Below are 53,503 nucleotides of genomic sequence, written 5' to 3'. Positions count from 1 at the left end.
TTCCTCCGGCCGCCTCGATCTTGGCCTTGGCAGAGGCGGAGACCTTGTCCACCTTGACGGTGAGCTTCTTGGTGAGCTCGCCGTCACCGAGGACCTTCACGGGAACATAGTTGTACTTGATGACGCCCTTGGCAACCAGGGCATCGGCGTCGACGGTCTCACCGTCGGCGAACAGCGCGTCGAGACGGGCGACGTTCACCGGGGCGTACTCGACGCGGTTGTGGTTCTTGAAGCCGGGGAGCTTGGGCAGGCGCATGGCGAGCGGCTGCTGGCCACCCTCGAAGCCCTTGCCCTTGCCGCCACCGGAGCGGGAGAGCTGGCCCTTGGTGCCGCGACCGGCGGTGGTGCCGTGACCGGACGAGTTACCGCGGCCGATGCGCTTGCGGTTCTTGCGCGAGCCCTCCGCGGGACGCAGATCGTTGAGCTGCATGAGTGACTCCTAGTTCTCTTCCACGACGACAAGGTGCTTGACCTTGAAGATCATTCCACGGATGCTCGGGTTGTCCGGCTGCTCCACGACGTCACCGATCTTGCGGAGGCCGAGGGCGCGGCAGGTGGCCGTCTGGTCCTTCTTGACGGAGGCGACGGCGCTGCGGACGAGCTTGATCTTGAGGGACTGAGCCATCGTTAGTTCTCCTTCCCGGCGAACATCTCGCTGACCGTGATGCCGCGGCGCTCGGCGGTCTGAGCGGGGCTGGAGAGCTCCTTCAGGCCCTCGGCGGCGGCCTTGATGATGTTCATGGCGTTGTTGGTGCCGAGGGACTTGGAGAGCACGTTGGTGATGCCAGCGAGCTCGAAGAGCGGGCGGACGGGGCCGCCGGCGATGACGCCGGTACCCTCGATGGCCGGCTTGATCAGCACGTGGCCGGCGCCGTAGTGGCCCTCGACGGCGTGCGGGATGGTGCCCGCCTCGGTGACGGGAACGTGGAACATGTTCTTCTTGGCGTCCTCGACGCCCTTGGAAATGGCCAGGGGCACCTCGGCGGACTTGCCCATGCCGAGGCCGACGTTGCCCTTGCCGTCACCGACGGCGACGAGGGCGACGAGGGACATGCGACGGCCGCCCTTGACGGTCTTGGAGACACGGTGGATGAAGACGACGCGCTCCTGAAGATCCGTGTCCTGCTGGCGCTTGCGATCTCGTGCCATTGAATCCTCCTAGAACTTCAGGCCCGCATTGCGGGCACCGTCTGCCAGAGCCTTGACACGGCCGTGATAGATGCGACCACCGCGGTCGAACGTGACCTCGGTGACGCCCTTCTCGACGGCGCGCTTGCCCACGAGCTCGCCCACGAACTCAGCGGCCTCCTTGTTGGAGCCGATCTTGCCCGTGGCGCGGAACTCGGGGTCGAGGGTCGAGGCAGAGCAGATGGTCTTGCCGTCGGCGTCATCGATGACCTGAGCGTAGATGTTTGCGTTGGTGCGGTGCACGCTGAGGCGCGGACGCTCAGCGGTGCCGAAGATCTTGGCGCGGACGCGGCGCTCGCGGCGCTTGAGACCGGCCTTCTTCGCCTGCTGCTTGTTCATTCCTTCTCCTTAGACGTGCCATCACCTGACGGGGTGATGGTCTTTTATAAGCCTCGAGGCTACTTGGCGGCCTTGCCGAGCTTCCTGCGGATGTGCTCGCCCTCGTAGTGAATGCCCTTGCCCTTGTACGGCTCGGGCGGGCGCTTCATGCGGATCTCGGCCGCGACCTGGCCGACCTGCTCCTTGGAGATGCCCTTGACGGTGATGTGGGTGTTGTCGGGCACCTCGAAGGTGATGTTGTCGGGGGCCGGGTAGAGCACCGGGTGGGAGTAGCCGAGGGAGAGGTCGAGGTCCTTGCCCTTCAGCGTGGCGCGGTAGCCGACGCCGGTGAGCTCGAGCTTCTTCTCGAAGCCCTCGGAGACGCCCACGACCATGTTGTGGAGGAGGGTGCGGGTGAGACCCTGCTGGGCGTTGGAGGCGGTGGACTCGTCCACGCGGACGACGTGAAGCTCCTCGCCCTCCTCCTTGATCTCAACGAGGTCGGAGAAGGTGCGGGTGAGCTCACCCTTGCCGCCCTTGACGGTGACGGTGGTGCCGTTGACTGTCACAGTGACTCCGGCCGGAACCTGGACAGGCTGCTTACCAATACGAGACACGGCTGTCTCCTTTCATTCCTGCCGAGAGTTACCAGACGTAGGCGATGACCTCGCCGCCGATGCCCTGCTTGCGGGCGTCGCGGTCGCACATCATGCCCTTGGAGGTGGAGATGACGGCGGTGCCGAGGCCGCCGAGCACGCGCGGGAGCTTGTCCGCGGTGGAGTAGATGCGCAGGCCAGGCTTGGAGATGCGACGGATGCCGCGAATCACCTTGGCGTGGCGGGCGCCGTACTTGAGGGTGATGTGGAGGGTCTTCTGCGGGGTCGTGTCCTCGACCTCGTAACCCGCGATGTAGCCCTCCTCGCAGATGACGCGGGCAACCTCGACGAGCACCTTGGTCGAGGGCATGGAGACCTCGGCCTTGTTGGCTGCGTTCGCGTTGCGGATGCGCGTCAGCATGTCGGAAATGGGATCAGTGATCTTCATGGATCATTCTCCTTCGGTAATGATGAACCTGAGTGCCCGGTTCGCCCGCACCCGTGGCGCGTGCGCCTGGGCGCCAGAGCCCTGCGTCCTACCAGCTCGCCTTGCGGACGCCAGGAAGCTCGCCCTTGCTCGCAAGCTCGCGGAAGCACACGCGGCAGAGGCCGAACTTGCGATAGACGGAGTGGGGGCGCCCACAACGCTGGCAGCGGTTCTGCGTACGCGTAGAGAACTTCGGCTCGCGCTGAGCCTTGACGATCATCGATGTCTTAGCCACAAATCCTCCTTCAGTGCAATCTCGGCGCCCCGCTCGCACGGGGCGTCTTGTTGATATACGACCTACTCAGCCTTGAACGGGAAGTGGAAGGCGGACAGAAGCGCCTTGCCCTCCTCGTCGGTCTGAGCGGTGGTCACGATGGTGATGTCCATGCCGCGGGTGTGGTCGATCTTGTCGAAGTCGATCTCCGGGAAGATGAGCTGCTCGGTGACGCCCATGGAGAAGTTGCCACGACCGTCGAAGCTCTTCGGGGAGATGCCGCGGAAGTCGCGGATGCGCGGGATGGCGATGGAGATGAGACGATCGAAGAACTCCCACATGCGGTCGCCGCGCAGGGTCACCTTGGCGCCGATCGGCATGCCGGCACGGAGCTTGAAGGTGGCGATGGACTTGCGGGCGTGGGTGATCAGCGGCTGCTGGCCGGTGATGGCGCGCAGGTCGGCGACGGCGCCGTCGATGGCCTTGGCGTCCGTGGCGGCCTCGCCGACGCCCATGTTCACCACGATCTTCTCGATCTTGGGGATCTGGTTGACGTTCTTGTAGCCAAACTGCTTCTGGAGCTCGTCACGCACGGTGGCGAAATACTGCTCCTTGAGACGCGGGACGTACTTGTCTGCCATGTTCACTCCTTAGATCCTGGGGTTCTCAGCACGGGGTTTCCAACCTCGTACCTCCCTGCCTTGGCGGGGCCGGGAGCCTTGTCATGCACCCGAGGCAGAATCCTCCCTGCCTACGGACGCAAGGAAACATATTACGCCCTTTCTCCACAAAAGGGAACGACGAACTCCTCGGCACCGTTTATGCACAAACCGCCGCCCCTCACGAGCACAGAGGTGCGGCGACAAGAACGAGCCTGAGCGCGCTAGTCAACGCAGGGAGCCCCCGGATTTCCGGAGAGAAGTTCCGCGAAGCGCACTTCTCGAAGGAAATCCGGGGGCTCCCGTCAGATGCGTGGGCTCAGGCTCTTAGAACTGGGCGCCGCACTTCTTGCAGACGCGAACCTTGTCGCCCTTGTCGTTCACGTCGTGGCCGACGCGGGTGGGCTTGCCGCACTTGGGGCACACCAGCATGACGTTGGACACGTCGATGGCGGCCTCCTTCTCGACGAAGCCACCCTGCTGGTTCTGGGCGCTCGGGCGGACGGCCTTCTTGACGACGGCGACGCCCTCGACGATGACCTTGCCCTCAGCGGGGAGGGCGCGGATGACCAGGCCCTCCTTGCCCTTGTCCTTGCCGGAGAGGACGACGACCTTGTCGCCCGTCTTCACGTTCATCTTCGCCATATTCACTCACTCCCTAGAGCGTCTCAGGCGCGAGCGAGACGATCTTCATGTACTTGTGGTCGCGGAGCTCACGAGCGACGGGCCCGAAGATACGGGTGCCCTTGGGCTCGCCCTCCTTGTCGACCAGCACGCAGGCGTTCTGGTCGAACTTGATGTAGCTGCCGTCCTTGCGGCGGGTCTCCTTGGTGGTGCGCACGATGACGCAGCGGACGATGTCGCCCTTCTTCACGGAGCCGCCCGGGGTGGCCTCCTGCACGGCGCCGATGATGACGTCGGCAAGTCCCGCGTAGCGACGCTTGGAGCCACCGAGGACCTTGACGCACTTCACGCGCCTGGCGCCGCTGTTGTCAGCGACGTTGAGCATGGTCTCCATCTGAATCATTGGTGTTCCTCCGAACTATCCCCCGAGAGGTGCGCCCACACGCGCGGCGCACGTCCGGGGATTCGTCACTGATACTTACTTGGCGCGCTCGACGATCTCCACGAGACGCCAACGCTTGGTCTTGGAGAGCGGACGCGTCTCCATGACGGTCACGAGGTCGCCGACGCCGCACTCGTTCTTCTCGTCGTGCGCGTGGAGCTTCTTCGAGATGGTCATCATCTTGCCGTACTTGGGGTGACGCTTGCGGTAGTCGATCTTCACCGTGATGGACTTGTCGCCAGAGATGGAGACGACCGTCCCGGTGACGACCTTGCGCGCGTTCCTCTTCTCGGTCTCAGCCATAGTCATATCTCCTGCTAGTTCTGGGCAGCGGACTTCTCCGCGGCGATCTGACGGGCGCGCTGCTCGGTCTGGACGCGCGCGATGTCCTTCTTCACGGTCTTGACGCGAGCCGTGTTGTCGAGCTGGCTCGTGGCCATCTGGAAGCGGAGGTTGAAGAGCTCCGCGCGGCCCTCCTCCAGCTTCTTGGCGAGCTCATCGTCGCTCATGGCCTGGATGTCCTTGTACTTCATTGACTATTCCTCCCCGTCCTTGTCGGTGCGGGCGACGATCTTGGTCTTGATGGGCAGCTTGTGCTGGGCAAGGCGCAGGGCCTCGCGAGCCACCTCGTCGGACACGCCGTCGATCTCGAACATGATGCGGCCCGGCTTGACGACGGCCACCCACTCCTCGGGATTGCCCTTACCGGAGCCCATGCGGGTCTCGGCCGGCTTCTTGGTGATGGGCTTGTCGGGGAAGATGGTGATCCAGACCTTGCCGCCACGCTTCATGTAGCGGGTCATGGCGACACGGCAGGCCTCGATCTGACGGTTGGTGATCCAGTGGGCCTCCAGGGCCTGGATGCCGTAGGAACCAAAGTGCAGCTCGGTGTTGCCCTTGGCGTGGCCCTTCATGGAGCCGCGCTGGACCTTGCGGTGCAGGACGCGCTTGGGTGCGAGCATTAGCGAGCCCTCCTCTCATTGCGACCACGGCGAGGACGAGAAGAACCCTCGAGCGCCGGACGGGGCGTGGCCTGACCGGGCAGCTTCTCGCCGAAGTAGATCCAAACCTTGACGCCGCAGGCACCCATGGTGGTGCGAGCGGTGGACTGGCCGTAGTCGATCACGGCGCGCAGGGTGTGCAGGGGCACGCGACCCTCGCGGTACCACTCGCGACGGCCCATCTCGGCGCCGTTGAGGCGGCCGGAGCACTGGATGCGGATGCCCTTGGCGCCGGCCTTGCGGGCGGACTGGACGGCCTTGCGCATGGCGCGACGGAAGGCGACGCGCTGCTCGAGCTGCTCGGCGATGGACTGGGCGACGAGGTTGGCGTCGAGCTCGGGGCGCTTGATCTCGACGACGTCGACGTTGACCATGCCCTTGCCCACGCCGGCGACCTTCTCGAGGTCGGCGCGCAGGACGTCGATGTCGGCGCCCTTCTTGCCGATCACGATGCCCGGGCGGGCGGTGTAGATGGTGACCTTGACCTTGTCGCCGGCGCGCTCGATGTCGACGCGGGAGAGGGCGGCCTTGGCGAGGCGCTTCTCCAGGTACTTGCGGACGGCGAGGTCGTTGCCGAGGGTCTCGGCGTAGTTCTTATCGGCGTACCAGCGGGAACGCCACTCCTCGGTGATGCCGAGACGGAAGCCGGTAGGCTGAACCTTGTGACCCATGCTCGCTTACGCCTCCTTTCGCGGAGCGACGACGACGGTGATGTGGCTCATGCGCTTGTTGATGCGAGAGGCAGAGCCCTTGGCGCGCGGACGGATGCGCTTGAGGGTGGGGCCCTCGTCAACGTAGGCGAGCTTGACGTAGAGGCTGTCGCCACGCATGCCGTTGTTGTTCTCGGCGTTGGCGATCGCGGAGCGCAGGACCTTGGCGACGTCGACGGCGGCGGCGCGCTTGGAGAACTGCAGGACCTCGAGGGCCTTCTCGACGGGGAGGTTGCGGATCAGCGAGACGACGGCACGGGCCTTGCGCGGCGCGACGCGCACGTACTTGGCCGTGGCACGGACCTCGTTGGTGTTGTTCTGAGGCATCTAGCTCCTACCTCCCTAGTTGGCCTTGTGGCCACGGAACGTGCGGGTGGGGGCGAACTCGCCCAGCTTGTGCCCGACCATGGACTCGGTGACGTACACGGGCACGTGCTTGCGGCCGTCGTGGACGGCGATCGTGTGACCGACCATCTCGGGGAAGATGGTCGAGGAGCGCGACCAGGTCTTGATGACCTCCTTGGTGCCGGCCTCGTTCTGAGCGGCGACACGCGCGAGGAGGCGAGTCTCCACGAACGGGCCCTTCTTGAGACTTCTGCTCATGCTTTCTATCTCCTACTACTCGTGTTCCGACTACTTGGACTTGCGGCGACGGATGATGAGGCGGTTGGAGGCCTTCTTCGGGTCGCGCGTCTTGTAACCCTTCGTCGGCTTGCCCCAGGGCGTCACGGACGGACGGCCGGAGGTGTGGTTCTTGCCCTCGCCGCCGCCGTGCGGGTGGTCGACCGGGTTCATGACGGTACCACGGACGGTCGGGCGGACGCCGGCCCAGCGGCTGCGGCCGGCCTTGCCGACGACGATGTTGGAGTGCTCGGCGTTGCCGACCTCGCCGATGGTGGCGCGGCAGGTGAGCAGGACGCGGCGAAGCTCGGAGGAGGGCATGCGCAGGACGGCGTAGCCGTTGTCCTTGCCCATGAGCTGGACGGAGGTGCCGGCGGCACGGGCCATGGCCGCGCCCTTGCCGGGCTGGAACTCGACGGCGTGGACGAGCGTGCCGACCGGGATCTCGGAGAGCGGCATGCAGTTGCCCGGCTTGATGTCGATGTCCTTGGTGCCGGAGACGACGGTGTCGCCCACGTGCAGGCCCTCGGGGCACAGGATGTAGGCCTTGGCGCCGTCAACGTAGTGGAGCAGCGCGATGCGGGCGGAGCGGTTGGGGTCGTACTCGATCGTGGCGACCTTGGCCGGGACGTCGTCCTTGCGGCGCTTGAAGTCGATCTTGCGGTACTGACGCTTGTGGCCGCCACCCTGGTGACGGGTGGTGATGCGGCCGTTGTTGTTGCGGCCGGCCTTCTTGGGCAGGGGCTCGAGAAGCGACTTCTCGGGCGTGGTGCAGGTGATCTCGGCGAAGTCCGAGACCGTCTGGAAACGCCTGCCGGCGCTCGTGGGCTTGAGGTGCTTGACTGCCATTGAAACCTTTCCCTTCTTTTCCGTTGGCCGTTCCGCTCAGGGAGTGGCGGACGACACCGGATTACCACGGTACCGCGCGTATCCATCATGCGCGGCATGCAAGCCCGGGTCTCCGGAAAGACCCGGGCGCTGCGAGCTACTCAGCGGCCTGCTGGCTGCCGAAGATCTCGATCGTCTCGCCGGGGGCGAGGGTCACGACGGCCTTCTTCCAGGAGCGCGTGGTGCCAGGGGTCTGGTAGCGAACGCGCTTCTTCTTGCCGGAGACGTTGAGCGTGTTGACCTTGACCACGTGGACGCCGAAGAGCTTCTCGACGGCGCTGGCGATCTCCTCCTTGGGGGCGGACTTGGCCACCTCGAAGGTGTACTTGCCCTGCTCGATGAGATCGAAGGAACGCTCGGAGACGATCGGGCGAATGATGACGTCGTAGGCGGAGTTCATTATGCGAGCACCTCCTCGAACTGCTTCGCGATGTCGGCGGTCATGACGAGCGCGCCGTTGTCGATGAGGGTGCGCGTGGTGGCCTCGGAGACGCCGATGACGTTGACGCCGGCGAGGTTGCGGAACGAGAGGTAGGTGTTCACGTCATCGTCGGGGACGACGATCGTCACGCGCTTGTCGCCGATGCCGAGGGCGCCGAGAAGGGCCTTGGCCTGCTTGGTGGACGGCTTCTCGAAGGAGAGGCTGTCGACGAGCACGAGCTCCTGGTCGGCGACCTTGCCGGACAGCACGGAGCGCAGGGCGAGCTTGACCATCTTGTTGTTGATGCGCTTGTCGTGGGTGCGCGGGGTGGGGCCAAAGACGACGCCGCCGCCGGTCCACTGCGCGGCGCGCGTGGAGCCCTGACGGGCGCGGCCGGTGCCCTTCTGGCGGTAGGGCTTGGCGCCGCCGCCGGAGACCTCGTGACGGTTCTTCACGGAGTGGGTACCCTGACGGGCGCAGCTGTCCTGGCACACCACGACCTGGTGGATGACGGGGATGTTCGGCTCGATGCCGAAGACGCCGTCGGCGAGCTCGGCCTCGGCGACCTGAGCCCCCTCAGCGTTCTTGATTGCGTACTTGGACATTCTGTCCTCCTTGTTAGCCTAAGAGTTTTCCTGGCACTTAGGCCATGCGGACCTGGACGAGAGCGTTCTTGCCGCCGGGGACAGCGCCCTTGACGAGCATGAGGTTCTGCTCGGCGTCGATGCGGACGAGCTTGAGGTTCTTGACCGTCACGCGCTCGTCGCCCATGTGGCCGTACATGTGCAGGCCCTTGCGGACGCGCGCGGGGTAGGCGCACTGGCCGATGGAGCCCGGGCGGCGCTGGTTGCGGGAGCCGTGGGTCATGGGGCCGCGGGAGAAGTTCCAGCGCTTGATGGTGCCCTGGAAGCCCTTGCCCTTGGAGGTGCCGATGACGTCGACGGACTTGACGTCGGCGAAGTCGGCCACGGTGACGACGTCACCGGTGTGGTGCTCCTCGCCGTTCTCAACGCGAACCTCGCGCAGGTAGCGCATCGGCTCGACGCCCTGCTTGGCGAAGTGGCCGGCCATGGGCTTGTTGACGTGCTTGGCGGAGATGTCTCCGAAGCCGATCTGGACGGCGTCGTAGCCGTCGGTCGCCTTCGTCTTGACCTGCGAGACAGTGCAGGGGCCAGCCTGGATGACGGTGACGGGCACGACGTTGTCGTCCTCGTCCCAGATCTGCGTCATCCCAAGCTTGCGGCCAAGGATCGTGCTGACCATGCTCTTTCCTAACCCTCGGTGGTCATGGGCTATTCCGGGCGCCCCTTGCGCCCGTCCCCAGCGGACCACGTCCTGTATCTGCGGCTCTTGGGGTCGAGACACAGCTCTCCCCTTTTGAGCAGCCTGTCTAGTCTACACGCGCATCTGGGACAACACAATGTCTCCACACATTTTTTAGGGTCGCTGAGCTGCGGCGGCGCTTTCCGCGCCCCCGGGCGTATCCATAGACCGCACAAACCGGGCGAGAGGAACCGCTGGGGTCCCTCTCGCCCGGAGGCGATTTCGGTCAGCGAGCCGTCCGAGCAGCTGGAGGGTCAGACCGATTGGTTCACGATCCTCTCGCAGGCAAAGGTGTGCGCCTCGGGGTCGTAGTCGTAGACGAGCACGCAGCAGTTGCCAAGGTGCACGTCCTGCGGGCAGCGCGCAAGCGGCTCCCACGCGAGCTTGAACTGCAGCGTCGCCGAGCCGTGGCAGACCGCGAGCACCGTCTCGGCGTCCGGGGCGCCCATGATGTCGGTCATCGTGGCGACGATGCGCTCACGAAGCGCGACGCTCCCCTCCCCGCCGTACGGGACGAGCGCCTCGCCGGGGTCCCACAGGTCGGCCGGCACGTCGGATTGGAGACCGCCCTCGAACTCGCCGTAGCAGCGCTCGATGAGACCGTCCACGGGCTCGACGGGCGGGAGGTCGGTCATGCCCGCGGCGGTCAGCTCCTCGCGCACCACGTCGAGCGTGGCGAGCGTGCGCCCGAGCGGAGAGGAGCACATACGGTCAAAGCGGATTCTCTCCGACGCGATCCAGCGGCCCGCGGCGCGCGCCTGCTCGACGCCAAGCTCCGTGAGCGGCGAGTCGCAGTGACCCTGGACGCGCTTCTGCAGGTTGTACACGGTCTGGCCGTGGCGCAGCACGTAGAGCTTAGGCATGCTAGAGCGCCTCCGTGATGGCCGCGAGGAGGTCGGCGTAGTCGACGAACGCCGGGAGGTCCGGGTTGTCGGCCTGGATCTGCGGCGTGCTGCGGAAGAGGAAGCCCGCCTTGCTCGCGCGGATCATCGCGAGGTCGTTGAAGGAGTCGCCGGTGGCGATGGTCTCGAAGCCGCAGCTCTGGAGCGCGCGGACGGTAGTGAGCTTGGAGTTCTCGCAGCGCATGCGATGCCGGAGTATCTCGCCGGACGGCGCGACCTCGAGCGAGTTGCACAGCAGCGTGGGCCACCCGAGCTTGGCCATGAGGGGACGCGCGAACTCCTCGAACGTGTCGGAGAGGATCACGGCCTGAGTGCGCTCGCGGAGCGCGTCGAGGAACTCGCGCGCGCCGGGGAGCGGGTCGATGCGCGCGATGACGTCCTGGATCTCATGCAGGCCCAGCCCGTGCTCGCGCAGCGTGGCGATGCGGAAGGCCATGAGCTTGTCGTAGTCGGGCTCGTCACGCGTGGTGCGGGAGAGCTCCGGGATGCCGGACTCCTCCGAGAACGCGATCCAGATCTCGGGCACGAGCACGCCCTCGAGGTCGAGGCAGACGATGTTCATGGATGCTCCTTCGTCGGGCCGTCTTCTTCTCGCCATCATACACGGCAATGGTTTCGGCTTCGAAACGCATGGCGGACGCCGTCGGATTGTTCAAAACGCTCGCTCGTGCTGCATTGGGCCCTGTTTGAGAATCAAAACGTTCGTTCGTGTAGCGTAGTTTTCCCGAATTTCGTCTCCCAAGACTTAGACTTTTCGAGTTTGCCCAGTTGAGAATATACACAATTGAATCGTTTTGCTGTTTTGGGCCAAAATCACGCTACACGAATCGACATTTTGATTTTGAATCCAGAGTTTTGTAGCACGAAGGACAGTTTTATGCATTCGGAGGTGCGGAAGACCCGCCGCGGGGTACAAGCCCCTGAAGAACGCCGACCCGCCGACCGAAAGGACACCCATGACCCCTCGCTACGAGCTCTTCATCATGCCCGCCTGCCCCTACTGCCAGAAGGTCCTGCGCTTCATGGAGCGTCGCGGCATCGAGATGCCCCTGCGCGACATCACCTCCGACCCCGGCGCCCGCGAGGAGCTCGTTCGCGTGGGCGGCAAGCCGCAGGTCCCCTGTCTGTTCATCGACGGCGCCCCGCTGTACGAGTCGGACGACATCATCACCCATCTCTCCGAGGCGTTCGAAGACTAGCAGCTCAGCGCGTCTGTACACCACATTTGACAGACACCCGGAGGCGCCCCTGATACGGTCCTGCCAACGAGAGGAGGCGCCATGGACGTAGGCTCGAGCATCAAGGAGCTCCGGCTGGCCCGCGGCCTCACGCAGGAGGAGCTTGCCGCCACGCTCTACGTGAGCAGGCAGACCATCTCGCACTGGGAGTCGGGCAGGACGACGCCGGACGCGCAGTCGCTCGTCATGCTGAGCGCGCTCTTTGGCGTGAGCGTCGATGCCCTGGTCAAAGGAGGCGTGGACGCCATGGTTGCCGTTGAGGCTCAGGAGCGGAGGGTGACGCGGGTAAGCTATGTGACGGCCGCGGGGATCGGGCTCGCTGGCGCCGCGGTCGTGGCGCCAGCGCTCGTGCCGGAGCTGGGAATGATCGGCGCCGCGCTGTCGCTTGCGCCGCTTGCGACCGCGCTCGCCGTGGCTCGTGTTTCGCGGGCGCGCTCGCACGCCGACGCCTCGCTGAGCGTGCTTCGTGAGGCGCTGGAGGGCAATCTGTGCCTGCGACTTTGCTCGCAAGGTGGCCCGCGCGACCTGACGGCCACGGTTCTCGACGAGAGGGACGGGCAGCCCTACCTCATCCGCCATACTGCGAGTGTGCCGCGTGGGGAGCGCTGGGAGATCGCGGACGCATCCGGCAGGAGGGTCGCGCGAGTGGCGTACCGCATCATTCTGACGGGAGCGCCGCTCCCCTCGGTTGAGGCCAGGATCGAGGGCGTCGGCACCGTGCACGTGCGCAAGAACCTTCGACCCCGCGCCGGCCTCGCCGAGGTCTGGGAGCTCGAGGGCTGCGACATCGGCATTCGGGGTGACTGGCTTGGCGACCAGGTCGAGCTGCTGGAGGACGGCCGCGCCGTCGGGAACGTCGAGCTCTCCGGCCAGGACGCCATGCTCCGCATCCCTCGCGGCCACGACGCTCCCCTCGCCCTCACCCTCGCGTTCCTCCTGGCCCTCATCCGCTCGGAGGAGCGCCGCAGCTGACGGACGTTCAAGGCTGTATACGCGTGGAGCCCCCGCCGTTCCCAAGCAAGAGTTCTGAGCGCGAGGCGCGAACACTCTTGCGTGGAACGACGGGGGCTCCCCCTTGAGCGTTAGGACTTAGAGCTTGATCTCGATGTCCACGCCAGCCGGGAGGTCGAGACGCATGAGCGAGTCAACCGTGGCGGCAGCCGGGTCGAGGATGTCGATGAGACGCTTGTGGGTGCGCATCTCAAACTGCTCGCGGGAGTCCTTGTCCTTGTGCGGCGAGCGGATGACCGTGTAGAGGTTGCGCTCGGTGGGCAGGGGGATGGGACCGGACACGCGGGCGCCCGTCTTCTGGGCGGTGTCGACGATGAGCTTCGCGGACTGGTCGACGACCTCGTGGTCGTAGCCCTTGAGGCGAATCCTGATCTTCTGGCTTGACACTTTGTACCTCCAAATGAGCTAGGGCTCGTGGTCGTTGACTTAAGAAGCGCTTCCGCCGTTCTTGGCGACGATCTCGTCGCGAATGTTCTTCGGGACGGGCTCGTAGGAGTCGAACTGCATGGTGTAGCTCGCACGGCCCTGCGTCTGGGAGCGGAGGTCGGTGGCGTAGCCGAACATCTCGCCCAGGGGCACCTTGGCGCGGATCACCTTGGTGTCGCGACGGTCCTCCATGCCCTCGATCTTGCCGCGGCGAGAGGAGAGGTTGCCCATGACGTCGCCCATGTACTGCTCGGGCGTCTCGACCTCGACCTCCTCGATCGGCTCGAGCAGGACCGGGTCGGACTTCTTCAGGGCGTCCTTGATCGCCATGGAGCCGGCGATCTTGAAGGCGGCCTCGGAGGAGTCGACCTCGTGGTAGGAGCCGTCGATGAGCTTGACCTTGATGTCGACGACCGGGTAGCCGGCGATGACGCCGCTCTCGAGCGCCTCCTGGATGCCCTTGTCGATGGAGGGGATGTACTCCTTCGGGATGACGCCACCGACGATGGCGTTCTCGAACTCGTAGCCCTTGCCCTCCTCGTTGGGCTCCATGTCGATGATCGCGTGGCCGTACTGGCCGCGGCCGCCGGACTGACGGACGAACTTGCCCTCGGCGTGCATGACGGCCTTGCCGGCGGTCTCGCGGTAGGCGACCTGCGGCTTGCCGACGTTGCAGTCGACCTTGAACTCGCGACGCAGACGGTCGACGATGATCTCAAGGTGCAGCTCGCCCATGCCGGAGATGATGGTCTGGCCGGTCTCGTGGTCGGTGTGGACCTGGAAGGTCGGGTCCTCCTCGGCGAGCTTGGCCAGGCCCACGGACATCTTGTCCTGCTCGGCCTTGGTCTTGGGCTCGACGGCGACGGAGATGACCGGGGTCGCGAACTCGATGGACTCGAGGATGACCGGGTGCTTCTCGTCGCAGAGGGTCTCGCCGGTGGTGGTGTTCTTGAGGCCGACGCAGGCGACGATGTCGCCGGCGGAGCAGGCGTCACGGTCGACGCGCTCGTTGGCGTTCATCTCGAGGATGCGGCCGAGGCGCTCGCGGTTGTCCTTGACCGAGTTGTAGACGTAGGAGCCCGCCTCCGCCTGACCGGAGTACACGCGGATGTAGGTGAGCTTGCCGACGTAGGGGTCGGTCATGATCTTGAAGGCGAGGGCCGCGAAGGGCTCCTTCGGGTCGGCGTGACGGACCTCGGGCTCACCCTTGAGGTTGGTGCCGTCGATCTCGGCGACGTCGAGCGGGCTCGGGAGGTAGTCCACGACGGCGTCGAGGAGCTCCTGGATGCCCTTGTTCTTGTAGGCGGAGCCCACGAAGACGAGGTTGAGCTCGCCGTCGATGACGCCCTTGCGCAGAGCGGCCTTGAGGGTGTCGACGTCGATCTCGGCCTCCTCGAGCACGGCCTCCATGATCTCGTCGGAGAAGTTGGAGGCGGCATCGAGCAGCTCCTCGCGCTTCTCCTGGGCGAGGTCCATGAACTCGTCGGGGATGGCGTCCATCGCCTCGGGGTAGATCATGCCCTTGGCGTCCTCCTTGAAGTCCCACGCGGTCATGGTGACCAGGTCGACGAGACCCCAGAAGTTGGACTCGGCGCCCATCGGGATCTGGGCCGCCACGGCGTTGGCGTGCAGGCGGTCCTTCATGGTCTCGATGGCGTGGAAGAAGTCGGCGCCCACGCGGTCGTACTTGTTGATGAAGGCGATGCGGGGGACGCCGTAGGTCGTGGCCTGACGCCAGACGGTCTCGGACTGCGGCTGGACGCCGGCGACGGCATCGAAGACCGCGACCGCGCCGTCGAGGACGCGCAGGCAGCGCTCGACCTCGGACGTGAAGTCGACGTGGCCCGGGGTGTCGATGATCTGGATGACGTGGTCCTTCCAGAAGCACGTGGTGGCCGCGGAGGTGATGGTCACGCCGCGCTCCTGCTCCTGGACCATCCAGTCCATGGTGGCGGCGCCGTCGTGGACCTCGCCGATCTTGTGGGTCTTGCCCGTGTAGTAGAGGATGCGCTCCGTCGTGGTGGTCTTACCGGCATCGATGTGGGCCATGATGCCGATGTTGCGGAGGTCCTCGAGCTTGTACTTAACCTTTGCCATGTGGCTTCTCCTCGGTCTCGCGGACTAGAAGCGGTAGTGAGAGAAGGCGCGGTTGGCCTCGGCCATCTTGAAGAGGTCCTCACGCTTCTTGATGGAGGCGCCGACGCCGTTGGAGGCGTCGAGGATCTCGTTGGCGAGGCGCTCGGCCATCGTCTTCTCCTTGCGGGCGCGGGAGAAGTTGACGATCCAGCGGATGGCGAGGGTGGTGGCGCGACGGGAGTTGACCTCCATCGGCACCTGGTAGGTGGCGCCGCCCACGCGCTTGGGCTTGACCTCGAGGGTCGGGCGGACGTTGTCCATAGCCTTCTTGAAGACGGTGAGGGCGTCCTCGCCGCTCTTCTCTGCGACGATGTCAAAGGCACCGTAGACGATGCGCTCGGCGGTGGACTTCTTGCCGTCGAGGAGGACCTTGTTGATGAGCTGGGTCACGAGACGGTTGTTGTAGACGGCGTCAGGCTGGACCTCACGACGGTGGTTCTTGGCTGCTGCACGACGCGGCATGGTGTATCTCCTTCGGTGAATTGCGATCGGTTACGCGGCGTTGACTACTTGGGGCGCTTGGTGCCGTAGCGGGAACGCGCCTTCTGGCGGTTCTGGACGGCGGCGCAGTCGTAGGCGCCACGGATGATCTTGTAGCGGACACCGGGGAGGTCACGCACGCGGCCGCCGCGGATGAGGACGATGGAGTGCTCCTGGAGGTTGTGGCCCTCGCCGGGGATGTAGGCAGTGACCTCGATGCCGTTCACGAGGCGCACACGGGCGACCTTACGAAGGGCGGAGTTCGGCTTCTTGGGGGTGGTGGTGAAGACGCGGGTGCAGACGCCACGCTTCTGGGGGTTGTGCTGCAGGGCGGCGTTCTTGGACTTGGCCTTGACGCTCATGCGGCCCTTGCGGACCAGCTGGTTGATAGTAGGCAAAGCTCTCTCCTTCTGTACTATCGACGACGTGCTCATTTACTCGTATTCAAGGGCCGAGCAGCACCTCTGCCCCGGATTGACGCAACGGTGAAGATTACGCGCATGCGCGGCAGTTGTCAAAACGCCACGGGGCCGGGCGTATCCATTCTCCACAGGGAGTTCACGGCCCGGCGTGGGGTTCTTCTCGGCCGCACGTTCTTCTCGACTGCGGCCCGCACGCACTTCTCAGCCCGTCGCCCCACTCAAATAACACGCAGAATTGGACTTTTCCGAAACACTTTCCTGCGGATATATGTTGTTGAAGGTAATTCTGCGTGTTATTTGAGAGCGGGGCGACGGGGCGAGAAGGACGTGGGGGCCGGTCGACGGGGCCGCTAGGCCCAGGAGAGGCCGACGGCGCCGAGGCCGAGGTGCTTGGAGAGCACGGGGCCGCCGTCCTTGACGCGCAGGTGGGCCTCCGGGAAGCGCTCGCGGGCGGCGAGAAGGACCTCGCGCGCCTCGACCCCACGCGGACCGAAGTGCGAGACGAGAAGCTCGGTCGTCCCGGCCGGGACCTGGTCTGCCATCGCGGCGGCCATGCCGCGGGCGCCTCGGCCGTCGGCGAGCTTGACGATGGCGCCCTCGCCGAGGGCCATCACCGGGTAGCGGTTGAGCTTGGTCGCCACCGCCCGGCGGATCGCGCCGAGACGGCCGCTGCGGGAGAGCGCGGACATGTCGGGCACGGAGAAGACGATGCGCGTGGACGCGCGCAGCGCCGTGAGCTCGTCAACGATCTGGGCGACGGAGCTCCCCGCGTTGGCGAGCGCACGGGCGCGACGGACGAGGAACTCGAGCGCGCCGGCGGTCTCCCAGGAGTCGAACACGGTCACGCGCGCGTCGGCCACGGCCTCCGCCGCCTGCTCGGCGCTGCGGTGCGTGCCGGAGAGGCGCGAGGAGATCGTGATGCAGAGCACCTCGTCGCCCGCGTCGAGGTGACGGCGGAACGCGCGCTCGAAGGCGGACGGGCGCACGGCCTCGGTGGTCACGAGACCGCCCGCGGAGAGCGCGGAGGCGTAGTCCCCGTTCTCGCCGACGAAGCCCTCGGCGTGGCGGATCCCGGCGGCGGCGTAGCCCATCGGCAGGACGTCGACGCCGAGCTCGGCCGCCTCGTTGCGGGTGAGGCCGCAGGTGGAGTCGGTGACTAGAGCGAGCATGTGCGGTCGCCTCCCATCGCGCGGAACTTGTCGTAGCGGCGCGACACGAGCTCGTCGGCGGAGAGCGGCTCCAGCTCGTCGAGGGCGAGCTCGACCTCGCGGACGAGGTCGTGGGCGAGCTCGGTGTGCGTGAGGCCGAGGTCGGCCACCACGCCGTCGACGAGGCCCAGGCGCGAGAGGTCGGCCGCGGTGATGTTCAGGGCCGCGGCGGCGTCGCCGGCGCGCTTGGTGTCCTTCCACAGGATCGAGGCGCAGCCCTCGGGGCTGACCACGGAGTACGCGGCGCTGCCGAGCATGTAGACGCGGTCGGCCACGGCGAGCGCCAGCGCGCCGCCCGAGCCGCCCTCGCCCACCACGACGCTCACGATCGGCGTGCGCAGGCCGCTCATAGCCACGAGGTTGGTGGCGATGGCCTCGCCCTGGCCGCGCTCCTCGGCCCCGATGCCGCAGTAGGCGCCGGAGGTGTCGACGAGGCAGACCACGGGACGGCCGAACTTCTCGGCCTGGCGCATGAGGCGCAGCGCCTTGCGGTAGCCCTCGGGGTGCGCCATGCCAAAGTTGCGGCGCACGCGCTCCTTGGTGGAGCTGCCGCGCTCGATGGCGATCACGGTCATGACGCGCTCGCCCCTCCAGGCGATGCCGGCCACGATGGCGGCGTCGTCGGCGTAGAGGCGGTCGCCGTGAAGCTCGACGAAGCCGTCCCAGCCGCGCTCGATCAGCTCGAGGGCGGTGGCGCGCTCCGTGGAGCGGGTGAGCTTGACGATGTCGTAGGCGCTCTCGGGCTCCGGCGCGCGCTTGGGGCGCGTGCCGCGGCCGCGGCGGGGCTCCTCGTGCGCGAGCGCGTGCGGGGCGCCCGGGCCGGGCGCCTTGCCCTCGTGCAGGGCGAGAAGCTCGGCGATGGTCGCCACCATGTCGCGGCGCTCGACGATGAGGTCGCAGAAGCCGTGCTCGAGCAGGAACTCGGAGCGCTGGAAGCCGGCGGGCAGGCGCTTGTGCGTGGTCTGCTCGATCACGCGCGGGCCGGCGAAGGCCACGAGCGCGCCCGGCTCGGCGAGGATGACGTCGCCCTCCATGGCAAAGCTCGCGGTGACGCCGCCGGTGGTGGGGTCGGTGAGCACGGTGACGTAGAGCAGCCCTGCCTCGCCGTGGCGGCGCACCGCCGCGGAGACCTTGGCCATCTGCATGAGCGAGGTCGTGCCCTCCTGCATGCGGGCGCCGCCGGAGACGGTGAAGCCCACGACCGGCAGGCCGAGCTCCGTGGCGCGCTCGAAGGTCCGCGTGATCTTCTCGCCCACGACCGAGCCCATCGAGCCCATCATGAACTCCGCGTTCATGAAGAACAGGGCGCAGTCGTGGCCGCCCACCCTGCCCCGGCCGCAGATCACGGCGTCATTCTCGTGGCTCGCCTCGCGGGCAGCCTCGAGCTTCTCGGCGTAGCCAGGGAAGTCCAGGAAGTCGGTGGCCGCGAGCTCGCGGTCCCATTCCTCGAAGGTCCCTGCGTCGACCGTGATGCGCATGCGCTTGCGCCCGGAGACGCGCAGGTGGCGACCGCAGCGCGGGCACACGTCGAGGTTCTCCGCGAACTTGGACTGGTCGATCACGCGGCGGCACCCGGGGCACTTGACCAGGATGTGGCGCTCGGGGAGCTCGGCGGCGACCTCGGTCACCGGGCTCTCGAGAGCGTTGACGCTCTTCTCGCGCTTACTCATAGAGGTGCTCCATCAGGTTGGTGTGATAGTTGCCCGAGACGAACTCGGGGTTGGCGAGGATGTCGAGGTGCAGCTCGCTGTTCTCGGCCACGCCCTCCACGACCAGCTCGCCCAGGGCCGAGCGCATCTTGCGGATGGCCTCCTCGCGCGTGGACGAGCAGACGATGAGCTTGCCGAGCAGCGAGTCGTAGTAGGGCGGCACGACGGCGCCCACGTAGAGCGCGGAGTCAAAGCGCACCTGGGGGCCGCCGGGGACGTGCAGCATCGTGACCTCGCCGCAGGACGGCAGGAAGTCGGGGGTCTCGGCGTTGATGCGGCACTCGATGGCGTGGCCGCGCGCGTCGATGTTGCCGGCCGAGAAGGGCAGCTCGGCGCCAGCCGCCACGCGCAGCTGCCACTTGACGAGGTCCACGCCGCTCACGAACTCCGTGACCGGGTGCTCGACCTGCAGGCGCGTGTTCATCTCCATGAAGTAGAACTCGCCGTCGTCGGCGAAGAGGAACTCGATCGTGCCCACGCCCACGTAGCCCACGGCGCGTGTGAGGTCGCGGGCGGCCTTGTGCATGCGCTCGCGGACGCCGGGATGGGCGTCCAGGCACGGCGCCGGGCTCTCCTCCACGAGCTTCTGGTTGCGGCGCTGGACGGAGCACTCGCGCTCGCCGAGGGAGACCACGTTGCCGTGGGCGTCGGCCAGCACCTGCACCTCCACGTGGTGCGCGGGCGAGACGAACTTCTCCATGTAGCACTCGCCGTCGCCGAAGGCGGCCTCGGCCTCGGCGTGGGCCTCGGTGAAGGCCTTGCCGGCGGCTGCGGGGTCCTCGACCTTGCGGATGCCGCGGCCGCCGCCGCCCGAGCGCGCCTTGATGAGCACGGGGCAGCCGATCCGGGCGGCCTCGCGCTCGGCCTCCTCGGCGCTCGCGAGCAGGTCGCAGCCCGGGACGATGGGCACGCCGGCCTCGCGCGCGGTGCGTCGGGCGGCGTCCTTGTCGCCCATGCGGTCGATGACGTCGGGGTCGGGCCCGATGAAGACGAGTCCGCACTCGCGGCACTCGCGGGCGAAGTGCGAGTTCTCCGAGAAGAACCCGTAGCCCGGGTGGATCGCCTTGGCGCCGGACTGCAGCGCCACGGTGATGATGGCGTCCTCGTTGAGGTAGGAGTCGGCGGGACGCGGGCCGCCGATGCAGTAGGCCTCGTCGGCGAGGGCCACGTGCAGCGCCTCGGCGTCCGCCGTGGAGTAGATCGCCACGGTCTTGACGCCCATCTCCTTGCAGGCTCGGATCACGCGGACCGCGATCTCCCCGCGGTTCGCAATGAGGATCTTGTCGAACATCGTCGCCTCCCGGCGTCTTGACGTTTTCCCGGCCGGCGGCCTAGGCCCTGTCGGCGGGCATGAGCGCGAAGGACATCTCCGCCTGGCAGCAGAGCTCGCCGTTCACGCGCGCCTCGCCCGTGGCAAAGCGGAAGGGGCCGCGGCTCTTGGTGATGCGGCAGGTGAGCTCGACGGTGTCGCCGGGGCGCACGGGGTGCTTGAAGCGCACCTTGTCGAGGCTCGTGTACATGGGCGTGGAGCCCTTGGCGGACAGGTCGTCGGCGAGCAGGACGCAGCAGTTCTGCGCGAGCATCTCGCACTGGATCACGCCCGGGACGATGGGGTTGCCCGGGAAGTGGCCCTGGACGAAGAACTCGTCCCCGGTGATGGTGATCCTCCCGTGCGCCTCGCCGTCCACGACCTCGGCCTCGTCGAGCAGAAGCATGGGCTCGCGATGCGGCAGGAGGCCCTTGAGCTCTTCCTTGTTCATGCGCGCCTCCCTAGTAGATCTTCATGAGGCAGCAGCCGTACTCGACGAGGTCGCCGTCCTTCACGCAGATGTCCACGACCTCACCGTCGGCCTCGGCGGTGACCTCGTTCATTACCTTCATGGCCTCGATCACGCAGAGGGTCTCGCCCTTCTTGACCTTGGAGCCCACGTGCACGAAGGGCTCGGCGCCGGGGGCGGGGGCGGCGTAGAACACGCCGACCATGGGGGCGCGCACCGCGGTGGTGTGGGCCATGTCGAGCGTCTCGTCGGAGGGTGCGGGAGCCTCGGCCACGGGGGCCACGGGAGCCGCGACGGGCGCGGCCACAGGGGCGGGCACGGGAGCCGGGGCCGGCGCCGGGACGGGGGCGACCCCGCCGCGCTCGAGCTCGACGGCCGAGCCGTCGCTCTCCTCCACGCGCACGCGCGTGAGGCCGCGCGAGGCCATGACGTCGGCGATCTGGGAGATCTTCTCTGCGTCCATCGCTAGTTCCTTCCCGCGGCGCGCAGCGCCAGCGCCGCGTTGTGGCCGCCGAAGCCGAGGTTGGTGGAGAGGGCCCAGGTGAGCTCGCACTCCTTGGCCTCGTTGGGCGTGTAGTCGAGGTCGCACTCCGGGTCGGGGGTGCGGTAGTTGATCGTGGGCGGCACGACGCCGCTCTCGAGCGCGAGCGCGCAGGCCATGGCCTCAACGGCACCGGTGGCGCCGATCATGTGGCCGGTCATGGACTTGGTGGACGAGACGTGCGCCGCACGCGCGGCCTCCTCGCCCAGCGCCTGCTTGAAGCCGCGCGTCTCGGACGCGTCGTTGAGCTTGGTGGAGGTGCCGTGGGCGTTGATGTAGAGGCCCTCCTCGGGCTTCACGCCGCCCTCCTCCACGGCCAGGCGGATGGCACGGGTGATGCCGGCGGCCTCGGGGTCGGGGGAGGTGATGTGGTGGGCGTCGTCGGTGTTGCCGTAGCCCACGACCTCGGCGTAGATGTGAGCGCCGCGCGCGACGGCGTGCTCCCACTCCTCGAGGACGAGCACGCAGGCACCCTCGCCCATGACGAAGCCGTCGCGGTCGGCGTCGAACGGGCGGCACGCGGTGGCGGGGTCGGGGTTGGTGGTGAGGGCGCGGCAGCTCGTGAAGCCGGCGATGGACTCGGGCATGATGGCCGCCTCCGCGCCGCCGGCGAGGATGGCGTCGGCGTAGCCGTGCTTGATCGCGCGGAAGGCCTCGCCGATCGCGTGGGCGGAGGTGGCGCACGCGGTCACGACGGGCAGCGTGGGGCCGAGCGCCTTGTGGCGGATGGCGATGTTGCCCGTGGCCATGTTGGCGATCATCATCGTGATCATGAACGGGGAGGCGCGACGCGGGCCGCGCTCGGCGATCGTGTGGCAGTTGTCGGCGAAGGCGTTGATGCCGCCCGTGCCGGAGCCCACGTAGACGCCCAGGCGCTCGTGGTCGATCGCGCCGTCGACGCCGAGGCCGGAGTCGGCCATGGCCTCGTCGGAGGCGACGAGCGCGTACTGCGAGTAGAGGTCCAGGTGGGCGGCCTCCTGCTTGCCCAGCAGCGCCGCGCCGTCGAAGTCCTTGACCTCGGCGGCCACCTTGACCTTGAAGGCCTCGGTGTCGAAGTGGGTGATGGGGCCGATGCCGCAGCGCCCGGCGACCATGCCCTCCCAGGTCTCCTTGGCCGTGTTGCCGAGCGGCGTCACGGCGCCGATGCCGGTGATTGCAACCCTGTGTTCCATCTCAACTCCCAACGTGATCAAAAAAGGGCCGTACCCCTTTTGAATCGCTACATCGCCATGCCGCCGTCGACGCGAATGACCTCGCCGGTCACGTAGGACGCGGCGTCGCTCACGAGGAAGCGGGTGACGGCGGCAATCTCGTCCGCGCTGGCCAGACGCCCGAGGGGAATCTGTCCCACGTAGCTCTCGACGACGCCCTCGGCGAGGACCGCCGTCATGTCCGTCTCCACGAAGCCGGGCGCGATGGCGTTCACCGTCACGCCGCGCGGCGCGAGCTCGCGCGCCACGGACTTGGTGAGGCCGATCAGGCCCGCCTTGGACGCGGCGTAGTTGGCCTGGCCGGCGTTGCCCATGAGGCCCACGACGGAGGCCATGTTCACGATGCGGCCGCCGCGCTGGCGCATGAAGGCGCGCGCGAGGGCACGCGTGGTGTGGAAGGCGCCCTTGAGGTTGACGTCGATCACGCGGGAGAAGTCCTCGTCGCTCATGCGCACGAGCAGGCCGTCACGGGTGACGCCCGCGTTGTTGACGAGGGCCCAGACGCTCCCGAAGTCGGCGAGGACCGCGTCGACGACGGCCTTGACCTCGTCGGCGTTGGAGACGTCGCAGCGGTAGGCGCGGGCGGTGGCGCCGGCGGCCTCGCAGGCGGCGACGGCCTCGGCGGCCGCGGCCTCGTTGCCGGCGTAGACGAGCGCCACGTCAAAGCCGTCGGCGGCGAGCCCCTCGGCGACGGCGCGACCGATGCCGCGGGAGGCGCCGGTCACGAGGGCGACGCGACGGGAGGCGTCGCGCTCGAGCGCACCGTTCTTCTCGGCCATGGCTACTCCCCCCTCTTAGGAAGCGTGGCGAGAACCGCCTCGAGCTGCTCCGCGGTCTCGCACGGCAGCGCCGTGACGCCCTCGAGCGTGCGGGAGACGAGGCCCGTGAGGGTCTTGCCGGGGCCCACCTCGATAAAGGTGTCCACGCCGTCGGCCGCCATGTTCTGCAGGGTGCGGACCCACTGGACGGGGTTGGCCACCTGGCTGGAGAGCAGCTCGATACGGCCGGCCTCGTCTGCCGGGTAGGCCTCACCCGTGCGGTTGGCCAGCACGGGCACGGACGGCTCCGCGGGGGCGTGGCCGTCGGCGAGGTAGGCGGCGAGGCCGCGCTCGGCGTCGGCCATGAACGGGCTGTGGAAGGCTCCCGAGACGGCGACCTTCATCGCGCGGCCCTTGGCCTCCTTGACGAGAAGGTCGAGCTTCTCGCAGGCCTCCTCGGTGCCCGCGACGACGGTCTGCAGCGGGCTGTTGTAGTTCACGGGCCAGGCGTCGCCCGCCTCGGAGGCGAGGCGCTCCACGGTTGCGGCGTCGAGCTTCACGACGGCGCGCATGGCGCCGGGGTTCTTCTCGGCGGCGTCGGCCATGAGCTCGGCGCGGTGGCACACGAGCTCAAAGCCCTGCTCGTCGGTGTAGGCGCCGGCGAAGGTGAGCGCGGCGACCTCGCCGAGCGAGAAGCCCGCGACCACGTCGGGCATCACGCCGCGAGCGGAGAGCGCGCGGGCGCAGGCGAGGTCGGCGGCGAAGACGCAGGGCTGGGTGTTGATGGTCTGCGCCAGCTCCTCCTTGGTGCCGGAGAGGCACTGCTCGGTGGTACCGGGGCGCACCGCGTCGGCCGCGTCGAAGACGGCCTTGGCCGCGGGCTCCGCCTCGATGAGGTCGGCGCACATGCCGGGGTGCTGGGCGCCCTGGCCGGCGAAGAGGAAGGCTACTTTACCCATTGCATGGCTCCTGCCAGGACCTTCTCGGCCCCGTTCACGAGGTCGTCGACGATCTCGAGCGCGCTCTGGCGCTCGTGGACCATGCCGGCGATCTGACCGCAGAGGAAGCTGCCGTTCTCGTAGTCGCCCTCCTTGGCAGCCTTGCGCAGGGCGCCGGTGCCAAAGGCGTTGAGCTCCTCCTCGGGCGCACCCGAGGACTCCATCTGGGCGAACTTGTTGGAGAACGGGTTCTTGAGGGCGCGGACCGGGTGGCCGGTCGAGCGACCCGTGGCGCGCGTGGCGATGTCGTTGGCCTTGAGGACCATCTCCTTGTACTTCTCGGAGACGGTGCACTCGTCCGCCACGAGGAAGCGCGTCCCCACCTGGACCCCCACGGCACCGAGCATGAAGGCGGCGGCGACCCCGCGGCCGTCGGCGATGCCGCCGGCTGCGATGACGGGAATCTTCACAGCGTCCACGACCTGCGGCACGAGGGCCATGGTCGAGGTCTCGCCGATGTGGCCGCCGGACTCCGTGCCCTCGGCCACCACGGCGGCGGCGCCGGCGCGCTGCACGAGCCTGGCGAGCGCGACGGAGGCGACGACGGGGATGACCTTGATGCCCGCGGCGTTCCAGGCCTTCATGTACTTGGTGGGGTTGCCCGCACCGGTCACGACCACGGGCACGTGCTCGTCGATGACGACCTGGGCCACCTCGTCGGCGAACGGGCTCATGAGCATCACGTTCACGCCGAAGGGCTTGTCGGTCCTCTCGCGGAGCTCGTGGATCTGGTCGCGCAGCCAGTCGGCGTTGGCGTTCATCGCGGCGATGATGCCCAGGCCGCCGGCCTCGGAGACGGCGGCGGCGAGGCTGGCGTCGGCGATCCACGCCATGCCGCCCTGGAACACGGGCTTCTCGATGCCGAGAAGGTCACAGATGGGGGTGCGCAGCATGACTAGTTCTCCAGAAGGGACTCGACCATGGAGACGAACTCGCCGATCGTCTCGGGGTTGGACTCGGCGTCGATCTCGATGCCGAACTCGTCCTCGCACGCCATGACGGCCTCGACGGTGGCGAGGCTGTCAAGGCCGATCTCGGAGAGCTTGGTCTCGGCGGTGAGCTCGGCGTCGTCGGCGCCGGCCTGCTCACGGACGATGTCGCACACGCGGTCGAAGGTGGTCTGGTCTGCCATTGTTGGTACTCCTTCTTTCTCCATGCGCCCGGCGGGCGCTCCAATGGACGGTTGGGAGGGGTCGCGGCCGCGCTACCAGCGCAGTAGGCACGCCCCCGTGTCGAGGCCCGCGCCAAAGCCGACGAGGGCGACGAGCTGGCCGCGCTCGAGGGAGCCCGAGCGGGCGAGGCGGTCGAGCGCGAGCGGGATGCAGGCGCTCGAGATGTTGCCGGTCTCGGCGAGGGCGCGTGCCACGCGGGCGTCGTCGATCCCGAGACGGCTCACGGCCGACGAGAGGATGCGCTCGTTGGCCTGGTGGAAGACGAAGTGGTCGACGTCCGAGACGGCGACGCCGGCCTCGGCGCAGAGCTCGGTGACCGAGGTCACGATTGCGTTCACGCCAAACTTGAAGACGCGGCGGCCCTCCATCGCGAGGTGGGGTTCGGGGCGCTCGGTCTTGTCGTAGGGGGAGGTGCCGGGCACGCCGGGGACATGCAGGACGTCGACCGCGGGCTCGGTGGAGAGGCGCACCGCGAGCGGGTTGTCGCCGTCGGCGCCGAGCACCGCGGCGGCGGCGCCGTCGCCAAAGAGCACGCAGGTGGCGCGGTCCGTCCAGTCAACGAGGCGGCTGACCTTCTCGGCCGCGACCACGAGCACGCGCTCGGCGCGGCCGCGGGAGAGGTAGCCGTCCGCCACGTCCAGGGCGAAGACGAAGCCCGCGCAGGCGGCGGAGACGTCGAAGGCGGGGCAGGAGGCGCCGAGAAGCTCCGCGATGGCGCAGGCCTCGGCCGGCATGAGGTGGTCGCCGCTCGTGGTGGAGCAGACGATCAGATCGATCTGGTCGGCGGTCACGCCCGCCGCGTCGAGCGCGGCGCGGCTCGCCGCGAGCGCTAGGTCGTCCAGCGTCTCGGTGGTGCAGAGACGACGCTCGGAGATGCCGGTGCGCTGGGAGATCCACTCGTCAGAGGTATCGAGGAACTCGGAGAGCTCGTCGTTGGTCACCGAGCGCTCGGGCAGGGCGGAGCCCGTGCCCAGTACGCGGAATCCCATGTCGCCTCCATCCAGTCGATGCCGACGCACAATTGTTAACGCGTCAACATCTGTGTAGACTATCAAAACATGAATCCCCCGTGGCGCTTATCGTCCGACCGGGGCATTTTGCCACGAGGTCTACACATGGGTGACGTTAACATCTCCCCAGGGGAACGACGACGAACGGGGCCCGATCATGACGCAACGGCCGCTCACCATGCTCGACCAGGTTGGCTCCACCAACGACGAGGCGCTCTCACTCGGCCGCGCCGGGGCGGCGCACGGGACCGCGGTCGCCGCGCGACGCCAGAGCGCGGGGCGCGGGCGACGCGGGCACGTCTGGGAGTCGCCCGAGGGCAACCTCTACCTGTCCGTGGTGCTGAGGCCCGAGGTCACGCCCGCCCGGGTGATGGGGCTTGCCGCCGCCTGCGGCCTGGGTGTGACCGACGTGTTGCGCGGCGCCTCGCTCAAGTGGCCCAACGACGTTCTCGCCCATGGCCGCAAGCTGGCCGGGATCCTCGTCGAGACCGCACGCGACCGTGACGACCGGCTCTTCGCCGTCTGCGGCGTGGGCGTCAACGTGAGGCGGGCGCCGCGGGGCCTGGAGGCGATCTCGCTGGCAGAGCTGGGGGAGGTTCCGGACCTCCCCGAGCTCGCCGAGGCACTGCGGGACGGGATCTCCGAGCGCGTCAGCGCATGGGCGACCGCACGTGGCGACTGGCCGCTCGACGGGATCCGCGACGACTACCTCGCCCGCCTCGCCTGGCTGGGCGAGGAGGTCCGCGTGCTCGCAAACGACGGCAAGACCCTGCTCGCGTACGGTACGCTCGAGACCGTCGACCCCTGGGGCCGCGCCGTCGTGGAAGGCGTCGCGTACGCCGCCGAGCTCTCCTCCCTGCGCCCGCTCGACTAACGCCCCGGAATCGCCGCCCTTGTCGGCTGACCTTCTAGAAATCACCGCCCTTGTCGGCTGACCTTCTAAGAATCCCCGCCCTTGTCGGCAGTCCTTCTAGGAAACGCCGCCCTTGTCGTGGACGCGTCTAGGAATTCCCGCCCTTGTACTGCCGAATAGGTCTGGAGCTGTACAACCCCGCGATTTCCTAGATCGAGCCCGAACAAGGGCGAGTTTTTCTAGAGCGGCCGCGGACAAGGGCGGCGATTATCGGAACGGACCCGGACAAGGGCGGCACTTCTTAGACGACCGCGACCTTCGGCAAAGCAGACGGGGCGGCCCCGCCCTTCTCGCCGGCGAATTCTGAGCGAAGCTCAGCTGAGCCGGAGAGAAGGACGAGGCCGCCCCTTACATGTGCGTAGACAAGCGCCTACTCCTCGGACTCCTGGCGGACCACCTGCGAGAGGAGGTCGTCGAGGGAGCCCAGGTCCTCGTTGATGACGTCGGCGCCCTCGCTCGAGGCGTCGGAGCCGCCGATCAGCTCGTCGTCGTCGAAGTGGTGCGTGGCGGGAGCAGCGGTGCCGAGCATGATGTCGGCGTCGGCGTCGGGCGAGAAGACCATGTTGAGCAGCTGGGAGAGATCCTCGCTGTCGGCCTCGTCCTCGTCGGGCTCCAGGATGTAGAGCAGGCCGCGGGCCTCGAGGCCGTCACGGAGCTCCTCGATCGCCTTGGCGCCGATTCCGTCGATGCGCAGCAGGTCGTCCTCGGTCTTGCCGATGAGGTCGCCCACGGTCTCGATGCCCACCTCGCTGAACTTGTTGGTCCAGCGCTGCGAGACGCCGAGGTCGTCGAAGAGGTAGAGCTTGGCGTCCTCGCTGGAGAGCGTACGGCCGTTCTTGGAGTACACGCCACCGAAGCCGTAGTCGTCGCCGACCCAGTCGAGCTGCTTGGGGAGCTGCTCCTCGATGCCCTTGAGCTCGTCGGGCGCCCACTCGGGCAGGCTCTTGGCGAGCGGGCTCGTCGGGCCGTCGATCTTGGTCCCGTGGTAGGTGAGCTGCACGTCGTGGTAGGCGGAGAGGCCCGTGCCAGCCGGGATCTGCTTGCCGACGATGACGTTGGACTTGAGGTCGAGCAGGTGGTCGACGTCGCCCTCGATGGCGGCCTCGGTGAGGACGCCGGCGGTGCGGATGAACGACGCGCTGGAGAGCCAGGAGTCGATGGAGCTGGCCACCTTGAGGGTGCCCAGGATCACCGGCTCGGCCTCGGGCGGGGTGCCGCCGGCGAGCGCGACGTTGCGGACCGTGTCGGCGAAGACGTAGCGGTCGACGTACTGGCCGAGCAGGTACTGGGAGTCGCCCGGGTTGGTGACCTGGACGCGACGCAGCATCTGACGTGCGATAACCTCGATGTGCTTGTCGTTGAGGTCGACGCCCTGGGAGGTGTAGACGTCCTTGACCGACTCGACGAAGGTGTGCATCGTCGACTCGATGTCGGTGAGGCGACGCAGCTTGCGGAAGTTCACGAAGCCACGGGTGATCTGGTCGCCGGCGCGGACCTCGATGCCGTCCTCGACGCCCGGCATGAAGCGGACGGACGCGGGGACGCGCCACTCCTCGACGGTGCGGGTGGGGTCGTCGGCGTCAACGATGCGCAGGAGGTACTCGGCCTGCTCGGGCGTGATGCGGAGCACGCCGGAGACGGGCGCGAGGTCGGCCTCCCGGCCGAGGATCTTCTCGTTGACGTTGCCGACGACGTCGAACATGCGGGCGACCGTGGGGAGGCCCTGCGTGATGTCGTCGGCGCCCGCGACGCCGCCGGAGTGAATCGTGCGCATCGTGAGCTGGGTGCCCGGCTCGCCGATGGACTGAGCGGCGATGATGCCGACCGCGGTGCCGATGTTGACCGGACGACGCGTGGAGAGGTCCCAGCCGTAGCACTTCTGGCAGACGCCGTACTTGGACTTGCAGGTGAGCAGCGCGCGGAGCTCGACCTTCTTGAGGCCGTGCTCGACGAGCATCTCGAGGTCGGCCTTGGACTCGACGTAGGCGTCCTTGGCGATAAGAACCTCGCCGGTGGCGGGGTCGCAGATGTCGTTCAGGGCGCAGCGGCCGATGAGGTCGGTGTCGACGTCGGTCTGGCCCGGCTTGATCAGCGGGTAGGTGACGCCCTCGTCGGTGCCGCAGTCCTCCTCGCGGACGATGACGTCCTGGGCCACGTCGACCAGTCGACGGGTCAGGTAGCCGGAGTCGGAGGTGTGCGAGGCCGTGTCGACGAGGCCCTTGCGCGCGCCGTAGGTGGAGATGAAGTACTCCAGCGGCTCGAGGCCCTCGCGGAAGTTGGCCTTGATCGGCAGGTCGATGGTGTCACCGGACATGTCGGCCATGAGGCCTCGCATGCCGGCGAGCTGACGGAGCTGCGTCTTGGAGCCACGGGCGCCGGAGTCGGCCATCATGTAGATGGGGTTGTCCTCGGCGAAGCCGGCGAGCATCTCGGTGGCGAGAAGGTCGGTGCACTCGGTCCACGCGTTGACGACCTCGGTGTGACGCTCCACGTCGGAGAGGAAGCCGTCCTCGTAGTACTCGTTGATCTCGTCGACGCGGCCCTGGGCCTCCTCGAGGATCTGGGGCTTGTCGGCCGGGATCGTGGCGTCCCAGACCGAGACCGTGAGGCCCGCGAGGGTGGCGTAGTGGAAGCCGGTCTCCTTGATGGCGTCGAGGATCGGCTCGACCTCGGCCAGGCTGTAGCGGTCGCAGCAGTCGTTGACCAGCGCGCCGATGTCGCTCTTCACCATCTTGTAGTTGATGAAGGGGTAGTCGGCGGGCAGGCACTGACGGTTGAAGACGATGCGGCCGATCGTGGTCTCGAAGCGGGCGGTGTGCTCGGTGACGTCAAGATCCTCGAACTCGCCGCGGGCGGTCGTGATGCGGAAGAGCTTGCGGTCGCCCTCGACGACGTTGGCGTCGGCGGCGGACACGCGCACCACGACGGGCTGCTGCAGGTCGAGGTCATGGTTCATGTCGATGGCGAGCAGCGCGTCGTCGAAGTCGGCGAAGACCGGCATGTCGTCGCTCTTCTCGCCCTTCTGCGTGGTCAGGTAGTAGGAGCCGAAGACCATGTCCTGGGACGGGACGGTCAGCACCTTGCCCGACGCCGGGGAGCGCAGGTTGTTGGACGAGAGCATGAGGACGCGGGCCTCGGTCTGGGCCTGCGTGGAGAGCGGCACGTGCACCGACATCTGGTCGCCGTCGAAGTCGGCGTTGAAGGGGGCGCACACCAGCGGGTGCAGGTGGATGGCCTTGCCCTCGACGAGGACCGGCTCGAAGGCCTGGATGGAGAGGCGGTGCAGCGTGGGGGCGCGGTTGAGAAGGACCAGGCGATCCTGGATCACCTCGTCGAGGACGTCCCACACAGCCGGGAGCTGGCGGTCGATCGCGCGCTTGGCGCCCTTGATGTTCTCGACCTTACCGAGCTCGACGAGGCGACGCATCACGAACGGCTTGAAGAGCTCGAGCGCCATCTGCGACGGCAGGCCGCACTGGTGCAGCTTGAGCTTGGGGTCGACGACGATGACCGAGCGGCCGGAGTAGTCGACGCGCTTGCCGAGCAGGTTCTGACGGAAGCGGCCCTGCTTGCCCTTGAGGGCCTCGGCGAGCGACTTGAGCGGGCGACCGCCACGACCGGTGACGGGGCGACCGCGACGACCGTTGTCGAAGAGCGCGTCCACGGACTCCTGGAGCATGCGCTTCTCGTTGTTGACGATGATCGCCGGGGCGTCGAGGTCGAGCAGGCGCTTGAGGCGGTTGTTGCGGTTGATCACGCGACGGTAGAGGTCGTTGAGGTCCGACGCGGCGAAGCGGCCGCCGTCGAGCTGCACCATCGGGCGCAGGTCGGGCGGGATGACCGGGATGACGTCGAGGATCATGTTGGCCGGGTCGTTGCCGCCCTTGAGGAAGGCGTCGACGATCTCCAGACGCTTGATGGCCTTCTCGCGCTTCTGCTTCTGGGCGGTGTCGGAGGCGATGACCTCGCGCAGCTCGGCGGCCTCGGACTCGAGGTCGATGCCGCGCAGGAGCTCGCGGACGGCCTCGGCGCCCATGCCGCCCTTGAAGTAGATGCCGTAGTAGCGGCGGAGCTCGGAGAAGAGGCCCTCGTCGGAGATGAGCTCGCGCTCCTCGAGCTGCATGAACTTCTCGTAGGCCTCGGTGCGCAGGCGCTTCTCGTCCTCGTACTCGGCCTCGAGGTCGGCGATGCCGGCGCGGATCTCCTCCTCGGAGAGCGGCTCGATGTCGCCGAACTCGTCCTCGCCGCCCTCGCCCTGCTCGCGCAGGCGGGCGATCTGGTCGTCGCGCTCGGCGTCGAGCTCCTCGAGGTCGGCGTCCAGCTCCTCCTTGAGGTCGGCGGCGTCGGCCTCGCGGGCCTCGGAGTCGACCTTGGTGACGATGTAGCTGGCGAAGTACAGGACCTTCTCGAGGTCCTTGCTCTTGATGTCGAGCAGGCGCGCGAGCGGGAAGCTCGTGGGGCTCTTGAAGTACCAGATGTGGCTCACGGGGGCCGCGAGCTCGATGTGGCCCATGCGCTCGCGGCGCACCTTGGCCGTGGTCACCTCGACGCCGCAGCGCTCGCAGACGATGCCGCGGAAGCGGATGCCCTTGTACTTGCCGCAGGCGCACTCCCAGTCCTTGGTCGGTCCGAAGATCTTCTCGCAGAACAGACCGTCCTTCTCGGGCTTGAGGGTGCGGTAGTTGATGGTCTCGGGCTTCTTGACCTCGCCGTGCGACCAGCTGCGGATGCGGTCGGCGGAGGCAAGGGAGATCTTGATCGCGTCGAAATCGGTGGTGTCGAAGTCTGCCACTGTCGCTACTCCTTATCGCTGGTCGCGTCGCCGACGAGGGCGGGCTCGCCCTCGGCGTCGCTCAGGGTGCGGACGAGGTCGTCGGCGTCGGACATGCCCGCGAAGACGTCCACGGCGTCCTCCGCCTGGGCGGCCTTCTCCTGCTCCGTGCGCTCGGCGCGCTTCTGGTAGGAGATGGGCTCGATGTCCAGGGCAAGGGAGCGGATCTCCTTGACGAGGACCTTGAAGGACTCGGGGATGCCGGCGGACGGCACGTTCTCGCCCTTGACGATGGACTCGTAGGTCTTGACGCGGCCGTTGGTGTCGTCGGACTTGACGGTGAGGATCTCCTGGAGGACGTTGGCCGCGCCGTAGGCGTAGAGGGCCCACACCTCCATCTCGCCGAAGCGCTGGCCGCCGAACTGCGCCTTGCCGCCGAGCGGCTGCTGGGTGACGAGGCTGTAGGGGCCGGTCGAGCGAGCGTGGATCTTGTCGTCGACCATGTGGCCGAGCTTCAGGATGTAGCTCGTGCCCACGGTGATCTGGCTCTTGAAGGGCTCGCCGGTGCGGCCGTCGTAGAGCGTCGTCTTGCCGAGGTCGCTCAGCTGCGGGACGAACTCCTCGCGCATGTGGTCGCCGTAGTCGAGCTTGGCCTTGTTCATCATGTTGATGTTGGTGCGGCGCAGGACCTCCGTGACCTCCTCGTCGGTCGCGCCGTCAAAGACCGGCGTGGCCACGGGGATGGGGCCGGGCACGTAGCGCTCGGAGTTCTCGGACTCGTCGTCCCAGCCGTGGGAGGCGCCCCAGCCGAGGTGGCACTCGAGGAGCTGGCCCACGTTCATACGGGAGGGGACGCCCAGCGGGTCGAGAAGGACGTCGACGGGCGTGCCGTCGGCCATGTAGGGCATGTCCTCGACGGGCAGGACGTTGCAGACGACGCCCTTGTTGCCGTGACGACCGGCGATCTTGTCGCCCTGCTGGATCTTGCGGCGCTGCGCGACGAAGACGCGGACGAGCTCGTTGACACCCGGCGGGAGGTCGTCGCCGGCCTCGCGGGAGAAGCGGACGACGTCGACGACGCGGCCGTAGGCGCCGTGCGGCATCTTGAGGGAGGTGTCGCGCACGTCGTGGGCCTTTGCGCCGAAGATGGCGCGGAGCAGGCGCTCCTCGGCCGTGAGGGCCGTCTCGCCCTTGGGCGTGACCTTGCCGACGAGGATGTCGCCGGGGCCGACCTCGGCGCCGATGCGGATGATGCCGTCATCGTCGAGGTTGGCGAGCATGTCCTCGGAGAGGTTGGGGATCTCGCGGGTGATCTCCTCGGAGCCCAGCTTGGTGTCGCGGGCGTCGATCTCGTGGCGGGAGATGCTCACCGAGGTGAGGAGGTCCTCCTGGACCACGCGCTCGGAGACGATGATGCCGTCCTCGTAGTTGAAGCCCTCCCACGGCATGTAGGCCACGGTGAGGTTGGCGCCGAGGGCGAGCTCGCAGTGGTCGATGGAGGTGCCGTCGGCGAGCGGCTGGCCCGCCTCGACCTTCTCGCCCGCGGTCACGATGGGACGGTGGTTGATGCAGGTGGACTGGTTGGAGCGCTCGTACTTGGGCAGGTCGTAGCGCTCGGAGCCGTACTCGTCGGAGTAGACGACCACGTGGGCGGCGTCGACCTCGGAGACCACGCCGGCGTGCGCGGCGCGGATGAGCTCGCCGGAGTCGAGCGCGGCGCGCTCCTCCATGCCGGTGCCGACGAACGGCGCGTGGGCCTTGATCAGGGGCACGGCCTGGCGCTGCATGTTGGCGCCCATGAGGGTACGCTTGGCGTCGTCGTGCTCGAGGAACGGGATGAGGTTGGCGGCCACGGAGAGCAGCTGGCGCGGGGAGACGTCCATGTAGTCGACGTCCTCGACGGCCACCTGGGCGGGGGCGCCGAAGGAGCCGTCGAAGTCACGCGTACGGGCGATGACGCGCTCGGGACGCGTGACCTTGCCCTTGGAGTCGACCTCGACGAACTCGCCGGTCTTGGGGTCGAACGGCGTGTTGGCCGGCGCGATGTTGTGCGCCTCCTCCTCGTCGGCGGTCATCCAGTCGATCTCGTCGGTGACCTTGCCGTCGACGACGCGGCGATACGGGGCCTCGATGAAGCCGTACTCGTTCACGCGGGCGTAGAGGGCCAGCGAGCCGATGAGGCCGATGTTGGGACCCTCGGGCGTCTCGATCGGGCACATGCGGGAGTAGTGCGAGTTGTGGACGTCGCGCACGGCCGTCGGCACGTTGGTGCGGCGGCTGGAGCCCGACTTGTGGCCGGCGAGGCCGCCCGGGCCGAGCGCCGACAGACGACGCTTGTGCGTGAGGCCGGAGAGGGGGTTGGCCTGGTCCATGAACTGCGAGAGCTGCGAGGAGCCAAAGAACTCCTTGATGGCCGCCACGATCGGGCGGATGTTGATCAGGCTCTGCGGCGTGATGTCGTCGGCGTCCTGGGAGGCCATGCGCTCGCGGACCACGCGCTCCATGCGGCTCATGCCGATACGGAACTGGTTCTGGACGAGCTCGCCGACGGTGCGGACACGGCGGTTGCCAAAGTGGTCGATGTCGTCGACGCGCTTGGACTCGTCGCCGGCGTGCAGGGCCAGCAGGTAGCGGATGGCCTCGACGATGTCCTCGCTCGTGAGGACGCGGCTCTCCTCCTCGGAGGTGAGCTCGAGCTTCTTGTTGATCTTGTAGCGACCAACGCGCGCCAGGTCGTAGCGCTGGTTGTTGAAGTAGAGGCCCTCGAGAAGCAGGCGGCCGGCGTCGGCCGTGGCGGGCTCGCCGGGGCGCTGGCGCTGGTAGATCTCGCGGAGGGCGGCCTCGCGGGTGGTGGAGGCGTCACGCTCGAGGGTGTTGCGTACGACGTCGGAGTCGCCGAGGAGGGCGTAGATCTCGTCGTCGCTCTCGGCGATGCCGAGGGCACGCAGGAACACCATCGCGGACTGACGGCGCTTGCGGTCGATGGAGACCACGAGGTGGCCGCGCTTGTCGACCTCGAACTCGAGCCACGCGCCGCGCGCGGGGATGAACTGGACCTTGTGCACCAGCACGCCGTTGTCCATCTCGGCCGAGAAGTACACGCCCGGGGAGCGGACGAGCTGCGAGACGACGACGCGCTCGGAGCCGTTGATGATGAAGGTGCCGCGGTCGGTCATGAGCGGGAAGTCGCCCATGAAGACCAGCTGCTCCTTCATCTCGCCCGTCTCCTTGTTGACGAAGCGCACGTCAACGAAAAGCGGTGCCTGGTAGGAGATGTCCTTGGCGCAGCACTCGGCGATAGTGTGGGCCGGGTCGCCAAACTGGTGGTCGCCGAAGACGACCTCCATGGTGTGGGCGGAGTTCTCGATCGGCGAGAACTCGGCGAAGGACTCGGCAAGCCCCTCGCCCATGAAGCGCTCGAAGGAGCTCTTCTGAACGTCGATCAGGTTGGGGAGCTCCATCGCAGGAGCGATCTTGCTGAAGGTCTTGCGTCCGGTCGTGCCCTGTGGTTTGGTAAGTGCAGTCTTTGCGGTAGACACCAGGCTTTTCCTCCTTCAAAAGGGTGGAAGGCGGCAATTGTCGCAACGTAATAATCTACCGAAACGACCCTGGCCGGTCAACGAAAACGCTTGACTTGCGCGACGGTTTTTAGTAGCCCGTTCTTCTCGCCCAATCTACCTGCACAAACGTTCTTCTCGGCCACGCATGTTGTGGAGGTTCGGTGACGGTCGACGACCGCTCGTCTAACCACGTCCCGCCCCCGTCCTGAAAATCGGGCCTGCGGCATGCTCCCTCTCTCCTCCGTCCTGAAAATCGGGCCTGCGGCGCGCCTGACGTGCCGCAGCCTTGAATTTCAGGATGCCGGGCGAGAAGGACGTGCCGCAGGCCCGATTTTCAGGACGCGCTGGGCGAGAAGGACCTCGTGCGCAAAGCACGCAAAAAGGGGCCGGACCCGCAGGTCCGACCCCTCGGCAGTGCCTATAACCCTTGAGGCAAGCGAACTTACTTGAGGGTGACGGTGGCGCCGGCCTCCTCGAGCTGCTTCTTGGCGGCCTCGGCGTCCTCCTTCTTGGCGCCCTCGAGGACGGCCTTGGGGGCACCCTCGACGACCTCCTTGGCCTCCTTGAGGCCGAGGTTGGTCAGAGCGCGGACGACCTTGATGACGGCGATCTTGTTGTCGCCGAAGCCCTCGAGCACGACGTCGAAGTTGGTCTTCTCCTCCTCCTCGGCGGCAGCGGCGCCAGCGGCGGGGGCGGCGGCAACGGCGACGGGGGCGGCGGCGGAGACGCCGAAGGTCTCCTCGATGGCCTTGACGAGCTCGGAGGCCTCGAGCAGGGTCATCTCCTTGAGGGCGTCAACGATCTCCTCGGTGGTGAGCTTAGCCATGTTTCAATCCTTTCGGTCCCGCGCGTTCTGCGCGGATTTGCGTGTACGGTGCGGCGGGTGCCGCAGGTGGTGGTGCTAGGCGGCCTGCTTCTGCTCGGCCACGGCGTTGATGCTGCGGGCAAGACCGCCCGGGACCTCGCTGACGCAGACGGCGATGTCGCGCGCGAAGCCGCTGATGAGACCAGCGATCTGAGCCATGAGCTGCTCGCGGTTGGGCAGGTCGGCGTAGGCCTTGGCCTCGTCGGCCGTGAGGGCCTTGCCGTCGGCGATGGCGCCGATGAAGTTCATCTTCTTGAGCTTCTCGGACTGCTCCTTGATCACCTTGGCGGGCTCCACGGGATCCTCGCCATAGAAGACGTAGGCGCAGGTGCCGGCGAGCATGTCGTCGATGTTGGGGAGTCCGGCGTTCTCAAGAGCGATCTTGACGATGTTGTTCTTGTACACCTTCATCTCGGCACCGGCGGCGCGCAGGGCACGGCGGACGTCCTGGGTCTCCTTGACGGAGAGGCCACGGTAGTCGACGACGAAGAGGCCGCTGGCGTTCTCGATGGAGCCGGAGACCTTCTCGAGCATCTCGACGTTGGACTTGGATGGCATGTTGTTACACCTCCTCTTGCTGCGGTCGGGCATGCCGCCGACGGGCGGGCCTTCCGCATGAGAAGACCCCGTTTGGCGTTGCCAAAGCGGGGTCCTCGAGGATGCTTATCTCTGAGACCACCTCGGCAGGCGGGTTTCCCCTTTGAGCCTTGCGGCACCGGCTGTCTTTGGCAGCGGACATGCAGTGAAACGTTCGCGAGACAGGGCGTCTCGCACGCGCCATTGTGTCACGTGGCGAGAAGCCCGTCAAGCTGGCTGAGAAAAACGCGCTACTCGTCCATCAGGTTGCGCGTCTTGGTGGAGTCGACCTTGATGCCAGGGCCCATCGTGGTGGAGACGACGACGGACTTGACATACTTGCCCTTGGCGGAGGACGGCTTCACGCGGAGCAGCTCGTTGATGAGCGCGCCGTAGTTCTCGACGAGCTTCTGGGTGTCGAAGGACACCTTGCCCATCGGGACGTGGCAGATGCCGTAGCGGTCGGCGCGGTACTCGACGCGGCCGGCCTTGAGCTCGCCGACCATCTTGGCGACGTCCATGGTGACGGTGCCGAGCTTGGGGTTGGGCATGAGGCCGCGGGGGCCGAGGATCTTACCGAGGCGGCCGACCTTGCCCATCATGTTGGGCGTGGCGATGGCGGCGTCGAAGTTCAGCTCGCCGGCCTGGACCTGGGCGACCAGGTCGTCGGAGCCCACGACGTCGGCGCCGGCGGCCTCGGCCTCGCGGGCCTTCTCGCCCTCGGCGAAGACGGCGACGCGGACGGACTTGCCGGTGCCGTGGGGCAGGGCAATGGAGCCGCGGACGTTCTGGTCGGCCTTGCGGGTGTCGACGCCCAGGCGGACGTGGACCTCGACGGTCTCGTCAAACTTGGCGGGGGCGAGCTCCTTGGCGAGCTCCATGGCCTCCTTGGGGGTGTAGAGCTTGGTGCTCTCGACCTTGGCCGCGGCGGCCTTGTAGTTCTTACCGTGCTTGGGCATGTTGCGAACCTCCTGTGGTCAGCGGGCTTCTCGCCCTCCCACATCGCGTGCCGAGAGGACCGTTCCCCTCGGCGCTTACGGCATGTTACTCGGCGATGGTGACGCCCATGGAGCGGGCGGTGCCGGCGACGATCTTCTTGGCGGCCTCGATGTCGTTGGCGTTGAGGTCGGGCATCTTGATCTCGGCGATCTTGGTGAGCTGCTCCTGGGAGAGCTGGCCGACCTTGTCGCGCTGGGGGACGCCGGAGCCACCCTTGAGGCCGAGCTCCTTCTTGATGAGCTCAGCGGCGGGCGGGGTCTTGCAGATGAAGTCGAAGGAGCGATCCTCGTAGACCGAGATCTCGACGGGGATGATGTCGCCGGCCTTGTCCTGCGTGGCGGCGTTGAACGCCTGGCAGAACTGCATGATGTTGACCTGGGCGGCACCGAGGGCGGGGCCGACGGGAGGCGCGGGGTTGGCGCCGCCGGCGGGAATCTGGAGCTTGATGAAGTTGACGACCTTCTTCTGAGCCATGGCTCTCCTCCTTGAGAGGTTGTTCGCTTGCTATGTTTGCACCGCGCCCGAGAAGCAATCCTCACCGATACGGGCGGGCGGTGGTTCCCTTCCTTGCGCCTACGCGATCGTGGCGACCTGCTCGAGCGTGAGCTCGACCGGGGTCTCGCGGCCAAAGATCATGAGCATGACCTTGACCTTGCCGGCCTCGGGCATGACCTCGGAGACCTGGCCGTCGAAGTCGGCGAGCGGGCCGGAGACCACGCGCACGGACTGGCCGACCTCGATCGAGGTGGAGGTGCGCTTGGGGGCCACCGGGGTGGTGCCGCGGGCGCCCGTGCGGCGCATGATCTTGTCGAACTCGCTGCGACGCAGCGGGGACGGCTTGCCGTCGGGGCCCACGAAGCCCGTCACGCCCGGCGTGTTGCGGACGAACGACCAGGTGTCGTCGTTGCCCTCCATGCGGACGAGGACGTAGCTCGGCAGGACCTTGGACTCCTTGGTCTCGCGCTTACCGCCCTCCTTGATCTCGGTGACCTCCTCCGTGGGGATCTGGATGTCCACGATCTGGTCGCCGAGGCCATAGGTCTCGATGCGGTGCTCGAGGTCGGCCTTGACCTTGTTCTCGTAGCCCGAGTAGGTGTGAATCACGTACCAGCGCTTAGCCATGTCTATCCCCTCAGACCGGTGTAGCCGACGAGCGCGGCGACGATGCCGGAGTCGACAAGCCAGATGACGATGCCAAAGACGATCAGCATGGCGACGATGGCGACCGAGTAGCTCTTGAGCTCCTCGGGAGACGGCCACACGACGCGGCGCATCTCGGAGCGGACGTCACCGAGATAGTTGAGGAGCCGACGGAAGATGCCGGGCTTCTTGTCGGCCTTCTTCTTCTCGGGCTTGGTCACCGGCTTCTTCTCCGCCTTGGCGACGGCCTTGGCGGGCTGGGAGCCGGTCGTGGCCGCCTGGGCCGCCTCGACGCGGGCACGCTCCTCGGCGCGCGCCTTGCGAGCGCTCCTCTTGTTGCGGTCCTTGTTCGCCATCGACTCTCCCTAGAGAACGTGCCTTACATGGAAACCGGCTAACCCCGAAGGGAAAGCCGGTGGTGAGATCTGGCAGGCCAGGAAGGACTCGAACCCTCAACAAACGGTTTTGGAGACCGCCGCTCTACCATTGGAGCTACTGGCCTGTTTGGAAAGCCCACCTGCTAGCGGGTCTCCCTGTGCAGCGTGTGCTTGTGGCACCACGGGCAGTACTTCTTCAACTCCATGCGATCGGGGTTGTTGGACTTGTTCTTGTCCGTGGTGTAGTTGCGGCGCTTGCACTCAGTGCACGCGAGGGTAACCAGAGTACGCATTGATCCTCCTGAAAGTACTACTCGTTGGAGGGAGTTTCCCTCGAACGTGACGTGCGGTGGTATACGCTACCATCCACCTCTCGGTTTTGTCAAGGCAGCGTTCTTCTCGTCTCGTCAATCACAAAATGCACAGAGCCGAGAAGAACGACGCCTCGGAGCAGAAAGGGCCCGGCACGCAGGGTGCCGGGCCCCAGGCTTCGAGTGAGCGGTGACTACTCGATGATGGTGGAGATACGGCCGTCGCCGACGGTGTGGCCGCCCTCACGGATGGCGAACTTGTCGCCCTGCTCCATGGCGATGGAGTGGATGAGCTTGCACTTCACGGTCACGTGGTCGCCCGGCATGGCCATCTCGACCTTGGTGCCGTTGGAGTCGGTGAGCTCGGAGATGTCGCCGGTGATGTCCGTGGTGCGGAAGTAGAACTGCGGACGGTAGCCGGCGAAGAACGGCGTGTGGCGGCCGCCCTCCTCCTTGGTGAGGACGTAGATCTCACCGGTGAACTCAGAGTGCGGGGTGACGGAGCCGGGCTTGCAGATGACCTGGCCGCGCTCGATGTCCTCGCGCTTGATGCCACGCAGGAGGATGCCCACGTTGTCGCCAGCCTCGCAGAAGTCCATCGTCTTGCGGAACATCTCGATGCCGGTGGCGACGGAGGACTGCTTCTCGCGGATGCCGATGATCTCGACCGGCTCGTTGAGCTTGAGCTCGCCGCGCTCGACACGGCCGGTGGCGACGGTGCCGCGGCCGGAGATGGTCATGACGTCCTCGATGGCCATCAGGAACGGCTTGTCGTTGTCACGCGGCGGGGTGGGGATGTAGGAGTCGACGGTGTGCATGAGCTCGCGCACGGACTCGACCCACTTCTCCTCGCCGTTGAGGGCGCCGAGGGCGGAGCCGCGGATGATCGGCAGGTCGTCACCGGGGAAGTCGTACTCGGTCAGGAGGTCACGGGTCTCCATCTCGACGAGGTCGATGAGCTCCTCGTCGTCGACCATGTCGCACTTGTTCAGGAACACGACGATGTAGGGCACGCCGACCTGACGGGCGAGCAGGATGTGCTCGCGGGTCTGGGCCATGGGGCCGTCGGTGGCGGCGATGACGAGGATGGCACCGTCCATCTGAGCCGCGCCGGAGATCATGTTCTTGATGTAGTCAGCGTGACCCGGGCAGTCGACGTGGGCGTAGTGGCGCTCCCAGGTCTCGTACTCGATGTGGGCAACGTTGATGGTGATGCCGCGCTGGCGCTCCTCGGGGGCCTTGTCGATGTTCTCGAAGGCGGTGAAGTCAGCCTTGCAGCCCTCGGTCTCGGAGAGGACCTTGGTGATGGCCGCGGTCAGGGTGGTCTTGCCGTGGTCGACGTGACCGATGGTACCGATGTTTACGTGGGGCTTGGAACGATCGAACTTCTCCTTGGCCATTGCCATCCTCCTTCTGGAACCGACCTTACGGCCAATCCAAACAAACTACGTACTTATGCCAAGCGGCGCCGAGGCGCCGCCATGGGACTCTGGTACCGGTGACTGGACTCGAACCAGTGACATCGCGGGTATGAGCCGCGTGCTCTAACCAACTGAGCTACACCGGCAGGTGCGTGCGCTGAAAGGCGGAAGTGGAGCCCGCGACCGGATTTGAACCGGTGACCTCTTCGTTACCAACGAAGTGCTCTACCGACTGAGCTACACGGGCGAATGGTGGGGATGCTTGGACTCGAACCAAGGAACCCAGAGGGAGCGGATTTACAGTCCGCCGCAGTTGCCGCTGTGCCACATCCCCATTCCGTTTTCAGCCGCCCGCGAGGCGCTTTCTCCCCCGCAAGCGGAAGATAGATTACGACGCGGGAAAAAACTTGTCAACGTATACCCCGCAGCCGGGCGTATCCATTGTCACGAGGCGTACACATCCGCAGGTCAGCGTAGTTGCTGCTTGCCCGTCAGCCACGTGCGAGCGGATACGTCATGCCAAGCGCCTCGTAAAGGTCGGCAAAGCCGAGCCCCTTGCGGTCGCGGCGGCGATACCACGTTGCGTAGGTGTTCCAATCCGGCACCAGAACGTGGTTGCAGAGAAGGACCCACACTGGGATGAAGACGATGAAGGCAAGGGCGGCAATCGCGGCCCATACGGTCGCCCGAAGATCCGCCGCCATCTCAAGCGGCAGCGCCAGCACGATGCCGAGCGCCACCAACGCAACGACCACATAGCCCACCATCCCGAGCAGCTGCAGTCTCTTTGCGCTCTGGTAGCCGTCGAGGATGCGCCTCTGCAGCGGCTCGTGCACCCCGACGAACGTCTTGGACGCGTACGAAAGCATCTCGTTGCGCTCTATGGCTGAGACGGCCACCCCAGCCGCCGTGACAACTTCAGAGAACCCGTCCGGCGTACGCAGCGGGGCATCTGAAGCCCACTCGCTGAAATCGTCTGCCATCCCGTCCCTCCCTCTAAGGATATGGGCCGCGACCGTGAAGTCGCGGCCCCTGAGCCCCTGGAGCCGGCAGAGGGAGTCGAACCCCCAACCCACGGTTTACAAAACCGTTGCTCTGCCATTGAGCCATGCCGGCGTGTTCGTCCATCATAGCGGGTCGGCCGCGCCCCCGCCAGCTACGCAAACTTGCCTAAAAGGGGTCTGACCCCTTTTAGGCATCTCGGCCGCGCAGGAGGCGCCAGAGCTTCTCGCGCGCCGCCGGGTCGATGCGATCCTCCAGGCGCATGTGCTGGGTCTGGCGCTCGGCGTTGGCCTGGCGGTACTCGACGTCCAGCGCGTCCATGTTGGTCACGAGCACGTCGCTCGAGACGCGCGTCACGGGGATGCCGCCCACCGTAGCCCTGATGGTGTTGTCCGAGGTAACCACCGTCACGGCCTGCGGGGCGAGGCGCGCCTCGGTGACCAGGCGCTCGATCACGGTGTCGGCAGACTCACCGGCGGGCGAGAAGACCAGGCGCACGCCGGCCTTGGAGAGGTCGGGGCGCTCCGGTGAGACGTTGCCCGCCGCGTCGAAGACGATCACGGGCTCGTAGCGGCCCTTCGCATAGGCGGCCACGTCGGCGACGAGCAGGTCGCGCGCCTGCTCGAAGGGGTCGCCGTCGGCGGTCTCGTCCATGCGGGCGAGGTAGCGGGCGGACTTGTAGATGACGTTGTAGCCGTCCACCACGAGCAGCTCGCGCGGGGCGGCCGCCCTAGGCATCGGCCTCGCCGCCACACTCGACGCGCCGCAGCCACTCGTAGCAGAGCACGGTCGTGGCCTGGGCCACGTTAAGCGACTCCACGCGCCCGCGCTGCGGCAGACGACAGGAGAAGTCGCACTTCTCGGCCACCAGGCGCGAGATGCCCTCGCCCTCCGAGCCCATCACGAGCGCCAGGCGCCCGCCCATGGGGGCGTGCCAGACGTCCTCGCCCGCATGCTCGGTGGCCGCACAGGCCCAGAAGCCGGCGGCCTTGAGCTCGTCAAGGGCGCGTGCGAGGTTGGGGACCTGCGCGATGGGCAGGTGCATGACGGCGCCGGCGGAGGTCTTGTACGCGCCCACGCCCACCGAGGCGGCCCGGGCCTTGGCCACGACCACGCCGGCCGCGCCCACGACCTCGGCCGTGCGCACGATGGCACCGAAGTTGCCCTGGTCAGTCACGTGGTCGAGCACGACGATGAGCGCCGGGCCCTCCCCTGCCGCCGCGATCACGTCCGCGAGCTCGGCGTAGGCGAAGGGTCGCGTGCGCACGACGACGCCCTGGTGGGCGCCGTGGCTGGAGAGCGCGTCCAGGCGGGCGCGCGGTACGCGCTCCACCGGCACGCCGGCCTCGTCGAGCCGGGCGGCTATTCTCTCGAGCGCCTGGTCGCGCTCCCCGGAGCGCTCCTGCACGAGCGCCGAGCGCAGCGGCATCCCACAGGCCAGCGCCTCCTCCACGGCACGACGCCCCTCGATGAGGTCCGTGCGGTCGCGCTGCTCGCGGCGCGTAGCGCCCGGACGGCCGGCGGGCGGGCGGTTCTTCTCGCCGCGAGGACCCTTGCCCTGGACCGGGCGGAAGGGACGGCCCCCCTTGCCCTTGCCGCCCCGGACGTCACGCCCCGGTGTACGAGACTGGTTCTTTGCCATGGTCGCCTACTCCTTCTGGACTCCCGCAGGAACGACTGGTGAGCCTGAGCCTGGGCCGGATCCGTCACCCGGCGCGTCGATATTTCAGACCTCTTCCGACCCCGCGCGTTTCTGCCAAGCCAAGAGAGATCAGCTGCTTGAGGATGTTCGTGAGCTTGGATCTGCTAAAGCTCACGTGCTGTTCCAGCTCTCCGGCAGGCATGAGGCGCACGGGGCTAAGCAAGTCGTACACGAGCCGCTGGTCCTCAGTCAAGTTGGTGTCTTCTCTCACGAGGGGAAGGATAACCGTTATCGAGTTCTCCGTAATAACGAACTCGGGCTTTGCCGCGCTGCCCTCGTATGCTTCCTTGATTCGGATTACCCCCGTGCCGAATGCCTCGATGATGCCTAGGCGATAGAACACGTTGGCCAAGATGGGATTGCGCATAACGGAAACCCTGCCGGAGAGATACTCCTCCTCGGATATGCCCGTTGGAAGGCCCCCAGGGGAAGAGACCTCTACGCGGTCTGGATGCATGGATACGCGCACTCGCGCCGCGACGTCCCACGTCCTATGAACAACAGCATTTGCGAGGGTTTCACGGAAGGCGCTGACGGGTATGGCCTCCACCGCAATGCGATGGACGTCCTTCACCAGCTCATAGCAGTACGTATCCTTGAAGAGCCGGACCACCTCGTCAAACTCGGCAAGCGCCGACGCGCCCTCATAGGTAGCCCGCTTGAGTATTACGCTGACGCTCTCGCCAAAGCGCGCGACGTCGATTCCGGGAAACGTACTTTGATCGGCCAGGATTGCTGCAGCGTTGTTGTAGCCGTTCTTCGGCGAGAGCAGCTCCAGTGTTTTAAGGGTGTCGGTGTTGAACTCCTCAAGGCCCAGCTCAGCTTGCAACGCCACCTCAAGGCACGTGAACGTAAGGCCCTGATTCTCTGCCGGCAGCTGCTCGAAATGCAGGTTGCTGCCGGCGAGCGTGAGGCGTGTAAGCTCGACGCGATCCACCTCGACCGTCGCGCTGTCCGCGCGCTTGTAAGCCTTCGCACGATAGAGGTAGGGCGTCGCCGCCCCCGGCATGACTTTGAGTTCGACTGTCGAAGTTGCCTCGTGCGTCGTAAGGGCGAACTCCGGGACAGGAGAAATCGAGTCGTTGATGCGATTCTCTATATCCAGACACGCCTGCACGGGATCTTGCAGGCCCACTGCTGCCCCATCGTCGGCAACGCCAAAGAAGATCGTTCCGCCTTCATAGTTGGCAAAAGCCGAGACGGTCTTGAGAAACGGGCCGCTGACAGACGCTTTGAACTCAACTGTCTTGGATTCGCGCACGCTACGTCCCTTCTTTCGACCTGGCTAACTTTCTCGTATAGTATACGCAAAAAAGTACGAGCAAAAGTTTGCTCGTACTTTTGCTCGTACAATGTGGAGCTACACCTGAGAAGTGCCTCAACTCCTTTAGCGACGATGCGTTCGCCACCATTCCTCTCGCTGCTTCCTTTGACAAAGCGCCATAACTCCAGTCTCCCAATACAAGCCAAAGGCGCACTGCCCAAACTCGTGCATGCTCATCCAGCAAGCAAGAATGAGCGACCAGTTCGACAAGAACAGTACGTACTTCTCGAAGCTCTGTTTATATTCGTTCTCAGAGCAGTGAAAGTCCTTTGACACCATGAACAAGGTATCGTCCATGCGGCATTGCCCGTCTCGGGCATCAAAGAAGAACCGTAGATTCTGACCGCCGTCGAAGTAAAACACGAAGGCCTTGTGAGCCGGGACCACTGGATTGTAACCACGAATGAACTTGAACGATGATTGCAGGCTGGAAATAGCGTCCGGAGAGAACAGCGCCTGGGCCGCTTTCCAGCTTGTCGAGTAGAACAAATCGTTGAAGTACGGCGTTCCGACCACGATATTCTGCCTATATCCCGACTCCGAGCAGGTGTGCCGCGCCAAGTGGGCACCTATCATCTGCCAGATCTCGTCAACGTAGACACCCCGCAGAAGGTCCTCAAGGTAGCTGTTGACATACTCCCGCATCCTGGATCGGTCGGTCATGCAGAAAAAGCGAACGTCCTCGTCCACGTAGTCCATCATGGCAAGGAAATCTCCCAGGAACGGACCATACACCGCGCTGGAAGGCGACTCACAGAAAGCGTTCTGAGGCGATGGATAGTCCCCTGCGTGATAGTCATAGAACTCTGCCATTCCTGACAACACGCCGATTCCCCCACATAATGGCCTTAGGAGATACCTCGCGCACTCATCGTAGCCCGGCTCCATCTTATACGCGCTGCCCAACAAAACCTTAGATGGCTCATTCATCTTGCCGTCCTTCCTGTTGTCGTAATCCGAAGGGGCATCCTTACAAGCAAGTGAATCAATCAAATGGGCTGTCGCCATATTTGAAGGTGAGGATTACGGCTTACGATATCCTGTATGTTCAAGTTCAAGGCATCCCAACGGCACTCGCTGAACATCTCGTATGCAAGAAGTCTAGAGCCGGTGAGCCCGACGGGATAATCAAACTTCTCGTTTAACTTGAACCTCTTCCCGTTGCATTGTTTAAACATCCAGGCACAGCAGCTTTCTCCTGCCCACGTAAAGTTCTCTGGCAAATTGAAGATATCGTTCATAGAGAAGCGAGCACCTGAGCAGCCCGCAAACATCTTGCAACAAAACTCATCTCCTGCACTTGTAATTCCAGTCGGAATATTGAATTTATTATTCATTGAGAAATTTGGGCCTCGATTCCACGAAAACATTCCGCTACAGAAGCCGTTTCCGACATAACCGGAGATGTGTTGTGGGAGATTAAAAATTTCGTTCATTTCGAAGCGATACCCATCTCCACCGGAAGTCAAAAACATGTCCGCGCAAAAGTTGTCCTCCACTGTTACCAAACCTTGTGGAAGGTTGAACGCTTTGCCCATGGTTAAACCTAGACCATGCTCTTCAAACATTTCCTGGCAAAAGGAGCTCCCTGCGGAAGTAATGTTTTGAGGAATGGTGAACACATCGTTCATAGAAAACGAAGGGGCGTTGCAGCACATAAACATCTTGCAACAAAACGCTTTTCCGACAGTACGAAGGTTCCGAGGAAGCTGAAACGATTCTCCCATAGCGAACGTTGGACCGTTATCCCATGCGAACATTTTGAAGCAGAAGAAGTCTCCCGCCCGCTCTTTGTGGCTTGAAATGGTAAAGCTCGGCCCCATCGTAATATTCTTGCAGTTAGTAAACATGCTGGCGCAAGCACCCTCAAGCTCAATATTAATCGCGCGATCATCCAGAATACCGTCGACCTCAATGAGCTTATCTACTCCCTGCGGAGGACGAAGCCCCATTTCCCCCACCCGAAGCAACCCTCCGTCGGGATACCCAAACGCCTGCAGCCAGCCCGGAGCATCTCCAGCAGTCTCGCCGACCTGTTCGATAGGGGAAAGAGCAATTTCATAAGTTCCTGGAACAGCATAGCTATGAACAAGGTCACCTGAGGAGACGTCTCCTCCCCAGGCCGACGAAACTCCCGATGCACATCCTCTGGCTCCATCGCCCCAGTCGATATTCCATCGAAAAGGGACGCCACCACAGCTGCCCCCACAAGCTGGAATCAAAAACTCACCCTCATCGCCCTCCTCAAAACGGACCGTCAGCCGAAGCTCCGGCCTGCTGTCAGAGGTCGCCTTCTTTGGCATCGGTTTCGCCGCCCTTTGACCTAATCCCCAGAACCAGCCCATACTCACTCCCATCAATCCTGCGCTAAGACTTTCTTAGCCGAACGTCCGCCTCCCTGACCAAAACGTGCTGGTAGCCAAAACTGTCAAGCAACCTCCTCATACCGCTTACTGCGATGCCCGACTCTCCCAAGTGCATTACTTGGACCTCTTTCAGCACATCCGAGAAAGCCCGCCCGAGCGAAAGCTCGTAGTACGGGACGAGTGTTCCGGACGAACTCAGCCGCCAGCCTTGCCTTACTTCTGCCTTCGAGTCATCCCCACAACCTTCCAGGCCATCTATGGGGAGCTGGCAAAGACGAATCACGAAGCGATACTCCCGCTCATATGAGAACTCGGGACGCTTGATAAACGGGGCCAACGCGCTGATTTGTTCCCAGTGGTCACCCCGCGCGACCTCTCCCGCAATTACGCGATCGAGCAAGCTTGAACGACGCTCGCAAATGACGCTACGCTCTACAAGATGATTCAAAATAAGGCGCTTGATTTGCTCACCTTGATCATTCTCGGCATAACAAACCCAACCCGAACGGCTGTCGAAATAGACCTCTGATTCCAAGAAAGATGAGGCTAGGTCCTGGAGCTCCTGAGTAAGTAACTCCGCGTCAAAGCCCAGCGCATAGCCCGTCTCGCCGTTTCTGCACGCATAGCAAGACCACATGGCTAGGTTATCCGCTTCAGCACAAGTGCTGAACGAGTAATACCGGGCGGGCACACTAAAGGTGAGCTCCTCGCTAATTGGAGACTCGCACTCATAGGGGTTCGCCTGACTCGTTATTTTTCGATTAACCTGCTCTTCCGGAATGCCCGCCTCAAGGCACACCTCCGCCCACGCCTCATCGTAGAGACGGTGACAGTACGCAATCTCCTCGGGATCATTCATAAACTCGCAGTCGGAGAACCAGAGCGCTTTGTTCCGCAAGATACTCAGCACTGCCTCAGGAGAGGTGTAGTGGTAGACGAGACCCATGCTGAGCTCCCTTGATCTAGGAGAAAGCAGTTGTCTTCCCTGTAAATGGAAGACAACCCCCACTATAGTGGGGGTTGGTAAGTCTTTCAACTGTATTGCTGTTAATCAGCTGTTATCTGGAAAGCTCCCGCATGCCGACACGTCCCTCTTGAGAAGTACTTGCAATCTACTCCTTGCGGTGCAGGCGGGCGCCGGCGGCGGTGTCCTCGACCACGAGGCCGAGCGCGCCGATGCCGTCACGGATGGCGTCCGCGACGCCCCAGTTCTTCTCGGCACGCGCGGCCTGGCGGGCGGCAAGAAGGGCCTCGGCCGCCTCCGCGGCGGAGTCGCCCTCGTAGCCGGCCTGCTCGCGCGCAAGATCCACGAGGCCGGAGGGCAGGTCGTCGTCGCCGGCGGAGCGCGAGAGGCTGATGCCCATGACGTCGGCCAGCTCGGAGAGCATGTCGGCAGCGCGCAGGCAGACGGCCGTGGAGGTGTCGTCGGCAGCCTCCGCCAGGTAGGTGTTGGCCGCGGTCACGAGCGAGAAGATCGCGGCGAGGCCACCGGCGGTATTGAAGTCGTCGTCCATCTGGCGGCAGAACTCCTCGCGCGCGGCGTCGATCTGCGCGCCGAGGGTGCGGTCGGCGTCGTTGAGCTCGCCGTCCTGCGGGGAGCGCTCGGCGGCCCAGCGCAGGTTGCGCACGCAGGTCTGCAGGCGCTCGAGCGTGCCAGCCACGCCCTCGAGGCGCTCGAAGGAGAAGTCGAGCGGCGCGCGGTAGTGGGTCTGCAGCATGAGCAGGCGCACGGCGTCGGCGGGGTACTTGTCGAGCACCTCCTTGAGCGTGTAGAAGTTGCCGAGGCTCTTGGACATCTTCTCGCCGTCGACGCGGAGCATGCCGGTGTGCATCCACGTGTTGGCGAGCGCGGAGTCCCAGGCGCACATGGCCTGGGCGGTCTCGTTCTCATGGTGCGGGAAGATCAGGTCGGCGCCGCCGCCGTGGATGTCGATCGGAGTGCCCAGGTAGCGGTGGATCATCGCGCAGCACTCGGTGTGCCAGCCGGGACGGCCGTCGCCCCACGGGGAGGGCCAGCTGGGCTCGCCGGGCTTGGCGGCCTTCCAGAGGGCAAAGTCGAAGGGGTCGCGCTTCTCGTCGTTGACCTCCACGCGCTCGCCGGCGCGCATCTGATCCAGGCTGCGCCCGGAGAGGATGCCGTAGTTGTGGTCGGCGCGGACGGAGAAGTAGACGTCGCCGGAAGGCACGGGGTAGGCCACGCCGCGCTCGATGAGCAGGGAGATCATCTCCTGCATGGCCTCGATCTCGTGCGTGGCGCGCGGGCGGATGTCCGGGTCGAGCACGCCAAATCGATGCATCTGCTCAATAAAGGCGGCTGAGCACTCCTCGGCGACCTCGGCGGCGGTGCGCCCGGTCTCGTTGGCGCGGTTGATGATCTTGTCGTCCACGTCGGTGAGGTTCTGGGCAAAGGTGACTTGGTAGCCCTTGTACATGAGGTAGCGACGAATCACGTCGAACGCGAGGAAGGTCCGCGCGTTGCCGATGTGGATCTGGTCGTAGACGGTGGGGCCGCAGACGTACATGCGAATCTTGCCGGGCTCGATGGGGACGAGCTCCTCTTTCTTGTGCGTCTGGCTGTTGTAGACGAGCATGGTCGCTCCTTGGTGGTTGGTGTTCTTGCGTTGGACCAGTATAGCGCCGGCGGACGAGAAGGGCCGCTATTCGATGCGCTCGAGCAGGGCGACGGCCCAGGCGGCGATGCCCTCCTCGCGGCCCACGAAGCCGAGGCGCTCGGTCGTGGTTGCCTTCACGCCCACGGCGTCCGTGGGCACGCCGAGCGCAGCGGCCATGTTGGCGCGCATCTCGTCGCGGTAGGGCGCGAGCTTGGGGGCCTGCGCGGCGATGGTGCAGTCGACGTCGACGACGCGCCAGCCGAGCTCGCGGGTAAGCTCGGCCACGTGGCGCATCAGGACCAGCGAGTCCGCGCCCTCGTAGGCGGGGTCGGTGTCCGGGAAGAGCTTGCCGATGTCGCCGGCGCGCAGCGCGCCGAGCACGGCGTCCATGAGGGCGTGCGCGAGCACGTCCGCGTCGGAGTGGCCGGCCAGCCCGCGCTCGCACGGCACGTCCACGCCGCCCAGTATCAGGCGCCTGCCGTCGGCGAACGCGTGCACGTCAAACCCGTGTCCGATGCGAAGCATGTCGGGACCTCCTGTCGCGAGCGGGTGGGGCGGGCTGGGGCGGCGGCCAAGGCCCGCCGCGAGTTCCGCAGCCGCGCCCTACGCGGCGAGGACTGTCCGAGCGCCGGGCCTTGGCCGCCGCCCCGGCCGGTCAGGTAAGCAGGCGCCGCTCGAGGGTGGCCTCGGCGAGGGCGAGGTCCTCGGGCAGCGTGATCTTGATGTTGTCGCGCGTGGACTCGACCACGCGGACGCGACCGCCCAGCCGCTCGACCAGCGAGGCGTCGTCGGTGCCCTGGTAGCCCTCGCGCTCGGCGGCCTTGTGGGCGGCGAGCAGGGAGCGGCGGCGGAAGACCTGCGGGGTCTGCGCGGCCCAGTAGAACGAGCGGTCCGGCGTGGCCACGATCGTGGCGCCCTCGACGAGCTTGAGCGTGTCGACCGAGCGGATGGCGAGGATGGCGCCAGCCAGCGCCTCGTCGGCGCGCACCGCCGCCACGGCCGCCTCGATCTGCTCGACCTCGATGAGCGGACGAGCCGCGTCGTGGATCGCAACGAGCGGGAGGTCGCGGGGGCTGGCGTCCAGGCCCGAGCGGACCGACGCCTGCCGGGTCTCGCCCGAGGGGGCGAGCTCGACCGGCTTTGCCAGGGAGAGCCGCGAGAGCACGTCCTTCTCGACCTGGGCGGCGTGGTCCGGCGCGCACACCACCACGATCCGCGCCACGGAGGGGGCGCGGTCGAAGGCCATGATCGACCAGCTCATGAGCGGAAGGCCGCACAGGTCCACGAACTGCTTCCCGCGCGGGTCGCCAAAGCGCTCGCCGGACCCACCGGCGACGATGACCGCGCAGGTGTCGGCGCCGGACGCGGCCACGCCCGGTCGCGCGGCGCAGGGCGCCGGGGCGGGGGTGCCCATCACTCCCCCTTGTCCCACATGCGATGGAGGCTGTTGGCGAGCACGCCCGGGTTCTTGACGCCGATCTCGCCGAGACGCGACGGGTCGTCGTCCACGGCCTCGAGGACCTCCTGGAGCGAGCCGTACTCGTCGACGATCTTGTCGGCCATGCCGTCGCGCACGACGGGCACGCGCGAGAGCGTGCGGAGGCCGAGCGGGGTCATGATGGAGTCCTCGCCGCGGTCGTCTGTGTAGCCAAGGATCCTGGCGACGAGCTTGGCAGAGCGCAGCTGCGTGTTCACGGTGTCGTGCAGACGGCTGCGGATGCCGCGGGCGGTCTCCTCGGAGGAGTCGGCGGCGTAGTCGCGGATCATGAGCGTGTAGGCCTCGTCGGTGCCCGCCAGGTACTCCTCGCGCTGCATCTGGGCGATCTTGCCCTCGCGGCCGAGCTGGGCGATGCAGGCGTCAAGCTCCTCGCCGGCCGACTGCAGCACCTCGAAGAGATAGAAGATGCTCGTGAGGTCCCCGAGCGTGACGCAGTTGTCCAGCTCGAGGCTCGTGAGGCGCAGCAGGCTCCGGTCGAGCTGGTTGCGCGTGTTCTGCATGGCGACGGTGAGCTGGTTCACGGTGGAGAGCAGGTCGCTCACGCTCTTGAGCTCGTAGCCCCGGCCGTCCACGTAGACGTTGACCACGGAGCGCCGCGCAGAGACGGAGATGACCATCGCCTTGGTGAGCAGGCTCATCCGCGCCGCCGTGCGGTGGCGCGTGCCGGTCTCGGAGGTAGGCAGCGACGGGTCGGGGTTGAGGTGGTAGTTGGCGCGCAGGATCTTGGTGAGGTCGCGGTCGATCACCACGGCGCCGTCCATCTTGCAGAGCTCGAAGAGGCGGTTGGCCGTGAACGAGACCTCCAGCTTGAACCCGTCGTCGCCGGCGGCGAGGACGTTCTCGGTGTCGCCGACGCAGATGAGGGCGCCGAGGTGCCCGGCGAGGATCATGTCGAGCGCGGTGCGCAGCGGCGTGCCGGGCGCGGTCTTCCTGATCGCGTCCTCGAAGCGCTGCTCGCGCGCGGTCGTGGGGTCGAGCTGGGTGGCTTCCACGGGCGCCCCTCTCCTCGGTGTCGGTCGAATACGAGTATAGCGCCGTCCGCGCGGCGCTCGGCCCCCTTACTCCCCCGCGCTCAGCAGACCACCGGCACCGGAGGCGCCACGTGAGGGCTCGGGCGGCGGGGCGAGAAGGTCAGGCGAGCTCATGGTCTCGCGGCGACGCGGCGCGGGAATCTCGCCGGTCGTGTGCTCGAAGACGAGCGCGCCGTCCTTCTCGTCCACGCGGATGATCTCGCCGGGGTGCCACAGGCCCTGCAGCAGCTCCTCGGAGAGCGGGTCCTCGATGAGCGTCTGGATGGCGCGGCGCAGCGGGCGGGCGCCGTAGACGGGATCGGCGCCCCTCTTGGCGACGAGGTCGCGCGCGGCGTCGGTGAGCTCGATGGACATACCCTCGGCCACGAGGCGGTCGCGCAGGTCGGCGACCATGAGCTCCACGATGCTGCGGAGCTGCTCGGAGGTGAGCGACTTGAAGACCACGACCTCGTCCACGCGGTTCAGGAACTCGGGACGGAAGTGCTTCTTGAGCTCGGACATGACGCGGCTCTCGATCTCCTGGTCGGAGAGGCCGCTCGCGCC

62 protein-coding genes and 5 tRNA genes (2 of these 67 cut by a window edge) are annotated in these 53,503 nt (G+C 66.3%); 3 read left to right on the top strand and 64 right to left on the bottom strand.

Annotation, left to right across the window (positions count from 1 at the left end; translation table 11 throughout):
• From rplO to thrH, 22 genes are all read right to left on the bottom strand, one after another.
• Positions 1-430, bottom strand: the 5' portion of a protein-coding gene (gene rplO / locus B5F73_RS05885; RefSeq protein WP_087227328.1) for a 50S ribosomal protein L15. Its footprint begins 20 nt before the window's first position; 430 of the gene's 450 nt are visible here — the first part of the coding sequence; the start codon lies at positions 428-430; its stop codon lies off the left edge, out of view.
• A 9-nt stretch (positions 431-439) separates the two neighbouring features.
• A complete protein-coding gene (gene rpmD / locus B5F73_RS05880; RefSeq protein WP_087227327.1) occupies positions 440-625 on the bottom strand; it encodes a 50S ribosomal protein L30 in 186 nt (61 codons plus the stop codon).
• Between the two features lie 2 nt (positions 626-627).
• Positions 628-1,149 (bottom strand): 30S ribosomal protein S5, encoded by a 522-nt coding sequence (gene rpsE, locus B5F73_RS05875; protein ID WP_087227326.1) that lies wholly within the window; start codon positions 1,147-1,149, stop codon positions 628-630.
• A 9-nt stretch (positions 1,150-1,158) separates the two neighbouring features.
• Positions 1,159-1,527: a 50S ribosomal protein L18 gene (gene rplR, locus B5F73_RS05870; RefSeq protein ID WP_087227325.1), complete on the bottom strand. Its 369-nt coding sequence runs from the start codon at positions 1,525-1,527 to the stop codon at positions 1,159-1,161.
• A gap of 59 nt (positions 1,528-1,586) precedes the next feature.
• Positions 1,587-2,123 carry a 50S ribosomal protein L6 gene (gene rplF, locus B5F73_RS05865; RefSeq protein ID WP_087227324.1) on the bottom strand — a complete coding sequence of 179 codons (537 nt, stop codon included), beginning with the start codon at positions 2,121-2,123 and terminating at the stop codon, positions 1,587-1,589.
• Positions 2,124-2,151: 28 nt separating this feature from the next.
• Positions 2,152-2,550 carry a 30S ribosomal protein S8 gene (rpsH, locus tag B5F73_RS05860; RefSeq protein WP_075575866.1) on the bottom strand — a complete coding sequence of 133 codons (399 nt, stop codon included), beginning with the start codon at positions 2,548-2,550 and terminating at the stop codon, positions 2,152-2,154.
• Positions 2,551-2,638: 88 nt separating this feature from the next.
• Positions 2,639-2,824: a type Z 30S ribosomal protein S14 gene (locus B5F73_RS05855; RefSeq protein WP_087227323.1), complete on the bottom strand. Its 186-nt coding sequence runs from the start codon at positions 2,822-2,824 to the stop codon at positions 2,639-2,641.
• 62 nt (positions 2,825-2,886) lie between these two features.
• Complete coding sequence (gene rplE, locus B5F73_RS05850; RefSeq protein WP_087227322.1) at positions 2,887-3,444, bottom strand: 50S ribosomal protein L5; 558 nt, start codon at positions 3,442-3,444, stop codon at positions 2,887-2,889.
• Positions 3,445-3,789: 345 nt separating this feature from the next.
• Complete coding sequence (gene rplX, locus B5F73_RS05845; RefSeq protein ID WP_075575864.1) at positions 3,790-4,107, bottom strand: 50S ribosomal protein L24; 318 nt, start codon at positions 4,105-4,107, stop codon at positions 3,790-3,792.
• 13 nt (positions 4,108-4,120) lie between these two features.
• Positions 4,121-4,489: a 50S ribosomal protein L14 gene (gene rplN / locus B5F73_RS05840; RefSeq protein WP_075575863.1), complete on the bottom strand. Its 369-nt coding sequence runs from the start codon at positions 4,487-4,489 to the stop codon at positions 4,121-4,123.
• A gap of 75 nt (positions 4,490-4,564) precedes the next feature.
• The gene (gene rpsQ, locus B5F73_RS05835; RefSeq protein ID WP_075575862.1) at positions 4,565-4,831 is read right to left on the bottom strand and encodes a 30S ribosomal protein S17; all 267 of its coding nucleotides are present in this window, start codon (positions 4,829-4,831) and stop codon (positions 4,565-4,567) included.
• A 14-nt stretch (positions 4,832-4,845) separates the two neighbouring features.
• Positions 4,846-5,061: a 50S ribosomal protein L29 gene (gene rpmC / locus B5F73_RS05830; RefSeq protein ID WP_087227321.1), complete on the bottom strand. Its 216-nt coding sequence runs from the start codon at positions 5,059-5,061 to the stop codon at positions 4,846-4,848.
• A gap of 3 nt (positions 5,062-5,064) precedes the next feature.
• Positions 5,065-5,490, bottom strand: a complete 426-nt coding sequence (gene rplP / locus B5F73_RS05825) for a 50S ribosomal protein L16 (RefSeq protein ID WP_075575860.1) — start codon at positions 5,488-5,490, stop codon at positions 5,065-5,067.
• On the bottom strand, positions 5,490-6,200 hold the full coding sequence (gene rpsC, locus B5F73_RS05820; RefSeq protein ID WP_087227320.1) for a 30S ribosomal protein S3: 711 nt from the start codon (positions 6,198-6,200) through the stop codon (positions 5,490-5,492). The genes rplP and rpsC overlap by 1 nt, the downstream gene beginning before the upstream one ends.
• A gap of 6 nt (positions 6,201-6,206) precedes the next feature.
• The gene (gene rplV / locus B5F73_RS05815; protein WP_087227319.1) at positions 6,207-6,566 is read right to left on the bottom strand and encodes a 50S ribosomal protein L22; all 360 of its coding nucleotides are present in this window, start codon (positions 6,564-6,566) and stop codon (positions 6,207-6,209) included.
• Between the two features lie 15 nt (positions 6,567-6,581).
• Complete coding sequence (rpsS, locus tag B5F73_RS05810) at positions 6,582-6,842, bottom strand: 30S ribosomal protein S19 (protein ID WP_087227318.1); 261 nt, start codon at positions 6,840-6,842, stop codon at positions 6,582-6,584.
• Positions 6,843-6,872: 30 nt separating this feature from the next.
• Positions 6,873-7,709 carry a 50S ribosomal protein L2 gene (gene rplB / locus B5F73_RS05805; RefSeq protein ID WP_087227317.1) on the bottom strand — a complete coding sequence of 279 codons (837 nt, stop codon included), beginning with the start codon at positions 7,707-7,709 and terminating at the stop codon, positions 6,873-6,875.
• 136 nt (positions 7,710-7,845) lie between these two features.
• On the bottom strand, positions 7,846-8,148 hold the full coding sequence (gene rplW / locus B5F73_RS05800) for a 50S ribosomal protein L23 (protein WP_087227316.1): 303 nt from the start codon (positions 8,146-8,148) through the stop codon (positions 7,846-7,848).
• Entirely contained in the window at positions 8,148-8,774 is a 627-nt protein-coding gene (rplD, locus tag B5F73_RS05795) for a 50S ribosomal protein L4 (RefSeq protein WP_087227315.1), read from the bottom strand. The genes rplW and rplD overlap by 1 nt, the downstream gene beginning before the upstream one ends.
• 37 nt (positions 8,775-8,811) lie before the next feature.
• The gene (gene rplC, locus B5F73_RS05790) at positions 8,812-9,432 is read right to left on the bottom strand and encodes a 50S ribosomal protein L3 (RefSeq protein ID WP_087227314.1); all 621 of its coding nucleotides are present in this window, start codon (positions 9,430-9,432) and stop codon (positions 8,812-8,814) included.
• A gap of 314 nt (positions 9,433-9,746) precedes the next feature.
• On the bottom strand, positions 9,747-10,355 hold the full coding sequence (locus B5F73_RS05785; protein ID WP_087227313.1) for a histidine phosphatase family protein: 609 nt from the start codon (positions 10,353-10,355) through the stop codon (positions 9,747-9,749).
• A gap of 1 nt (position 10,356) precedes the next feature.
• Entirely contained in the window at positions 10,357-10,956 is a 600-nt protein-coding gene (thrH, locus tag B5F73_RS05780; protein ID WP_087227312.1) for a bifunctional phosphoserine phosphatase/homoserine phosphotransferase ThrH, read from the bottom strand.
• A 394-nt stretch (positions 10,957-11,350) separates the two neighbouring features.
• On the opposite strand from thrH, the gene B5F73_RS05775 reads away from it, so the two are divergent.
• Positions 11,351-11,593 (top strand): glutaredoxin, encoded by a 243-nt coding sequence (locus tag B5F73_RS05775; RefSeq protein ID WP_087227311.1) that lies wholly within the window; start codon positions 11,351-11,353, stop codon positions 11,591-11,593.
• Positions 11,594-11,674: 81 nt separating this feature from the next.
• Positions 11,675-12,604 carry a helix-turn-helix transcriptional regulator gene (locus B5F73_RS05770; protein ID WP_087227310.1) on the top strand — a complete coding sequence of 310 codons (930 nt, stop codon included), beginning with the start codon at positions 11,675-11,677 and terminating at the stop codon, positions 12,602-12,604.
• A 117-nt stretch (positions 12,605-12,721) separates the two neighbouring features.
• Here the strand turns inward: B5F73_RS05770 and rpsJ are convergent, their stop codons facing one another.
• The 15 genes from rpsJ to B5F73_RS05695 form a co-directional block, all read right to left on the bottom strand.
• Positions 12,722-13,030: a 30S ribosomal protein S10 gene (gene rpsJ / locus B5F73_RS05765; RefSeq protein WP_075575844.1), complete on the bottom strand. Its 309-nt coding sequence runs from the start codon at positions 13,028-13,030 to the stop codon at positions 12,722-12,724.
• A gap of 39 nt (positions 13,031-13,069) precedes the next feature.
• Entirely contained in the window at positions 13,070-15,166 is a 2,097-nt protein-coding gene (gene fusA, locus B5F73_RS05760) for an elongation factor G (protein WP_087227309.1), read from the bottom strand.
• Positions 15,167-15,190: 24 nt separating this feature from the next.
• A complete protein-coding gene (gene rpsG / locus B5F73_RS05755) occupies positions 15,191-15,667 on the bottom strand; it encodes a 30S ribosomal protein S7 (protein ID WP_087227308.1) in 477 nt (158 codons plus the stop codon).
• A 44-nt stretch (positions 15,668-15,711) separates the two neighbouring features.
• Positions 15,712-16,083 (bottom strand): 30S ribosomal protein S12, encoded by a 372-nt coding sequence (rpsL, locus tag B5F73_RS05750; protein ID WP_075279247.1) that lies wholly within the window; start codon positions 16,081-16,083, stop codon positions 15,712-15,714.
• Positions 16,084-16,457: 374 nt separating this feature from the next.
• Positions 16,458-17,276 (bottom strand): DegV family protein, encoded by an 819-nt coding sequence (locus B5F73_RS05745; RefSeq protein ID WP_087227307.1) that lies wholly within the window; start codon positions 17,274-17,276, stop codon positions 16,458-16,460.
• A complete protein-coding gene (accD, locus tag B5F73_RS05740) occupies positions 17,264-18,985 on the bottom strand; it encodes an acetyl-CoA carboxylase, carboxyltransferase subunit beta (RefSeq protein WP_087227306.1) in 1,722 nt (573 codons plus the stop codon). The genes B5F73_RS05745 and accD overlap by 13 nt, the downstream gene beginning before the upstream one ends.
• Positions 18,978-20,315 (bottom strand): acetyl-CoA carboxylase biotin carboxylase subunit, encoded by a 1,338-nt coding sequence (locus tag B5F73_RS05735; protein ID WP_087227305.1) that lies wholly within the window; start codon positions 20,313-20,315, stop codon positions 18,978-18,980. The genes accD and B5F73_RS05735 overlap by 8 nt, the downstream gene beginning before the upstream one ends.
• Positions 20,316-20,355: 40 nt before the next feature.
• A complete protein-coding gene (fabZ, locus tag B5F73_RS05730; protein WP_087227304.1) occupies positions 20,356-20,784 on the bottom strand; it encodes a 3-hydroxyacyl-ACP dehydratase FabZ in 429 nt (142 codons plus the stop codon).
• 10 nt (positions 20,785-20,794) lie between these two features.
• Positions 20,795-21,265 (bottom strand): acetyl-CoA carboxylase biotin carboxyl carrier protein, encoded by a 471-nt coding sequence (accB, locus tag B5F73_RS05725; RefSeq protein ID WP_087227303.1) that lies wholly within the window; start codon positions 21,263-21,265, stop codon positions 20,795-20,797.
• A gap of 2 nt (positions 21,266-21,267) precedes the next feature.
• Positions 21,268-22,515, bottom strand: a complete 1,248-nt coding sequence (fabF, locus tag B5F73_RS05720; RefSeq protein ID WP_087227302.1) for a beta-ketoacyl-ACP synthase II — start codon at positions 22,513-22,515, stop codon at positions 21,268-21,270.
• 47 nt (positions 22,516-22,562) lie between these two features.
• Positions 22,563-23,333 carry a 3-oxoacyl-[acyl-carrier-protein] reductase gene (fabG, locus tag B5F73_RS05715; RefSeq protein WP_087227301.1) on the bottom strand — a complete coding sequence of 257 codons (771 nt, stop codon included), beginning with the start codon at positions 23,331-23,333 and terminating at the stop codon, positions 22,563-22,565.
• Positions 23,334-23,335: 2 nt separating this feature from the next.
• Positions 23,336-24,271: an ACP S-malonyltransferase gene (locus B5F73_RS05710; protein ID WP_087227300.1), complete on the bottom strand. Its 936-nt coding sequence runs from the start codon at positions 24,269-24,271 to the stop codon at positions 23,336-23,338.
• A complete protein-coding gene (gene fabK / locus B5F73_RS05705; protein WP_087227299.1) occupies positions 24,259-25,203 on the bottom strand; it encodes an enoyl-[acyl-carrier-protein] reductase FabK in 945 nt (314 codons plus the stop codon). Before fabK ends, B5F73_RS05710 begins: the two co-directional genes overlap by 13 nt.
• A gap of 2 nt (positions 25,204-25,205) precedes the next feature.
• On the bottom strand, positions 25,206-25,442 hold the full coding sequence (locus tag B5F73_RS05700) for a phosphopantetheine-binding protein (RefSeq protein WP_087227298.1): 237 nt from the start codon (positions 25,440-25,442) through the stop codon (positions 25,206-25,208).
• 72 nt (positions 25,443-25,514) lie between these two features.
• Complete coding sequence (locus B5F73_RS05695) at positions 25,515-26,471, bottom strand: beta-ketoacyl-ACP synthase III (protein WP_087227297.1); 957 nt, start codon at positions 26,469-26,471, stop codon at positions 25,515-25,517.
• Between the two features lie 178 nt (positions 26,472-26,649).
• Between B5F73_RS05695 and B5F73_RS05690 the strand changes: the two genes are divergently transcribed.
• A complete protein-coding gene (locus tag B5F73_RS05690; RefSeq protein ID WP_087227296.1) occupies positions 26,650-27,366 on the top strand; it encodes a biotin--[acetyl-CoA-carboxylase] ligase in 717 nt (238 codons plus the stop codon).
• 409 nt (positions 27,367-27,775) lie between these two features.
• On the opposite strand, the gene B5F73_RS05685 is transcribed toward B5F73_RS05690, so the two are convergent.
• The 27 genes from B5F73_RS05685 to B5F73_RS05555 form a co-directional block, all read right to left on the bottom strand.
• A complete protein-coding gene (locus B5F73_RS05685; protein ID WP_087227295.1) occupies positions 27,776-32,197 on the bottom strand; it encodes a DNA-directed RNA polymerase subunit beta' in 4,422 nt (1,473 codons plus the stop codon).
• A 5-nt stretch (positions 32,198-32,202) separates the two neighbouring features.
• Positions 32,203-35,715 (bottom strand): DNA-directed RNA polymerase subunit beta, encoded by a 3,513-nt coding sequence (locus B5F73_RS05680; protein ID WP_087227294.1) that lies wholly within the window; start codon positions 35,713-35,715, stop codon positions 32,203-32,205.
• 463 nt (positions 35,716-36,178) lie between these two features.
• Positions 36,179-36,562 carry a 50S ribosomal protein L7/L12 gene (gene rplL, locus B5F73_RS05675; protein WP_087227293.1) on the bottom strand — a complete coding sequence of 128 codons (384 nt, stop codon included), beginning with the start codon at positions 36,560-36,562 and terminating at the stop codon, positions 36,179-36,181.
• A gap of 75 nt (positions 36,563-36,637) precedes the next feature.
• A complete protein-coding gene (gene rplJ, locus B5F73_RS05670; RefSeq protein WP_087227292.1) occupies positions 36,638-37,159 on the bottom strand; it encodes a 50S ribosomal protein L10 in 522 nt (173 codons plus the stop codon).
• Between the two features lie 269 nt (positions 37,160-37,428).
• Positions 37,429-38,136 carry a 50S ribosomal protein L1 gene (gene rplA / locus B5F73_RS05665; RefSeq protein ID WP_087227291.1) on the bottom strand — a complete coding sequence of 236 codons (708 nt, stop codon included), beginning with the start codon at positions 38,134-38,136 and terminating at the stop codon, positions 37,429-37,431.
• An 85-nt stretch (positions 38,137-38,221) separates the two neighbouring features.
• Complete coding sequence (gene rplK, locus B5F73_RS05660) at positions 38,222-38,650, bottom strand: 50S ribosomal protein L11 (RefSeq protein WP_087227290.1); 429 nt, start codon at positions 38,648-38,650, stop codon at positions 38,222-38,224.
• Positions 38,651-38,749: 99 nt separating this feature from the next.
• Complete coding sequence (gene nusG, locus B5F73_RS05655; protein ID WP_087227289.1) at positions 38,750-39,298, bottom strand: transcription termination/antitermination protein NusG; 549 nt, start codon at positions 39,296-39,298, stop codon at positions 38,750-38,752.
• Between the two features lie 2 nt (positions 39,299-39,300).
• Positions 39,301-39,672 carry a preprotein translocase subunit SecE gene (secE, locus tag B5F73_RS05650; RefSeq protein ID WP_087227288.1) on the bottom strand — a complete coding sequence of 124 codons (372 nt, stop codon included), beginning with the start codon at positions 39,670-39,672 and terminating at the stop codon, positions 39,301-39,303.
• A 70-nt stretch (positions 39,673-39,742) separates the two neighbouring features.
• Positions 39,743-39,818 (bottom strand) — tRNA-Trp (locus tag B5F73_RS05645).
• Between the two features lie 18 nt (positions 39,819-39,836).
• The gene (rpmG, locus tag B5F73_RS05640) at positions 39,837-39,986 is read right to left on the bottom strand and encodes a 50S ribosomal protein L33 (protein WP_075575821.1); all 150 of its coding nucleotides are present in this window, start codon (positions 39,984-39,986) and stop codon (positions 39,837-39,839) included.
• Between the two features lie 212 nt (positions 39,987-40,198).
• Positions 40,199-41,404 carry an elongation factor Tu gene (gene tuf / locus B5F73_RS05635; RefSeq protein ID WP_087227287.1) on the bottom strand — a complete coding sequence of 402 codons (1,206 nt, stop codon included), beginning with the start codon at positions 41,402-41,404 and terminating at the stop codon, positions 40,199-40,201.
• Positions 41,405-41,494: 90 nt separating this feature from the next.
• Positions 41,495-41,571, bottom strand: a tRNA-Met gene (locus B5F73_RS05630).
• A gap of 25 nt (positions 41,572-41,596) precedes the next feature.
• A tRNA-Thr gene (locus B5F73_RS05625) sits at positions 41,597-41,672 on the bottom strand.
• 3 nt (positions 41,673-41,675) lie between these two features.
• Positions 41,676-41,759: transfer RNA gene (locus B5F73_RS05620), tRNA-Tyr, on the bottom strand.
• A 157-nt stretch (positions 41,760-41,916) separates the two neighbouring features.
• A complete protein-coding gene (locus B5F73_RS05615; protein WP_143803149.1) occupies positions 41,917-42,408 on the bottom strand; it encodes a hypothetical protein in 492 nt (163 codons plus the stop codon).
• Positions 42,409-42,466: 58 nt separating this feature from the next.
• Positions 42,467-42,541: transfer RNA gene (locus B5F73_RS05610), tRNA-Thr, on the bottom strand.
• A gap of 75 nt (positions 42,542-42,616) precedes the next feature.
• Complete coding sequence (locus tag B5F73_RS05605) at positions 42,617-43,165, bottom strand: NYN domain-containing protein (protein WP_087227285.1); 549 nt, start codon at positions 43,163-43,165, stop codon at positions 42,617-42,619.
• Positions 43,158-44,069, bottom strand: a complete 912-nt coding sequence (gene rlmB / locus B5F73_RS05600; protein WP_087227284.1) for a 23S rRNA (guanosine(2251)-2'-O)-methyltransferase RlmB — start codon at positions 44,067-44,069, stop codon at positions 43,158-43,160. The genes B5F73_RS05605 and rlmB overlap by 8 nt, the downstream gene beginning before the upstream one ends.
• Before the next feature lie 64 nt (positions 44,070-44,133).
• Positions 44,134-45,390 (bottom strand): ATP-binding protein, encoded by a 1,257-nt coding sequence (locus B5F73_RS05595; protein WP_087227283.1) that lies wholly within the window; start codon positions 45,388-45,390, stop codon positions 44,134-44,136.
• A 126-nt stretch (positions 45,391-45,516) separates the two neighbouring features.
• Entirely contained in the window at positions 45,517-46,383 is an 867-nt protein-coding gene (locus B5F73_RS05590; RefSeq protein ID WP_087227282.1) for a hypothetical protein, read from the bottom strand.
• A gap of 59 nt (positions 46,384-46,442) precedes the next feature.
• On the bottom strand, positions 46,443-47,798 hold the full coding sequence (locus B5F73_RS09290) for a hypothetical protein (protein ID WP_143803148.1): 1,356 nt from the start codon (positions 47,796-47,798) through the stop codon (positions 46,443-46,445).
• 22 nt (positions 47,799-47,820) lie between these two features.
• Positions 47,821-48,765 carry a DUF2971 domain-containing protein gene (locus B5F73_RS05580; protein ID WP_087227280.1) on the bottom strand — a complete coding sequence of 315 codons (945 nt, stop codon included), beginning with the start codon at positions 48,763-48,765 and terminating at the stop codon, positions 47,821-47,823.
• Between the two features lie 166 nt (positions 48,766-48,931).
• Positions 48,932-50,410, bottom strand: a complete 1,479-nt coding sequence (cysS, locus tag B5F73_RS05575; protein WP_087227279.1) for a cysteine--tRNA ligase — start codon at positions 50,408-50,410, stop codon at positions 48,932-48,934.
• Positions 50,411-50,476: 66 nt separating this feature from the next.
• Complete coding sequence (gene ispF, locus B5F73_RS05570; protein WP_087227278.1) at positions 50,477-50,956, bottom strand: 2-C-methyl-D-erythritol 2,4-cyclodiphosphate synthase; 480 nt, start codon at positions 50,954-50,956, stop codon at positions 50,477-50,479.
• A gap of 130 nt (positions 50,957-51,086) precedes the next feature.
• Entirely contained in the window at positions 51,087-51,845 is a 759-nt protein-coding gene (gene ispD / locus B5F73_RS05565; RefSeq protein WP_087227277.1) for a 2-C-methyl-D-erythritol 4-phosphate cytidylyltransferase, read from the bottom strand.
• Positions 51,845-52,921 (bottom strand): DNA integrity scanning diadenylate cyclase DisA, encoded by a 1,077-nt coding sequence (gene disA, locus B5F73_RS05560; RefSeq protein WP_087227276.1) that lies wholly within the window; start codon positions 52,919-52,921, stop codon positions 51,845-51,847. The genes ispD and disA overlap by 1 nt, the downstream gene beginning before the upstream one ends.
• A gap of 66 nt (positions 52,922-52,987) precedes the next feature.
• Positions 52,988-53,503, bottom strand: the end of a protein-coding gene (locus tag B5F73_RS05555) for an ATP-dependent Clp protease ATP-binding subunit (protein ID WP_087227275.1). It continues 2,067 nt past the right edge of the window; 516 of the gene's 2,583 nt are visible here — the last part of the coding sequence; its start codon lies off the right edge, out of view; the stop codon is at positions 52,988-52,990.

The sequence above is a fragment of the Olsenella sp. An270 genome, assembly GCF_002159735.1.
GTDB lineage: Bacteria > Actinomycetota > Coriobacteriia > Coriobacteriales > Atopobiaceae > Thermophilibacter.
The sequence above is the reverse complement of the archived record's forward strand: the minus strand, read 5'-3'. Positions and strand labels throughout refer to the sequence as shown.

Excerpts from the sequence above, each read along its gene's own strand:
- rpmD (WP_087227327.1), bottom strand. The coding sequence starts at position 625 with ATGGCTCAGTCCCTCAAGATCAAGCTCGTCCGCAGCGCCGTCGCCTCC.
- rpsE (WP_087227326.1), bottom strand. The coding sequence starts at position 1,149 with ATGGCACGAGATCGCAAGCGCCAGCAGGACACGGATCTTCAGGAGCGC.
- rplR (WP_087227325.1), bottom strand. The coding sequence starts at position 1,527 with ATGAACAAGCAGCAGGCGAAGAAGGCCGGTCTCAAGCGCCGCGAGCGC.
- rpsH (WP_075575866.1), bottom strand. The coding sequence starts at position 2,550 with ATGAAGATCACTGATCCCATTTCCGACATGCTGACGCGCATCCGCAAC.
- rplE (WP_087227322.1), bottom strand. The coding sequence starts at position 3,444 with ATGGCAGACAAGTACGTCCCGCGTCTCAAGGAGCAGTATTTCGCCACC.
- rplX (WP_075575864.1), bottom strand. The coding sequence starts at position 4,107 with ATGGCGAAGATGAACGTGAAGACGGGCGACAAGGTCGTCGTCCTCTCC.
- rplN (WP_075575863.1), bottom strand. The coding sequence starts at position 4,489 with ATGATTCAGATGGAGACCATGCTCAACGTCGCTGACAACAGCGGCGCC.
- rpsQ (WP_075575862.1), bottom strand. The coding sequence starts at position 4,831 with ATGGCTGAGACCGAGAAGAGGAACGCGCGCAAGGTCGTCACCGGGACG.
- rpmC (WP_087227321.1), bottom strand. The coding sequence starts at position 5,061 with ATGAAGTACAAGGACATCCAGGCCATGAGCGACGATGAGCTCGCCAAG.
- rplP (WP_075575860.1), bottom strand. The coding sequence starts at position 5,490 with ATGCTCGCACCCAAGCGCGTCCTGCACCGCAAGGTCCAGCGCGGCTCC.
- rpsC (WP_087227320.1), bottom strand. The coding sequence starts at position 6,200 with ATGGGTCACAAGGTTCAGCCTACCGGCTTCCGTCTCGGCATCACCGAG.
- rplV (WP_087227319.1), bottom strand. The coding sequence starts at position 6,566 with ATGCCTCAGAACAACACCAACGAGGTCCGTGCCACGGCCAAGTACGTG.
- rpsS (WP_087227318.1), bottom strand. The coding sequence starts at position 6,842 with ATGAGCAGAAGTCTCAAGAAGGGCCCGTTCGTGGAGACTCGCCTCCTC.
- rplB (WP_087227317.1), bottom strand. The coding sequence starts at position 7,709 with ATGGCAGTCAAGCACCTCAAGCCCACGAGCGCCGGCAGGCGTTTCCAG.
- rplW (WP_087227316.1), bottom strand. The coding sequence starts at position 8,148 with ATGAACTCCGCCTACGACGTCATCATTCGCCCGATCGTCTCCGAGCGT.
- rplD (WP_087227315.1), bottom strand. The coding sequence starts at position 8,774 with ATGTCCAAGTACGCAATCAAGAACGCTGAGGGGGCTCAGGTCGCCGAG.
- rplC (WP_087227314.1), bottom strand. The coding sequence starts at position 9,432 with ATGGTCAGCACGATCCTTGGCCGCAAGCTTGGGATGACGCAGATCTGG.
- B5F73_RS05785 (WP_087227313.1), bottom strand. The coding sequence starts at position 10,355 with ATGCCTAAGCTCTACGTGCTGCGCCACGGCCAGACCGTGTACAACCTG.
- thrH (WP_087227312.1), bottom strand. The coding sequence starts at position 10,956 with ATGAACATCGTCTGCCTCGACCTCGAGGGCGTGCTCGTGCCCGAGATC.
- B5F73_RS05775 (WP_087227311.1), top strand. The coding sequence starts at position 11,351 with ATGACCCCTCGCTACGAGCTCTTCATCATGCCCGCCTGCCCCTACTGC.
- B5F73_RS05770 (WP_087227310.1), top strand. The coding sequence starts at position 11,675 with ATGGACGTAGGCTCGAGCATCAAGGAGCTCCGGCTGGCCCGCGGCCTC.
- fusA (WP_087227309.1), bottom strand. The coding sequence starts at position 15,166 with ATGGCAAAGGTTAAGTACAAGCTCGAGGACCTCCGCAACATCGGCATC.
- rpsG (WP_087227308.1), bottom strand. The coding sequence starts at position 15,667 with ATGCCGCGTCGTGCAGCAGCCAAGAACCACCGTCGTGAGGTCCAGCCT.
- B5F73_RS05745 (WP_087227307.1), bottom strand. The coding sequence starts at position 17,276 with ATGCTCGCTCTAGTCACCGACTCCACCTGCGGCCTCACCCGCAACGAG.
- accD (WP_087227306.1), bottom strand. The coding sequence starts at position 18,985 with ATGAGTAAGCGCGAGAAGAGCGTCAACGCTCTCGAGAGCCCGGTGACC.
- B5F73_RS05735 (WP_087227305.1), bottom strand. The coding sequence starts at position 20,315 with ATGTTCGACAAGATCCTCATTGCGAACCGCGGGGAGATCGCGGTCCGC.
- fabZ (WP_087227304.1), bottom strand. The coding sequence starts at position 20,784 with ATGAACAAGGAAGAGCTCAAGGGCCTCCTGCCGCATCGCGAGCCCATG.
- accB (WP_087227303.1), bottom strand. The coding sequence starts at position 21,265 with ATGGACGCAGAGAAGATCTCCCAGATCGCCGACGTCATGGCCTCGCGC.
- fabF (WP_087227302.1), bottom strand. The coding sequence starts at position 22,515 with ATGGAACACAGGGTTGCAATCACCGGCATCGGCGCCGTGACGCCGCTC.
- fabG (WP_087227301.1), bottom strand. The coding sequence starts at position 23,333 with ATGGCCGAGAAGAACGGTGCGCTCGAGCGCGACGCCTCCCGTCGCGTC.
- B5F73_RS05710 (WP_087227300.1), bottom strand. The coding sequence starts at position 24,271 with ATGGGTAAAGTAGCCTTCCTCTTCGCCGGCCAGGGCGCCCAGCACCCC.
- fabK (WP_087227299.1), bottom strand. The coding sequence starts at position 25,203 with ATGCTGCGCACCCCCATCTGTGACCTTCTCGGCATCGAGAAGCCCGTG.
- B5F73_RS05700 (WP_087227298.1), bottom strand. The coding sequence starts at position 25,442 with ATGGCAGACCAGACCACCTTCGACCGCGTGTGCGACATCGTCCGTGAG.
- B5F73_RS05695 (WP_087227297.1), bottom strand. The coding sequence starts at position 26,471 with ATGGGATTCCGCGTACTGGGCACGGGCTCCGCCCTGCCCGAGCGCTCG.
- B5F73_RS05690 (WP_087227296.1), top strand. The coding sequence starts at position 26,650 with ATGACGCAACGGCCGCTCACCATGCTCGACCAGGTTGGCTCCACCAAC.
- rplL (WP_087227293.1), bottom strand. The coding sequence starts at position 36,562 with ATGGCTAAGCTCACCACCGAGGAGATCGTTGACGCCCTCAAGGAGATG.
- rplJ (WP_087227292.1), bottom strand. The coding sequence starts at position 37,159 with ATGCCATCCAAGTCCAACGTCGAGATGCTCGAGAAGGTCTCCGGCTCC.
- rplA (WP_087227291.1), bottom strand. The coding sequence starts at position 38,136 with ATGCCCAAGCACGGTAAGAACTACAAGGCCGCCGCGGCCAAGGTCGAG.
- rplK (WP_087227290.1), bottom strand. The coding sequence starts at position 38,650 with ATGGCTCAGAAGAAGGTCGTCAACTTCATCAAGCTCCAGATTCCCGCC.
- nusG (WP_087227289.1), bottom strand. The coding sequence starts at position 39,298 with ATGGCTAAGCGCTGGTACGTGATTCACACCTACTCGGGCTACGAGAAC.
- secE (WP_087227288.1), bottom strand. The coding sequence starts at position 39,672 with ATGGCGAACAAGGACCGCAACAAGAGGAGCGCTCGCAAGGCGCGCGCC.
- rpmG (WP_075575821.1), bottom strand. The coding sequence starts at position 39,986 with ATGCGTACTCTGGTTACCCTCGCGTGCACTGAGTGCAAGCGCCGCAAC.
- tuf (WP_087227287.1), bottom strand. The coding sequence starts at position 41,404 with ATGGCCAAGGAGAAGTTCGATCGTTCCAAGCCCCACGTAAACATCGGT.
- B5F73_RS05615 (WP_143803149.1), bottom strand. The coding sequence starts at position 42,408 with ATGGCAGACGATTTCAGCGAGTGGGCTTCAGATGCCCCGCTGCGTACG.
- B5F73_RS05605 (WP_087227285.1), bottom strand. The coding sequence starts at position 43,165 with ATGCCTAGGGCGGCCGCCCCGCGCGAGCTGCTCGTGGTGGACGGCTAC.
- rlmB (WP_087227284.1), bottom strand. The coding sequence starts at position 44,069 with ATGGCAAAGAACCAGTCTCGTACACCGGGGCGTGACGTCCGGGGCGGC.
- B5F73_RS05590 (WP_087227282.1), bottom strand. The coding sequence starts at position 46,383 with ATGAATGAGCCATCTAAGGTTTTGTTGGGCAGCGCGTATAAGATGGAG.
- B5F73_RS09290 (WP_143803148.1), bottom strand. The coding sequence starts at position 47,798 with ATGGGCTGGTTCTGGGGATTAGGTCAAAGGGCGGCGAAACCGATGCCA.
- B5F73_RS05580 (WP_087227280.1), bottom strand. The coding sequence starts at position 48,765 with ATGGGTCTCGTCTACCACTACACCTCTCCTGAGGCAGTGCTGAGTATC.
- cysS (WP_087227279.1), bottom strand. The coding sequence starts at position 50,410 with ATGCTCGTCTACAACAGCCAGACGCACAAGAAAGAGGAGCTCGTCCCC.
- ispF (WP_087227278.1), bottom strand. The coding sequence starts at position 50,956 with ATGCTTCGCATCGGACACGGGTTTGACGTGCACGCGTTCGCCGACGGC.
- ispD (WP_087227277.1), bottom strand. The coding sequence starts at position 51,845 with ATGGGCACCCCCGCCCCGGCGCCCTGCGCCGCGCGACCGGGCGTGGCC.